The organism is Streptomyces sp. NPDC093984 (genome assembly GCF_044764595.1).
GTDB classification, from domain to species: Bacteria; Actinomycetota; Actinomycetes; order Streptomycetales; family Streptomycetaceae; genus Streptomyces; species Streptomyces cynarae.
The window spans coordinates 738488-787312 of sequence record NZ_JBIWIM010000003.1; the positions used below are offsets into that span (position 1 = coordinate 738488).

The window sequence follows — 48825 nt, forward strand, 5'->3', positions numbered from 1 at the left end:
CGCCCGGATGGCGAGGTCGTTCTCGGCGGCTTCCAGATGCAGTCCGGTGTCCTTGTTGCGCGCCCCGAACAGCGGCTCATGGATGTGGTGGGCGTCGAAGCCCTGCTCGACGCAGCCGATCCAGAAGTCCCAGTCCTCCCCCGCCCTCATGCTCTCGTCGTACCCGCCCACGGCCTGCCACGCCTCACGGCGGTACAGCGAGCAGTAGAACATGATCAGCCGCTGGAGCATCAGTTCCCGGCTGTAGGCGGGCAGGGGCATCGCCTGCGGGGGCAGGTCGTCGTCGGTGAAGGTGAAGACGTCCGTCGACGCGATGGCGACGCCGGGGTCGCCGTCCAGGACCGCGACTGTCTTCTCCAGCATCGTGGGCGCGATCACGTCGTCGGCGTCCAGCGGAAGGATGTAGCGGCCGACGGCCGCCTCGATCCCGGTGTTGCGGGCGGCGGAGACTCCGGCGTTGGCCTGCCGGAGCAGCCGGATGCACCGGTCGGGGTGGCGGGCGATCAGGCCCTTCGCCACCTCGGCGGTGTCGTCGGTGCTGCCGTCGTCGACGATGACGAGTTCCCAGTCACGGAACGTCTGGGCGACGACGCTGGACACCGCGTCGGGCAGATAGCGGGCGTAGTCGTGGCAGGGGATGACCACCGAAACCACAGGGTCGGAACCGTGGGGCATGAGCCGTCTTTCGCTCGGGACGGAAGGGGAGGGGCGAGGAGCCCGGACCACGGGCGGCAGGCCTCCGCGATGTCGGGCACGGGCGGCCCCCCCGACCCTGTGTCAGGGCCACGTCGCAGCGGACCCGCCGGTCACGTGCTAGCCGATGCCGAGGGTGCGCGCGTAGTCGCGGTCGGCGTAGTCGGAGTAGTGGCCGGAGCCGTGGTGATCGTGGTGGTGGCCGTAGTCACAGATGGTCAGGTTGGCCACGGGCGCGCAGCAGTGGCCGTAGTCGCTGATGACGACGTTGGCCACGGACGGGCAGCAGTGGCTGTAGTCACTGATCGTGACGTTCGCCAAGTTCTTGCAGGGGTGCTCCTCCCCCGGTATGAGGGTGAGGTCGCCGCTCATCGGCTGCCCTTGGTGCGCGTACGGGGCCGACGCCGTGAGCGTTTCCTCGCCGAGGGTGGCGGCGTAGGCGGCCTCCGCGGTGTTCAGCAGTCCGGCGGTTGCCAGTGCGGCCGGCAGAGCCAGGGAGGACATGACACGAGCTTTCACGGTGGTGCCTTCCTTTCGGGGGAGGAAGCTGCCCCGACAACCGGCGATTTTCACAGCAGGGACAGCAGCGCCACCGTAGGATTTGCATACTCTCCGCGGCAAAACGATTACACCGTGCGAGTGGCGGGCACCACGTACCGGCGCCGCTCGGTTCAGGACGGGGACAGGGCCGCGGTGTCGGCCGGATCCCGGGCAGGCAGCGGATGCAGCACTTCCAGGTCGGGCAGCGCCCAGCAGGCGGTGCCCATGTCCCGGGCCATCGCGGCCAGACCCTCGGTCTCGATGAGGTACTGGTACGGGAAGGGCGGAAAGATCAGGCCGTCACGGTGCAGGTCGGCGCGGACCAGCAGCACGGTGCCACCGACCGAGTCCACCCGGAGAAGCCCTTTGCCGCGCAGTTCGTCGAGGTAGATCCGGCCGAACCCCCTGGGCGGCTGCAGAATGCCGTCGCGAAGCCACTGGGACCAGTTGAGCGTGCCGGCGCCGGGGTGGAGGACGAAGGTGTTGAGGTCGTACGTGGGTCCCCCGGCCGTGGTGGCGCAGTGCGGGACGACGATGTCCTTACGCGCTCCGAGCAGCCGCTGGATCAGGTCGGCCGGGTAGTCGGTGACATCCACATCGAGCCACAGCACCCACTCCTCGTCGGCAAGGGCCCGGGCGAGCAGATGGTTGCGCACCTTGGCCAGCACCGACCGGCGCCGGCGCTGGAGGCCGGGCTCCCAGCGCGGCCCGACCGGCTGGAGGCCGAAGTCGCGGTGGACGAGGGTGACCCGCCGGTACTCCGCCTCCAGGCCGGGCAGGACCTGCCGCAGCAGTTCCGGCGTCGAGTCCTCACTGTCGCCCTCCAGCAGGCCCAGGGAGATCGCCTCGCGCGGATAGTCCAGGGAGCGCAGTTTCTCCAGATAGCCGGGCAGGTGCGCGGCCGCGTCCTTCAGGGGCGTGAGCACCAGCACGAGGGGCCGCTCGCTCGCCGGGCCCGGAGCCGGCTCGGCAGCCGTACGCGGTCGTTCCCCGGCCGCTCGCTCGGCGGCGGCGCCGGTCTCGGCATGGGCGATGTCCCGCGGCTCGATCGGCAGCCGGGTCGCCATGGCCAGCAACCGCTCGGCGTACGCGCCGGGTTCGGCCCAGACCTGGGTCGCCACCTCGAAGTGCTCGGCGAAATGCGACTCGTTGAACGTGTTGCCGCCGTGGCAGATGTAGGTGTACAGCTCCGGCGCGTCGACGGAGACGACCCGGCAGGTGCGGACCACCTCTTCCGCCACCGGTGTGTCCTCGCCCCGGCGTTGCGCCGGATAGCGCGGCATCCGGTCCTTGGCGCAGATCATCGATCCTTCCCAGACCCGCGCGCAGGAGATCGCGAGCTTGTGGCGAGCGGGCCACCACAGCCGTTCACGGGCGAGGAAACAGGCCTCTGCGCCGAGGGCGAGAAGCGCCGCCATCTGCGTCTCGACCCGCTCCGGGTCGTACAGGTCGTCGTCGTCCCACTGGCACACGTAGGGCCCGGTGGCCCGGTCCACCGCCTCGTTGCGCAGTTCGCCGAGCGTCCGCCCCTCCGGGGGGAGCCGGTGATGGCGGATCCGAGGGTCGCCCAGCTCCCGGACGTACCGCTCGAGGTCGTCGTCGGTGCCGTCGTCCACGACGACCAGTTCCAGGGCGCGGTAGGTCTGCGTACGGAAGCAGGCGATCGCGCGGCTCGCCATCGCCAGGCGGCCCTTGGTCACCATCAGGCAGGACACCGTGGGCGCGGGTGCGCCCGAAGCCCAGCGGCGCCTCTGAGCGTCAAGACCGAGCTGGCCGTCGGCGAGCGGTTGCAGCCCCTGGCTCGCCCAGAAGCGGAACCGCTTGCCGGCCGAGATCCGCACCGCACCGGAGTCGTCCCGCACCCAGCTGCCGGACCAGTGGTGCACGGCGTACGCACGCTCGTAGTCGGCTTCCTGAGGGCCGAACAGCTCTGCGGCGTAGGGGCTCACCTCGGGATAGAGGACTTCCGGCCCGAGGACCGTGACCGAGGCGGGCTCCGGGGCGCTGTCGACGGCCCTGGTGAGGAAGAAGGGGCCTGTGGCCTCCAGGGCACCGGGTGCCCGGTGAGCGCCGACCAGCTGCCGGTGCACATGGGCCCAGAAGGGGTGGCCCGGCCGTGACGCGATGAACGCGTTGCCGACGATGCGGCCGAATCCGCGCCGGCGGGCCAGCAGCAGACGCGTGTGAGCCTCGGGTTCGCAGCCGAGGACGAGTTCACGTCCGTCGAGGAGTGCGTCGACCGGCTTCAGGCACTCGAAGTCCATGTCCACGTAGAGGCCGCCGAAATGATCGAGCAGGAAGTAGCGGATCGCGTCGGCCCGCATGATCGCTTCGGAATAGCCGTCGTACACCGGCAGGAACCAGGGATAGTGCTCCTGGAGGAAGGCACGGTTGTCCGCGTCGGTCCACAGCCGGTATCCCCAGCCGGGGTGGTGCAGACGCCAGGAATCAACCCACGTACGCCACTTCTCCGGTACGTCGGTGTCTTTCCAGGTCTGATGGATCAGGGCGGGAATCTTCTCCGGTGTCCGCATGCACGCAGTATGAAGATCCTTTTGCTTCCGAGCGGCTCCGGCAGGACCCGCCGACCGCACATTCACCCGGGCGGCACCTCCGGGAATCCGAATCCGAACAAAAGACGCCGGGCGGGCTGGAGACCCTCCAGCCCGCCCGGCGTTCTCGTCCCGCGTCGAGCGCCCAGCGCCTAGCAGCCCAGGAGGCGACCAGCCAGGTACCCCTCGATCTGGTCGAGAGACACCCGCTCCTGCTTCATGGAGTCACGCTCGCGCACCGTCACCGCGTTGTCCTCGAGCGTGTCGAAGTCCACCGTCACGCAGTACGGCGTACCGATCTCGTCCTGGCGGCGGTAGCGGCGGCCGATCGCGCCCGCGTCGTCGAACTCGATGTTCCAGTGCTTCCGCAGCGCCTGCGCGAGGCCCTTGGCCTTCGGCGACAGCTCCGGGTTCCGGGACAGCGGCAGCACCGCGACCTTCACGGGAGCCAGGCGGTGGTCGAGGCGCAGCACCGTGCGCTTCTCCATCTTGCCCTTGGCGTTGGGCGCCTCGTCCTCGACGTACGCGTCGAGCAGGAACGCCAGCATGGTGCGCCCGACACCCGCCGCGGGCTCGATGACGAACGGCGTCCAGCGCTCGCCGGCCTCCTGGTCGAAGTAGGAGAGGTCCTGGCCGGAGGCCTTGGAGTGCGCCGACAGGTCGTAGTCCGTGCGGTTCGCGACGCCCTCCAGCTCGCCCCACTCCGAGCCGCCGAACTGGAAGCGGTACTCGATGTCGGCGGTGCGCTTGGAGTAGTGGGAGAGCTTCTCCTTCGGGTGCTCGTACCAGCGCATGTTCTCCTCACGCAGGCCGAGACCCGTGTACCAGTTCCAGCGCTCCTGCATCCAGTACTCGTGCCACTTCTCGTCCTCGCCCGGCTTGACGAAGAACTCCATCTCCATCTGCTCGAACTCGCGGGTGCGGAAGATGAAGTTGCCCGGCGTGATCTCGTTGCGGAACGACTTGCCCATCTGCGCGATGCCGAACGGCGGCTTGCGGCGCGAGGTCTGCTGGACCTGGAGGAAGTTGGTGAAGATGCCCTGCGCGGTCTCGGGGCGCAGGTACGCGATCGAGCCGCTGTCCTGCGTCGGGCCGAGGTGGGTGGAGAGCAGACCCGAGAACTGCTTCGGCTCGGTGAACTGGCCCTTGTTGCCGCAGTTGGGGCAGTTGATGTCCGCGAGGCCGTTCTCAGGGAGGCGGCCGTGCTTGGCCTCGTACGCCTCCTCCAGGTGGTCGGCACGGAAGCGCTTGTGACAGGAGGTGCACTCGGTGAGCGGGTCGGTGAAGGTGGCGACGTGACCGGAGGCCACCCAGACCTCGGTCGCCAGGATCACCGACGAGTCGATACCGACGACGTCCTCGCGCGACGTCACCATGTAGCGCCACCACTGGCGCTTGATGTTCTCCTTGAGCTCGACACCCAGCGGTCCGTAATCCCAGGCGGCCCGCTGACCGCCGTAGATCTCGCTGCAGGGGAATACGAAGCCACGGCGCTTGCTCAGGCTGACGATGGTGTCGATCTTGTCGGCGGCCACGGTGCTCTCTTCATTACGACGACGGGCGACGAAGCGAGACGCTTCAAAGCGAATGCTTCAGGGTACCGGCGGTGGCTCCCCCTCAATCAAATCGGTGCCGTCCACAAGCCCACGCCAGAGCTTGTTGACAACGGTTTCCATGTTTGATGAAAATGACTGTCATGAACGTACGACGACGCCTCATAGCCGGCACCGCGGTCGCGGCGGCCACCGCCCTCGGGCTCGGAGCCCTCTCCGCCTGCTCCTCCTCCGGTGCCGCAGCGGGCGACAGCGGCAAGTTCGACGTCGTGGCGTCGTTCTACCCGCTGGCCTTCCTCGCCGAGCAGATCGGCGGGTCGTACGTCCACGTCACCAGTCTGACCCAGCCCGGCCAGGAGCCGCACGACCTGGAGATCAGCGCCAAGCAGACCGCGCAGCTCCAGGAGTCCGACGCCGTCCTCTACCTCAAGGGCCTGCAGCCCTCCGTCGACGACGCGGTGGCCCAGTCCGAGATCAGGACGAAGGTCGACGCCGCCTTGCTGACCTCCCTGGAGAAGCACGGCAACGAGGTCGGCGGGCACGCGGCCGCCCACGACACCCACCAGGGCGAGGAGTCCGGCGGCGAGGACCCCCACATCTGGCTCGACCCGGTGCGCTACGCCCAGGTCGCAGGCGGCGTCGGCGCCGCCTTCGAGAAGGCGGACCCGAAGCACGCGGCCACCTACAAGAAGAACACCGACGCACTGGTCAAGAAGCTCGACGACCTGAACACCCGGTACGCGGACGGACTGCGGAACACGAAGACCAAGGTCTTCGTCACCACGCACGCCGCCTTCGGCTACCTCGCCGAGCGCTACGGCCTCACCGAGGAGGCCATCAACGGCCTGGACCCCGAGTCCGAGCCCAGCGCCGCCCGCGTCCGCGACCTCGAGAAGATGGCCAAGGCCGACGGCGTCTCCACGGTCTTCTACGAGACGCTCGTCAGCGACAAGACCGCGAAGACCATCGCGAAGGACGCGAACCTGAAGACGGACGTCCTCGACCCGATCGAGGGCATCACTCCGAAGTCCCGCGGCCGCGACTACTTCCAGGTCATGGAGTCCAACCTCAAGGCCCTGCAGACCGCCCTGGGCACCAAGTGATCGCTACGGAGGACGCCATGGACGCCATGGACTCGATGGGCGAGCCCGTCATATCGATGCGCGGCGTACGCGCCGACCTGGGCTCGCGCCCGGTCCTGCGCGGCATCGACCTCACCGTCCACCGCGGTGAGGTCGTCGCGCTGCTCGGGGCGAACGGCTCCGGCAAGTCGACCGCCGTGCGCAGCGTCATCGGCCAGGTGCCGGTGAGCGCCGGGGAGATCGCACTCTTCGGCACCCCGCGGCGCGCCTTCCGCGACTGGCGGCGCGTCGGGTACGTGCCGCAGCGCACCACCGCCGCGGGCGGCGTGCCCGCCACGGTGACCGAGGTGGTCTCCTCGGGCCGCCTGTCCCGGGCGCGCTTCGGCGTCCTGCGCAAGGCCGACCACGAGGCCGTACGCCACGCCCTGGAGCTCGTCGGCATGGCGGACCGGGCCAAGGACTCCGTGGGCGCCCTGTCCGGCGGCCAGCACCAGCGCGTGCTGATCGCCCGCGCGCTCGCCTCCGAGCCCGAACTGCTGATCATGGACGAGCCGATGGCGGGCGTCGACCTGGCGAGCCAGGAGGTGCTCGCGCAGACGCTCAGGAACCAGGTGGCCTCCGGTGCCACCGTCCTGCTGGTGCTGCACGAACTGGGCCCCCTGGAGCCCCTGATCGACCGGGCGGTCGTCCTGCGCGACGGCTGCGTACTGCACGACGGCCCGCCCCCGAAGGCCGTGGGCCAGCACGCCCTGCCCGGCCACGACCACGTCCACCCGCACGACGCCGCGGGCACCGAACCGATCCGCACGGGACTGCTGAGCTGATGGACTTCCTGAACTACGCCTTCATGCAGCGGGCCCTGCTCGCCGCCGTCCTGGTCGGCATCACGGCCCCCGCCGTCGGCATCTACCTCGTCCAGCGTCGCCAGGCCCTGATGGGCGACGGCATCGGCCACGTGGCGATGACGGGTGTCGGCCTCGGCTTCCTCCTGTCGACCTCACCGGTGTGGATGGCGACGGCCGTCTCCGTCCTCGGCTCGGTCCTCATGGAACTGATCCGCTGGTACGGGAAGACGCGCGGCGACATCGCGCTCGCGATGCTCTTCTACGGCGGTATGGCCGGCGGCGTGATGTTCATCAACCTCGCGCCGGGCGGCTCCAACGCGAACCTGACGTCGTACCTCTTCGGCTCGTTGTCCACCGTCTCGCAGTCCGACGTGGTGGCGATCTGCCTGCTCGCGGCCTTCGTCGTCCTGGTCACCCTCGGCCTGCGCCGCCAGCTCTTCGCGGTCAGCCAGGACGAGGAGTTCGCCCGGGTGACGGGCCTGCCGGTGCGCGCCCTGAACCTGCTGACGGCGGTCACGGCGGCCGTGACGGTGACCGTCGCGATGCGGGTGGTCGGTCTCCTCCTGGTCTCCGCGCTGATGGTGGTCCCGGTGGCGGCCGCGCAGCAGCTCGGCCGCAGCTTCGCGGCGACCTTCGCGATCGCGGTCGCCATCGGCGTGACCGTCACCCTCGGCGGCACGATCACGTCGTACTACCAGGACGTGCCGCCCGGCGCGACGATCGTGCTGCTGACCATCGCCGCGTTCGTCGCGCTCACCGCCCTCGCCACTCCGCTGGCGCGGCGACGCGCGCGGGCGCTCGCCGCCGCGCAGCCCTCCGGGGACCCCGCAGAGTGCGCGATTCCGGCCACTCGGGGGGCCGGCGACGAGGTCGGAGTCTGACCGCGCGCAGGCCGGGCTGGCACAATGGCCCGGCAGGGCACAGACGTGAGGCGCGGAGAGCCCAGGGGCGCGCCGGTGTCGAGGTCGTGGGCTCGCGGAGGCCCGAAGGGCCGAGCACGGTCACGGTCCGGCACCGGCTCAGAGCGCCCCGCAGGCGAACGAGCCGTCAAGAAGGAGGCAACCGGTGACCACCGCAGGACCGCCCGTGAAGGGCCGCGCCACCCGGCAGCGTGCCGCTGTCGCGGCGGCCCTCGACGAGGTCGACGAGTTCCGCAGCGCGCAGGAGCTCCACGACATGCTCAAGCACAAGGGCGACTCGGTGGGCCTGACGACGGTCTACCGCACCCTGCAGTCGCTCGCCGACGCCGGCGAGGTCGACGTCCTGCGCACCTCCGACGGCGAGTCCGTCTACCGCCGCTGCTCGACCGGCGAGCACCACCACCACCTGGTCTGCCGCGTCTGCGGCAAGGCCGTCGAAGTCGAGGGGCCGGCGGTGGAGAAGTGGGCGGAGGCGATCGCGGCAGAGCACGGCTTCGTCAACGTCGCCCACACGGTGGAGATCTTCGGCACCTGCGCGGAGTGCGCGAGCGCCGAGTCCGAACGCTGAGCAGCGGGGCGGGCTCAGGGCGCCATGTCGTCCCGTGCACGCAGGAATAGGAGCCGTCGTCGTTCCGCCCCACGCCGTCGTACGACCAGCAGTGCGGCATCGGGGCGAGCGTCCACATCCGCAGCGCCATGAGTACGCCGAACACGGCCGCGACCGCCCACCCCGCGTACGACGGCCGCCCCTCGAGCGCCACTTTGTCACTCCGGCTGGTTCGCGGTCGCGCGGCCGATCTCGTAAGGGCTCTCATAACCCTCGTAGGCCAGATGCATCGTCATGCCGGCGCCGGCGTGGGCCAGGTTGTGGCAGTGGTCCATCCACAGCCCCGGGTTGTCGGCGCGGAACGCCACCTCGTAGCGCTCGCCGGGAGCCACGTTCAGGGTGTCCGACCACCAGGGGCTGCCGGAGACGGCGTGGCCGTTGCGGCTGAGCACCAGCATCCGGTGGCCGTGCAGGTGCATCGGATGGTCGGCGAAGCTGCGGTTGACGAACGTCGTCCTGACCAGGTCTCCGGTGCGCACCATCAAGGTCGGCACGTTCGGGAACGTCTTCCCGTCGATGGTCCAGCGCAGTGCGAAACGGCCGTCGTAGAAGCCGAAGCTCTGGCCGAGCACCACCGTGTAGTGGCGGTCGAAGCGGCCCTTGTCGAACGGCGTCGGGGCGGGCCTGCCGTAGGAGGCCGGGTCGAAGTCCGGGCCGGGCGTGGCCGGCGCCAGGTCACCCCGGCCGGTGGGGGACAGCAGCACCCCGGCGTCCCCCCGCACGAGTCGCAGCTGAACGGGGCGGTCGGGCATGGTGAACGTGAGGTCGTAGCGGCCACCACCGGGGACGCTGATCCGCTCGTTCCTCAGCGGCGTGGGGCCGCCCAGGTCCGTGCCGTCGATCGCGGCCACGGCGAACGGCACCCCGGACAACGCGAAGGCGCGCAGATGGCTGTCGGCGTTGATCAGGCGGAGGCGTACCTGCCCGCCCGGCCGAACCGCCCTGTGCGACACCGATCCGGACGGGGTGCCACCGGCCAGGGACAGCGCGGTCACGTTCCCGTCCGGGGACGTCCAGCGATGCGAGACCACGGCCAGGTCCTCCCCGCGGGGGGAAGACCGGGCGGGGTCGACGATCAGGGCGCCGAACAGCCCGCGCTCGACCTGCTCGGCCGACTGCTGGTGCGAGTGGTACCAGAAGCTGCCCGCCCGGTCGGCCACGAACCGGTAGACGTGCCGGCCACCGGGAGGGACCGCGTCCTGGGTCATGCCGGCCACGCCGTCCTCCGCGTTCGGCACGTCCACGCCGTGCCAGTGCACCGTCACTCCCGCGGTGACGTCCCGGTTGACCAGCGTCACCTCGACCAGTTCGCCCTGCCGGACGCGCAGTTCGGGGCCGGGCAGCCGCCCGTTGAAGGTCCACGCCTCGATCCGCTGTCCGGAGGCCAGAGTGGCCGGGGTGCGCCGGGCGGTCAGCGTGAAGCGGCGGTCCGGCTCGCGGTCCCGGGGCCCGGTCAGGGTCGATATGTCGATGCCGTGCGCGCCGTGCCCGTGCCCCATGTCGTGCGAGCTGTGGGAGGCCATCGACATCCGGTCGGGCAGTCTGCTGGCCGCCGCGGACCATCCGCCCGCCGCCACCACCGCGAGCGCGGCACCGGACGCCACCAGCGCCTTCCATCTCGGCGCGAGCCGGCCACCGGCCATGACGGCCTCCCACCTCCGTGCGGCCAGCGCGAACCCCAGCAGCAGCGCCGGCACGGCCATGGCCGGGACGAGATACGGCGGCGCCGGCGGGCTGAACGTCACCAGGAGGTGCTCGATGGCCGCGAAGGCCGCGCCACGCACCCGCCACACGGCCGGACGACCGCGCGGCGGTGCCAGGCACACGGCCGCGACCAGCGGTGGCAGCGCGAGGGGGACGAAGTCGGCCGCGAGGAGCCGGTCGACCGACACGAGCACCGTGCCGGCGACGAGTCGCAGCGCCACCGGCAGCAGAGCGAGGACCAGCAGGGCCCGTCGCAGGCGCGGTGCGCGCGGCCCCAGGGCCGCCGCCATCCCGTACAGCAGCGCCAGGCCGAGGGCCGCGGAGAAACCGAGGATGAAGAAGACCACCATGGGATCCGATGCTCCCCGCCAGGGGGCTCCTCGACGTCGGCCGCAGCCGGTAACTTCCCACTGCCGCGGGCGGGTTACCCATACCGTACGAGTTGTATCGTCCGAATACCTCACAGGGCGGATCCCCGCGCATGCGCCTGCAGCCGACACTTGACCGCGTGATGAACCACGCCGCGATCCGCAACGCCCTGCCTGCCGTCTCGGTGGCGTCCCTCACGCTGGTGTTCGCGGTCGGCGGCATCGGGCCCTCGGGCGGTGACGACCGGCCGGTGGACGCGGGAGCGGTCGCGCTGGCCGTCGGCTGCGCCGTCGCCCTGTGTCTGCGCACCCGTTTCCCGGTCACCACGTTGCTCGTGGCCGACGGGGTCACGCTCGGCTGGCTGGCCGCGGGCTACCCCGGACGCCTGATCACACTGGGCGCGCTGATCATGTGCTACACCGTGACGGCGCGCCGCGGCTGGCGGTGGGGGATCGCGGGGGCACTGGTGTGCCTGGCCACCACTCTGGTGGCGACCCGGGTGTGGCTGACGGGATCCTGGTTCGATGACCGGTCCTTCAACGCCGCCGCCCTGATCGTCGCCTCGTTCGCGCTGGGCGCCGCGATCCACTACCACCGCGCCTTCGCCGCCGGGGCCAGGGCGCACGCCGAGCAGGTCGCGCAGGCGCGCGCCGAGCAGGCCAGGCGCGAGGTCGCCGAGGAGCGGCTGAGGATCGCCCGCGAACTGCACGACGTGTTCGGGCACACCATGGCCGCGATCAGCGTGCAGGCCGGGGTCGCGGTCCATGTGATGGAGCGGCGGCCGGCGCAGGCCGCGGAGGCGCTCACCGCCATCAAGCGGATCAGCGACGAGGGACTGGACGAGGTACGCACGCTGCTGAGCGCGTTACGCGGCGTTCCGGCCCCGGCCGTACCTTCGGAGTCCATGGGTCTGGCCCGGGCCGACCGCCTGCTGGAGACGCTGAAGGCGACCGGAGTGCACACCGAACTCGCGGTGCGGGGCGCCGTCAGACCGCTGCCCGCGGCGACCGACCTGACCGCGTACCGCGTCCTTCAGGAATCCCTCACCAACATCCGCCGCCACGCCCGCGCCACAGCGGTGCGCGTGGCCGTCGACTATGGCCCTTCCCGGCTGGACCTGACCGTGACCGACAACGGCCGGGGCGGAACGCCCGACGGCCACGGCAGCGGAATCCAGGGCATGCGCGCCCGTGCCGACGCCCTCGGCGGTTCCCTTTCCGCGGGCCCGCAGCCGGGCGGCGGCTTCGCGGTGCGCTGCTCGCTGCCCCTCGTGCCCCTTGAGGAGGCTTCATGATCCGCGTGCTCATCGCCGACGACCAGGCTCTGGTACGCGGCGGATTCCGGGTGCTGATCGAGACGGAGCCGGACATGACCGTGGTCGCCGAGGCCCGGGACGGCGACGAGGCCGTCGCGCTGGCCCGCGGCGAACGCCCCGACGTGGTGCTCATGGACATCCAGATGCCCGGCACGAGCGGGCTCGCCGCCACCCGTCTCATCACCGGGGATCCGGAGCTGGCCGGGGTGCGGGTGCTGATCCTGACGACGTTCGACCAGGACGACTACCTGATGGACGGGCTGGATGCCGGGGCCAGTGGGTTCCTGCTGAAGAACACCGAACCGGCCCAGTTGCTCCACGGCATTCGCCTGGTCGCGGGCGGCGAGGAACTGCTCTCCCCCGGGCTGGCCCGGCGCCTGCTCGGTGGCCGCCGCCCGCATGTGGACCCCGGCGTCTTCGCGCAACTCACCGACCGGGAGCGCGAGGTGGTCGCCCTGGCCGCCCAGGGCCTGGGCAACGACGAGATCTCGGCGGCTCTCCACATCAGCCTCGCCACGACGAAGACCCACGTCAGCCGGGCTCTCACCAAGCTCGACGCTCGCGACCGCGCGCACCTGGTCGCCCTGGCCTACCAGCAGGGGCTCATCACCCCGGGCCCGTAGTGGCCTCCGGAAAGCGCTAGGGCTGCTTGCCCTCCATCGCCAGCAGCTCCTCGTTCGGGATCGCGCCGCCGAAGCGGCGGTCACGGGAGGCGTACTCGACGCACGCCCGCCACAGGTCGCGCCGGTCGAAGTCCGGCCACAGCACGTCCTGGAAGACCATCTCCGCGTAGGCGCTCTGCCACAGCAGGTAGTTGGAGGTGCGCTGCTCGCCGCTCGGGCGCAGGAACAGGTCGACGTCCGGCATGTCCGGGTAGTACAGGTGCTTGGCGACCGTCTTCTCGTTGACCTTCGACGGGTCGAGCCGGCCGGCCTTGACCTCCTCCGCGATGGCCTGCACCGCGTCCGCGATCTCCGCACGGCCGCCGTAGTTCATGCAGAAGTACAGCGTGAGCCGGTCATTGCCCTTGGTCTGCTCCTGGGCGACCTGGAGCTCCTTGGCGACGGACTTCCACAGCCGGGGCATACGGCCCACCCAGCGCACCCGCACGCCCAGTTCGTCGAGCTGGTCGCGGGTCTTGCGGATGAAGTCGCGGTTGAAGTTCATCAGGAAGCGGACCTCGTCGGGCGAGCGCTTCCAGTTCTCGGTGGAGAAGGCGTACAGCGAGATGCTCCCGACGCCCATCTCGATCGCGCCCTGCAGCACGTCCAGCACCCGCTCGGCACCGACCTTGTGCCCCTCGGTGCGCGGCAGCCCGCGCTGCTTGGCCCACCGCCCGTTCCCGTCCATGACGATCGCCACGTGGTTCGGGATCAGCTCCCCGGGGAGCTTCGGCGGCCGCGCGCCGGACGGGTGCGGCTCCGGCGTCCTGTACTCCCGGCGCTGGCGGCCCAGAAACCCGCGTACGGCCATGTGCTTCTCGCTCCTCGGTTCTTCGGTCTGTTCGCTTTGTCGCTTTGTCGCTGTGTCGGTCTGCCGCTCCGGCAGCTGTGACGCCGCGTCGCTCTACTGTTCCACGTACCTGAGCGAGCGCAGCCCCCGCTCCAGGTGCCAGTGCAGATACGCCGACACGAGCCCGCTGCCCTCCCGGACGTACCGCGCCTCGCACGCGTCCGCGGTCTCCCAGTCTCCCGTCAGCAGCGCGCCGAGCAGTTCCAGGGCCTGCGGCGAGGGTACGACGCTGCCGGGCACCCGGCAGTCGGCGCACACGGAACCGCCCGAGGCGACCGAGAAGAAGCGGTTCGGCCCGGGCATGCCGCACTTGGCGCAGTCGCCGAAGCTGGGCGCGTAGCCGTTGACGGCGAGGGAGCGCAGCAGGAAGGCGTCCAGGACGAGGTGCGGCGCGTGCTCACCACGGGCGAGCGTCCTCAGGCCCCCGACCAGCAGCAGATACTGCTGGACGGCCGGCTCCCCCTCATGGTCGGTGAACCGCTCGGCGGTCTCCAGCATGGCGGTCCCGGCGGTGTACCGGGCGTAGTCGGTGACGATCCCACCACCGTAGGGGGCGATGGTCTCGCTCTGTGTGCACAGCGGCAGCCCCCGCCCGACCAGCTCGCTCCCGCGCGCGAAGAACTGCACGTCCACGTGCGAGAACGGCTCCAGCCTGGCCCCGAACTTCGACTTGGTCCGGCGTACCCCGCGGGCCACGGCGCGTACACGTCCGTGACCCCGCGTGAGCAGCGTGATGATCCGGTCCGCCTCGCCCAGCTTCTGGGTGCGCAGCACGATGCCGTCGTCGCGGAACAGACTCATGGGGTCCATTCTCGCCTACGGCGGGCCCGCCTCGGGCCGGGTCCTCAGGGGACCTCACCGCGGCTGCGTGCGTTGGCGTACGCGGTGGCGGCCCGCAGGCGCTCGGCCGGCGTCGCGGGGCGCACGGCCTCCGGTTCGACGTCCCACTCCTTGCCCCCGCCGTACGGTCTCAGCTGTACGTAGGGGCCCTCGTGCCCCATGACGATGCCCACCCTCCCGCTGCGGGTGTCGACGGCGTACGACCCGATCGGCGGCTTCTTCTTCATCACGCCTCCGCCGTCGGCCGCGCCCGAAGCGCCGCCGCGAGCCGGGCGGCGACATCGACGGAACAGCCACCCAATTCCACCAGCGGACAGGGTGTCTCCCGCGCCAGACTTGCCGGGTCGAGCCGGAGCGACGGCAATGTGATTCCGGCGCTCGCGAGCGCAGCCCGCAATTCCTTCACTGTCTCCTCCGCCTCTTCGACGCGGTGCGCCGAGTCTCGTCCCCCGAGTGGTACGTGTACTGCAGTCACCGTGCTCCCCTTCCCCGTGCAATTTCACGCTTCGCATCTCCATGGTGACGCTCTGCATCTACACTCGACAGGTGTCTGTGCCCTACAAGTGCGAGGCAGCGGGGGTGCGTTGAGCCATGGCCAACGGTGCGCGGCAGGCGGCGTGGGAGTTCTTTGGTGCCGAGCTGAAACGGCGACGGGAGAACGCGGGGTTCACCCAGGCGGCGCTGGGAGCGCGAGTTTTCGTCTCGGGCGGCTACATCGGCCAATTCGAACAGGCGATTCGCAAACCTCAGTTGGACGTTGCACAGCGCATCGACGAGGTCCTGCAAACCGAGGGCTTTTTCGAGCGGACGTGGCGAAAGCTCATCGATGACGCACGGTACGCGGACTATTTCGCGGAGGTGGTGGAGCTCGAGCGGACGGCCACGAAGATCTGCGAGTTCGCGCCTACGTTGGTGCCGGGGTTGTTGCAGATGGCGGACTACGCGAGCGCCGTGACGCTCGCCAACAACCCGTTCGTCGCCACCGAGTACGTGGCGGAGACGGTGGCGGCACGGCTGGAGCGGGCACGCATCCTGGCCGACGCTACAAGGCCCGAGTATTGGGTCGTGTTGCACGAGAACGTTCTGCGCATCCCGGTGGGCGGGCCGGCGGCGATGGCACAGCAGTTGGAGCACGTGGCAGGGATGGCGCGGGAGCGGAGGGCGCTGGTGCAGGTGTTGCCGTACGCGCAGGGTGCGCACACCGCCATGAGCGGGATGCTCCAGCTGATGGAGTTCGACGACGCGCCGCCAACTGCCTATACCGAGACCTCGTTTTCGGGGACGCTCATCGACAATCCAGCGGTGGTGAAGCGTGCGCAGCGCGCATACGATCTGCTCAGGGCCGCCGCGCTCTCGCCTACGGCGTCCCTGGCCCTGATCGAGTCGGCGGCGGAGGACCACAGACGATGCGCGAGTACGACCTGAGCAACGCCCGCTGGCGCAAGAGCAGCTACAGCAACGGCGAGGGCGGCAGCTGCGTCGAGGTCGCGTACGACTTCCCTGGTGCCGCCCGCTGGCGCAAGAGCAGCTACAGCAACGGCGAAGGCGGGGACTGCGTCGAGGTCGCCGACGGAGTCCCCGATGTCGTCCCGGTCCGGGACAGCAAGGTGCCCGGAGGTCCCGTGGTGCTCGTGAGCCCGGCCGCCTGGACGGCGTTCGTGCGCGGGCACCTGGTCCCGCGCACGAGTTGACGCCGGTGTGCTGACGGGCCGGAGCCGGCGACCCGGCCCGTCTTGTCGATACGTACTGCTACAGCAGGTTATAGGCCTGGAACCCGCTGCCGATCTTGACCGGCTTCTGGAACACGGACTGGGTGTTGCCCGTGCCCGTGCCCGAGTACCGGTACAGGTCGCCGTTCGGCTTACGAGCGATCAGGTCCGGCTTTCCGTCGGCATCGAGGTCACCGACCGACAGCAGCCGGTCGTACATGTTCCAGCCGCCGCCGATCCTCGTACGGGCCGCGAACGGGGCCTTGTAGTCGCCGGTGCCCTTGTAGAGCCACAGGACGCCGGACTTGTCCCGAGCGACGATGTCGGCCTTTCCGTCACCGGTCAGATCACCCTGGCCGGCGATCTGGGTGTACTGGCCCCAGCCTTGGCCGACACGTTTCCGCGAGGTGAGCTTTCCGTCCGGGTAGGCGAGGTACTCCCACAGAACACCGGCCTTGTCGACGGCGATGAGGTCGGCCTCCTTGGCTCCGCCGAGGTTTCCGGGGGAGAGGACCGTGGTGTAGATGTTCCAGCCCGTGCCGACATGGTTGGTGTGCATGTCGAGGTGGTCATCGATCCACAGGTAGTCCAGCTTCCCGTCCTTGTAGAGGTACCAGGTGCCGTCGCTCCACCCGTCCTTGTCGTTGTCGACATCGATCGAGTCGGCGATGGCTTCGAAGGTGACCCCCACGTCTTCGCGGGGCTCGAAGCCGCCCTTGCGGTCCGTGAAGTACAGGTACAGCTCGGCGGTCCGCTTGTGCACGGCCGTCAGCGCGAAGCTGGGCGTTTCCACCGTGCCGTCCGCGCGGACGCGCGGCCCGAGGCTCTGGACGTCCCGGGCCTGCTGCTGTGCCCCGGCTGCGGCACGCGTCCGGGCGGCCCCGGCCGGGTCCCCGGAGGCGAAGGCCGTACCGGCCGTGGTGGCCATCGCGGCCGTGACGGCGGTGGCGGCCAGTGCGCCCCGAAACGCACGCCGACGTCGGGCAATGATCATGAAGGTCCCCCTGCGATCTTCTGAACGGCACATGTCATGCCGCATGGTCATCGGCAGCTTCTCACAGGGGCCTCACAAGACTCACCGGATTTCCCCGGTGAGCGTCAGGACGGTCGTCGGGCGAGGACCTGAATCCCCTTCGACTCATGGCCGTTCATGGTGGACACGGTGATGGTCCGGGTGTCGACGGTTTCGAAGCCGGCGAGCAGGGTGGAAAGCCGCTCGCGGGAGTGATGGCGGCAGACCACACCGTCGCCGGTTTCGAACACGCCGTAGCTGCCGTAGTGACGGGCGTGGCGGCGGTACCGGCTGCGGTTGCGTTCGTCGTCCTGCAGCAGAAGGTCGCTGACGTAGAGCATTCCACCGGGCTTGAGAATGCGGTTCAGCTCGGCGATCAACCGGTGTTGGGCTTCATCGCCGGGGACGCCCGTCAGCACGGCGAAGAGCAGGACTGCGTCAAAGGCCGCGTCTGCGAAGGGCGAGGCCGGTGGTGTGTCGAGGATCGCGAAGCGCATGGTGGGGTGCAGGTGGCCGGCCCGGTCGATCATTCCCGGTGAGGTGTCCACGCCGGTGAGATTGCCGAAGCCGTGCTGTTCGAGCTCCTTCATGCTGCGGCCGTATCCGCATCCGTAGTCGAGGATCGCCGCGTCCCTGCTCATCCCGTCGAACCAGGGCAGATGGAGCGGGTGGGTGAACGTCTTGGTGGCCGCGGCCGCATCCCAGTAGGGGACCTGGCTGTCGAGGTCGGACATGGCGGATACCTTTCCTGGGCGCTTGGTGACACAGGAAAGTACTCTCCGGGGGCCTGTGGCAGACGACCTACGGCTCACCGAGGGCACCTCCGACAATGCGCGACCTCGCCTACGACGGGCACGCGCGCGTAGCCTCCTTCGACTCGTGGAAGGACGGCCGGGTACCGGGCGGCACCGACCAACGAGGGGACGTCCTCCTCGTACGGACACGCTGACGGCGAGGCCGGCCGCGCGAGGCGGCCGGCCCGAAGCTCGGTCAGCAGACGATCTTCACCCGCCCAGGGGAACGAGCATCCCGGACGTGCTGCCGCGAGGGGCCCTCAGTCCCCGGGAGACTCCTCGAGCATCGCGAGCGTCAGCACGTTCCCGCCGATGCCCCAGCCCCCGTCCGGGACCTCCTCGACCAGGACCATGGTGTTGGCGCGGGCGCGCTCACCGTAGATCTCGACGTACAGCTCGGTGGTGCGGGTGACGATCTTCTCCTTCTGCTTCTCGTCGAGGGTTCCGGCGATGACCTTGAAATTGGCGAACGGCACGACGGCTCTCTTTCTTTCTGATATTGACGTGTCTCCAGCCTGGACCGGGCCTGCGACCCGTGCCACGGCTCTGCTCACCCTGGGGTTGCCGTCCCCTGGCTCGGCCCTTCGCGGTGAGGGACCATGAAACGCGTGAACCACTCCGCACTCGCCGCTTTCCTGAAGTCCCGGCGCGACCGGATCCGCCCCTCCGACGTCGGCCTGCCGCACGGCCCCCGGCGCCGGGTGCCCGGGCTTCGGCGCGAGGAGGTCGCCCAGCTGGCGGGGCTGTCCGCCGACTACTACACGGAGCTGGAACGCGGACGCGGCGCGCAGCCCTCGGCCCAGGTGCTGGCGGCCCTCGCCCGGGCGCTACGGCTGAACGGCGACGAGCGCGACCATCTGTTCCACCTCGCGGACCGCCCGGTCCCGCCGGCGGCGCAGGGCCCGACCGCGCATGTCCAGCCCGGCCTGCTCGGCCTGCTGGACCGGCTCACCACGACTCCCGCCCAGGTCATCACGGACGTGCACGAGACTCTCGTACAGAATCCCCTGGCCGTCGCGCTCCTCGGCCCTGCCCCGGCGGTGCGCGGCCCGGAGGCGAGTTTCGTGTACCGCTGGTTCACCGATCCGGAAGCCCGCGGGATCTACCCCGCCGAGGACCACCCGCACCACTCCCGCGTCTTCGTCGCCGACCTCCAGGCGGTCGCCGCCCGGCGCGCCGGCGACACCGAGGTGACCCGGCTGGTGGCCACGCTGCGCCGGCGCAGTCCGGAGTTCTCCGGCCTCTGGGACACCCACGACGTCGCGTTGCGCCGCACCGACCACAAGCGGATCGTCCACCCCGCCCTCGGCGTCATCGAACTGGACTGCCACAGCCTGTTCAGCGAGGACGGCCGCCAGCGCCTGCTGTGGTTCTCCGCGCCGCCCGGAACCGAGGGCGCCGCCCAACTGGAACTGCTCTCGGTGATCGGCACCCAGGACCTGTCCCCGGAGCGGGCCGGCGGAGCGGCGCCGCCCGGTGGTGGACGCCGCGGCGTGTGACGTGCGGCCTACCGCTCAGCCGGACGCGGCGGTCGGTGCGGGCAGGGGGTCCGGCCCGGTGGGCTCGGTCGCCTCCCACAGGACGTTGAACCGCTTCATGCGCTCCTGGACGTGCTCGGGTGTCATCTTCAGGAGCGTCTTGGCCGGTACGACGTCCACGTCCGGCTCTATCTCGTAGCAGAGCTGCCCGTCGAAGACGATGAAGTCGTTCGTCAGCGTCAGACGGGCCCGCTGCGGCAGTTCCGAGCGGACCGCGATGCGTGCGTCGATGCCGAGGTCCCGCTGGCTGCGGCAGAGGTCCTCCAGTTCCTCGGTGCGTTCGAGCGGATTCTTCACGAGGAACAGCCGCCGCACCCGCACTCCCCGCTTCACGGCCTCTTCCTGTGCCTTCAGATAGCGGTTGGCGGGCTCGCTGGTCCAGAAGTCGCGGTCCACCGGGGTGCTGGTGGCCTCGAGGGTGCGGGCGCAGCACGCGGTGAGGGCGATCAGCCAGTCGTGCTCCTCGCCCGGGCAGTCGGTGCTGCCCCGGCTGAGGCTCTCCATCGTGGACGCGAGCTGGGCGATCCGGTCCTGGGCGAAGTCCTTCACCAGCTGCGACTCCTGGCGGCCCACATGCGTGTAGGCGCGGGCCAGCCGCGCCACGCCGTCGGACCGCAGCACCGAGCGGTCCACCTCGCTGAACAGCTCGGTGGCCTCACTGATCCGGACGAAGGCCCCCTCGACCTCCCTGCGCATCTCCAGGTGGTACTTGTCCAGGCCCTGCTCCATCGAGTTCAGCCGCTGCTCGAAGTCCACGAGGTACTGGATGATCAGTGCCGCGCCACCGAGGACGACGGACACGGTCAGCTGCCACACCCCGTTCTTGTCCTGGTTCAGGACGTTGGTCAGGAAGTAGGTGGCACCGGCCACCACCGCCGTGACCAGTGTCTTCCGTAACAGGTTCGGTGAGCGCTGCCCCTCCTCGCTCCTCGACGTCCTGCGTGCTTCCCCTGATGACGCTCCTGACGCTCCGGTCATGTCGGTCTCCCCCCGTCACAATCGTCGGTTCGTGCCGCCCTTCAGCGCGTGCTCAGCGCCTCGTGCAGCAACGGAATGGCCTGGACGGCCAGTTGGTCGCGGATGCGCTGGACCAGGGTCTGCCACTGACGGGTGAACCCCGGCTCCCGTTCCAGCACGTCCCACAGATGACCCAGGGTGCGGTCCACGTGTGCGCGCGGCATCCACAGATGCAGCAGGTGATCGACGGCCGGGCGCAGCGCGAGGACGGCCGAGGGGCCGTCCGCCGCGCCGAGCCGGCTGCTGTCCAGCATGTGCACGACGGTCGTCAGCAGCCAGTCGTGCAGGGCGAGGTCCTCGCACAGGCCGGCCGCCGCGGCGGCCGGGACGTCCTCCGGAAGCCTCAGTTCCACGGTGCGCAGCCCGTGCTCGGCGAGGGTGAAGCGCTGAAGCGACGGCCCCTCGCCCTCGGGGGCGCGCCGCGCGACCCAGCGCAGATGGGTGCGCCGGGACTTGAAGGGTGCCTTGTGGTCGAGCAGCGGGTGGCGCAGCAGTTGGGCGAGCAGGCCCTCGGCGATCATTCCGAGGTCGAGTTCGCCGCGCGCGCCACCGCGCAGGACGCCTTCGGCGGCGGCTTGTTCGGGGAGCTTCCCGAAGGGTTCGACCAGGCCGGGCCTGACGAGGTAGTGGCCCCAGGGGCGGCGCGTGTCGGGGCCGGCGGACGGGGCGCTGAAGTAGGCGGTGGCCTGCAGGACACGGCCCTCGGTGAGCGCGGCGCGGGCGGCCACCGTGCCGACGGCGCGTACCTTGGCGCCGTTTGAGGTGGGCAGCCGGCAGTCCACGCCGGTGAGGACGTCCGGGGACAGCGCGTACAGGTTGGGCCGCTCGGAGACCCGGACGTGCTCGTCGGCGCGCAGCCTCAGCAGCTGGGCGGCGGCCCGGCCGTCCAGTGCGTGGAAGGACGGCAGCAGACAGGTCCGCACCTCGCCGCAGGCGAGCACCGGACGCGCCGACTGTCCCACGGCCGGCATCTCAGCTCCCCTCGGCGGTGAAGGCGCCGGCGGGCTCCTCGTAGAAGACGTACGTGGCGCGCTGCGCGACCGCGTCCGGCACCGCCGCGCCCTCGCGGGCGGAGCGCTCGGCGACCTGGATGAGGGCGCCCGAGTCGACGTCTATCTGGTCGAGGATGAGCCGTACGGCGTCCTCGACGGCGAGGAAGCGGTTGGGCATCAGGGTGCAGGTGCGGTACGCGCTGAACGGCGCCGCCGTCGGGTTGAGCTGGATCAGCGGCGGCAGCCGGTCCCACTCGTGGGGGAAGTCGCGGCCGTTCCAGGGGCGCGGTACGAGGACGGGTTCGCCGAGGTGGCGCAGCAGGCCGAGGCGGGCGAGCTGCCAGACGGCGGCGAGGAAGGGGCAGGACCACAGCCGCTGTCCGTCCTTCTCGGACCACAGCTCGACGTCCATGAACACGGAGTGGTTCCGGGCGGCGGTCTCCTGGGGCGGCTGCCAGCCGGTGATCTCCCCCATGGCGCTGCGTGAGCCTGGGCTGCGCTGCCCGTTGGCGAGCCAGCCGGTCTGGCTGACGGGCGGGCGGGAGCCGTAGCTGCCCGGGGGCGGTGACTCGACGAGGCGGTGCATCACGGCCTCGGCGAGCTCGATCTTGTCGGCGACGGCGCAGCCCGACTCGCGGGCCAGGTAGTCGATGGCCAGGCCGGCCCGCTCGGCCTCCTGAAGCACCACGGGGACGAGTTCGGCGGGGGTTGAGAAGCGGGTGAAGTAGTCGTCGATGAGGAAGCAGGTGCTGATGCGGGGCCGCTTGCCGCCGGTGCGGCGGGCGGCGGCGGCCCGGGCGGCGTCCACCCAGACGCGCACCTCGGCGAAGTGCTCGCGCAGCCGCTCGGGCCCGGCCTCGAAGTCCTCCATGTAGAGGTGGCCGAGTTCGAGGGAGAGGTGGGCGAGCGGTACGGACTGGGTGCGGGGCTCTGCGGTGGTCTCGCGGAACACGGCTTCCGTCACGGCTGCTCCCAGTACTTGTCGTCGGTCAGCCGGTTCGCCAGTTCGCTCAGTGCCTCCCACGTCTCCCGGTTGGCGATCTGGCTGTCGAGGACGTCCTCGTCGGTGATGAGCTGCTCGCGCCACTGCAGGACGGGCTCCAGCGGCACCGAGCCGAGCACCTGGGTGTATCCGATGCCGAGGGCGGAGGACATCTGCTTCAGGTCGCGGTCGCAGGCGCGCATCCACGCCGACTGGGTCGCCGACACCTGCGACCACAGTGCCGACTCGGGGTCGGGTACGGCGGCCCGGACGAACCGGATGACGTTCCGCAGCGCCTCCTCGTCGTGGCCGCGGGCCACCCCGCCGGCGACGATGCCGCGCTTGCCGTAGACCAGGCTCGCCGCGGCGCCCACGTGCTGCCGGGTCCAGCGGTGGAAGACCAGCCAGCGCGCCAGGACACCGCGCAGCTCGCGCTGGGAGGTGGCCTCCAGGGCCATGTCGACGGCGTAGCTGCGGCCGGCGCTGAGGTCGACGACGATGATGTCGAACTCGCCGTTGAGCCGCAGCAGGAGGTCGACGCAGCGGCGCAGGGTCTCGTCGGTGGTGGCGAACTCGCCGCCGCTGACGTCGCCGGGCATCAGCACCAGGCTGCCGGAGCCGGGGGGCCGGTTGCGCAGCACCGGGTGTTCGGTGTCGGCCCAGACGTCGATGCGGGCCGGTTCGCCGACCTCGCCGGTCAGGTAGGAGTGCAGGCCGCGGTCCTCGGCGGCCCGGCGGGCGTCGGGTACGTCGAAGACGGCCGCCGCGGTGGGCGAGCCGAAGTCGAAGTCCAGGTAGCAGACGTCGTCACCGGCCAGCGCCCGGTGGTAGGCGAGGTTGGCGCTGGTGACGGAGCGGCCCGTGCCTCCCTTGTCGGAGGCCGCGAAGACGAGCACGGTCACACCCCCTGGGCCGCGGCTTCGCGGGCCCGGGCGAGGGCGTCGAGCTGTCCGAGGACGTCGAGGGTCAACGAGCAGGCGGTGCCGGGTTGTTCGTCCACCAGCTTGCGGGCGCGGCGCAACTTGACCTCGATGCTCCTGAGTTCCATGCCTCGGTTGCCCTCGGAGGCCGGGGCGGGCTCCATCTGTTCGTTGCCGAGGAGGTGGGTGGACTCGCTCAGCAGCGCCCGCGCCAGGTCGGTGAGTTCGGCGCTGCGGATCGGCGGCTGCTTGTACATCTGGTGGACCTGGACCATCACCTCGGTGACGCGCTCGGTGATGCTCCAGGACACTTGCCCCTCGTATGCCGGGGTCTCGGGGTAGGCGGCGTGGACGTTGTCCCACAGGCCGGTGCCCTCGCCGTCGCCGATCCGGCGCCGCCACAGGTGGTCGAAGATGTCCTCGGCGAGCCGGAGCAGCCGGTCGTGGGAGCCGAGGTTGCGGGACAGCGTGCACAGCTGGATGGTCCGCTTGAGCAGCTGCGCGGAGAAGTCGCTCATGATCCACTGCATGGGCGGTCCGACGCTCTCGCTGCCCTGCAGCGGCAGGGTGACGCCGGGGTGGTGCAGCCGGACCATGGGGTCGTCCTGGGTCATGCGGCTGGTGATGCGCCCGCGCTCGGCGAGGCGTTCCATGACGCTGACGGTGCGGGTCAGGTCATCGTCGGTGGCGCGGCGCCGCATCAGGTCGTGGACGAGGATGGCGGCGACGGAGAGGGAGAAGTACTCGGATTCGAGTTTCTGGCCGGTGGTGCGCCAGGGGATGTCCTCCAGGGGCCAGCGGTCGCCGCCGAAGCGCGCGATGCCGGACCAGAACTGCTGGGTGATCTCCCAGCGCAGTCGTAACGCCTCGGCGAGCCGCTGCTGTTCGGGGTTGAGCAGGCCGAGGGTGAGCGTGCGGTCGGAGAACAGGTCCTGGATACCGTCGAGGGCGACGACGGTGAAGTAGAGGTACGGCACCGGGTTGGCGACGCCCTGGGGCTGCGGCCCGATGGGTTCGGCGGTCTCGACCTCGGGCGCGTCCCTGACGATGCTCCAGCCCCAGCCGCATTCGAAGAGCTGGTTCGGGTCCTTGAGGCCTTCCTCGACGTCGACACCGAGGACGAAGCTCTCGACGATGGCGGCGCGCAGGGCCTCGAAGCGGTCCTGGAACCTGCGCAGCACGTGCCGCTGCGACAGCCGTCCCTGGCCGAGGAGTTCGCACAGGGTGCGCCCCTGGGAGGAGTCGATGTCGAAGACGTTGATGGTGAAGGAGCGCAGCAGGCTCACCATGGCCGCCGTGAGGCGGTTGCTGGTGGCGGCGCGCACTTCCTGGATGGTCTCCAGGATGTCGCCGCGCCGGGTCTTGGACTCGTAGATCTTGAGGAAGCCGAGGGTGGCCAGGCACAGGGTGATCGACATGGAGTACGAGTCGACGACTCCGAGGTCGCGCTGTTCCTGGGTGAGGTCCCGGTCCTTGTCCCCGGACACGAAGTAGTGGCCGCCCGCGAACGTGGGTCTCTTCTCGTCGGCGTGCCTGCGCATGAACTCGGCGGTGGCCGTGACGAGGTTCGCGGGGATCTCCAGGCGCCCGCCCGCCTTCTTCATCACCCTCTGGACGTCGTCCTGTGTGGTGTCCGGGTCATCCAGGCGGAAGGCGGGGATCTCCGTGGCCGGGTACAGGATGCAGAGCAGGCGCTCGGCATCGGCGACGCTGCTTTCCCCACCCCGTTTGCCCCAGGTCCACTCCCCGCCGTCGAACGAGTGGCGGGCGATCGCCTGCCAGATGTCCAGCAGATGCTGGCGTGGCTTGATCTGCATCCCATGCCCCTCACACAGGCCGCGCTGCCATCATTGGAGGACGTGCCGTCTTCTATTGTGACGATGCGTCCTCAAACGGCCGGAATATCGGACTCCGGAATGTCGGACTCCGAATTCCTCCAGCCGTAGGCGACGATCATTCCCGAATAGCCTTCACGCACGGCGGCCGAAGCCTTGAGACGCATGGTCTTGAACTCGCCCGCGAAAGGCACGAGACTCTCGTACACCTCCAACTCTCCCACGTCGCACGCCGGGAAGAAATGCTTGCCCGCGTGATACCCGGACGAATGTTCCATGAACGCGGCGGCGAAGGGCGCGCCGGGGGCGAGGGCGCGCAGGAAGCACTCGACGGCGCGGGCGAACTCCGCGTGCGAGGTGGTCATCGACTCCGCGACGAAGAACATGGTCCCCATCGACCAGCGGCCCTGGTGCCGCACCAGGTCGAAGAGGTTGCCCGACTGGACCCGGACCACGTCGCCGAACCTGGCGCGCGGGTCCAACTCCAGTGCGCCGTATGCCTCGTTCTTGCGCAGGAGGTCCCAGAACTGGTCCCAGTTCCCGTCGTAGGAGGCGACCTGGCTCTCGAGGTAGCGGACGTTCGACGGCGAGCGCTCGTAGAGGGTGATCTCCTCGCACCAGGGGAGCATGGCGAGCGCCGGGTAGAGGTTCGCGCCGGCCCCGACGTCGATGCCCGAAACGCCGTCGGTGTCACGTCCCTGGAAATGATCGCCGAAATGATCGCCCACGATCTGAAGGATCTCCGCGTCCTCCGCCTGCAGGCCGCGGTAATTGTGGTCGACGTAGGCAATGGGGTCGAATGCGGCCCATGATACGTCCGCATTCAGCTGTACATCCCCCGGCGATCTGAAGGTCATTGGTCGAGCGTACCAATCGGAAGACCGGGCGGGATCCCCCTTGGGCCAACCGGGCGACGCAGTTACGCCACTTGGGGCGCACCGGGGGCGCATCGGGGCGAATGACTTATTGGACCTGATCCTGCCTTGAACGGGCTGGATCGTCCCGCTCAAGATGGTCGGAAATCTGTCGAACACACCCGAACGGCAGACAGCGCGCGTCCCACTCGTACCACCCGTACGGACGGTCACTCGCGCTTGACTCCATTCCGCAGGGGGGCGGCATGACTGTGTTTCCAGAGGAACGTTTCCCTTCGCCTGGCGGGCCCACCGGACCGGCTCTGTTCCACGATCGGGCGTTCGTCGACCGCCCCCTGACGATGCGGGGGGTCACGGAGGACGACCTGCCCCAGCTGGTGCGGGTGGACAGGGAGGCGTTCCCCGACGAGCCGTATCCCTACTTCGTGCTGCGCCAGCTGTTCGACCTGCACGGGGACTGCCTGCTGGTGCTGGACGACGGGCAGAGCCTGCACGGGTACGTCCTGTACGTCACCACGCCGGACCGCTACCGGAGCTGGATCGTCAGCCTCGGTGTGACCCGGGACCAGCGGGGGCGTGGGCTCGGCCGGCGGCTGATGCTGGAGGTGCTGCGCCGGCTGCGGGCCGAAGAGGTGCGCGAGGTGCGGCTGACGGTGGAGCCGGCGAACGCGGCCGCGATCATGCTCTACCGGTCGCTGGGCTTCTCGTCCGACGAGGGGGTGCGCAAGGACTACTTCGGGGCCGGAGAGGACCGGCTCATCATGACGCTGGGACTGTGAAGCGCCGTACGTACCGCCGCTGCCAGGGCGTTTCCACGGCGTGCCGGTCGTAGTGGGCGCGCACATGGGCGACGGCCCGCTCCGGCGGTACGCCGTCCAGTACGGCGAGGCAGGCGAGCGCGGTGCCGGTACGGCCGCGTCCGCCGCCGCAGGCGACCTCGACGCGCCCGCATGCGGCCCGCTCCCATGCCTCGGTCAGCAGCCGCCGGGCCTCGCCACGGCTGCTGGGCAGCCAGAAGTCGGGCCACCGCAGCCAGTCGGAGGCCCAGGGCACGTCCGGGGGCCGCTTGCCGAGCAGATACAGCCCGTAGGTGGGTGCGGGCCCGTCCGGCACGGGCCGCCGAAGGCCCCGCCCGCGCACCAGCCGCCCGGACGGCAGCCGCAGGACGCCGGGCGCCTCGGGGTCCCAGCCTTCGCCGTCGGCCGTGCCGGTGCCGTTGTCCGGTCGGGGATCGCTCATCGGTCCAGTGTCGGCCGGCGGGCCCGCGCGGGCGGGCCGTTTCGCGGGCGGCGGACGGACGGGCGCGTCGGCGGCCCTCGGCCACCGCTCTCGCTGCCACCATCCTGGGGAGGGGGCAAGCCGCCCCCGAGCCGAACAGGTCGGCCGTCCCGGCTCTCCACGGCCACCGCCATGGCCGGCGCAGCGCCGGGAAAAGGAACACGTCCGGGAGCCCTGATGCCCTTCCCCGCCCCGCTGACCGGAGTAGTCCCGCCCGTCTGCACCCCTTTGACACCGGACCGCGAGGTGGATGTGCCCTCGCTGCTGCGGCTGGTGGACCATCTGCTGAACGGCGGGGTGGACGCCCTGTTCGTGCTCGGGTCGTCCGCCGAGGCCGCCCACCTCACGGACCGTCAGCGCGCTGTCGTGGTCGAGTCGGTGGTGGCCCATGTCGCGGGGCAGGTGCCGGTACTGGCCGGGGCCATCGACATGACGACACCCCGGGTGCTGGACCACGTGGCGTATGTGACACGGGCGGGGGCGGACGCGGTCGTCGTGACGGCGCCGTTCTACACGCGGACGCACCCCGCGGAGATCGCCCGGCACTACCGGCTGGTCGCCCACCGCTCCCCCGTGCCGGTCGTCGCCTACGACATCCCCGTCTCCGTGCACGTGAAGCTGGGCCCGGAGCTGGTGCTGGAGCTGGCGGGGGACGGGACACTGGCCGGGCTGAAGGACTCCAGCGGCGACCTGGCCGGTCTGCGTGCGGTCGTGACGGGGGTGCGGTCGCGTCCCGCGCTCACCGGGTTCAGCGCGCTGACGGGTTCGGAGCTGGTCGTGGACTCGGCACTGGCGCTCGGCGCGGACGGGGCGGTACCCGGGCTGGCCAACGTGGACCCGGAGGGCTATGTCCGCCTGGACCGGCTGTGCCGCGCGGGTGACTGGGAGGCGGCGCGGGCGGAACAGGAGCGGCTGTGCGCGCTGTACGGCATGGTCGGCGTCGGGGACCCGGCCCGGATGGGCGGGAGTTCGTCGGCGCTGGGGGCGTTCAAGGCGGCGTTGCATCTGCGCGGGGTGATCGCGTGTCCGGCGACGGCGGAGCCGCAGGTGCCGCTCACGCAGGAGGAGCGGGAGGGGGTGGGGAAGTGTCTCGCGGCGGCCGGGCTGCTGTGACGGTCACTCCGGGTCGGCGAGAGGGATGCGCCGGACCCGGATCGCCTCGGTGACCGTTGCCCGTCCCCTGCTCCCCAGCGTCTCCGCCACCGATTCCCCCTCCCCCCGCCGTCGGGCCGTCACGGGGCCGGGTGACCGGTGCCCCGTCGTGACGGCTAGGACACCGTGCGGGCCGCCGCGAGCAGGCGGGTCACGTCCTGCGAGCAGATCGTCAGGGCCGCGCCCACCGTGGCCAGGACGTCGCGTTCCGCGGGGGTGTAGGGGCCGTCGGCGAGGGCGATGCGGGCGCCCTGGAGGAGGATCGACTCACGGCCGGTGGGGGCGAGGTGCGGGGCGAGCGGGTCCAGGGCCTCGTGCAGCTCTATGGCCAGGCTCGCGCCGCCGCCCGGTTCGCCGCAGACCCGGCCGGTGTCGGCGGCCACGGCGTCGACCAGGGCGCTGAGCCCGTCCGCCGTGCAGTCGTCGAAGCCGGCGGAGCGGACGGCGGCGGCGGCCGTCTCCAGGGACGTACGGGAGCAGGTGCCGCCCGCGGCGAGGACCGCCAGGGCCACGGTGTGGACGGCGTCGCGGAGCATCGCGGCGAAGCGGGTGGTGGTCGGGTGGTCGAGGACGTCCGTGCCGTAGTGGTGGCCGCAGGCCGCGCACTCCACGACCGGACCCGTCTCCCCGCGCGGCACGACGGGCAGGCCGGCGAGGGTGAGGCGGCGGCGTCCGGTGAGGCGCTGGTAGTTGCGGTCGCCCCCGCAGCCGGGGCAGAAGAACTCGCCGTCGCCGACGGTGGTCCACGCGGTGCGAACGCCGAGGACCTGCGAAATGCGGCCCTTGCGGGCTTCTGGGCCGTTGCGTCCCCGTCCTGGCAGCACGTCGCACCTCCGTCCTCGCCGCGGCAACATCGCCGCTGCTGGCGTGATGTTAGCCACATTGTTGAGGCGGAGTCAGTACCCCGGACGAGACCTCCTCGTGATCTTCGGCCGAAATGGCCGGTGCACGACACGGCCCCGTCCGCCTCAGAAGGCGGACGGGGCCGTGAACGTGGAGGTCAGAGGGTCAGCGGGCGGCTCGGTTGACCGCGGAGACGACCGCCTTCAGCGAGGCACGTGTCGTATTCGCGTCGATGCCGATCCCCCACAGGACCTTTCCGTCGATCGCGCATTCGATGTACGAGGCGGCCTGCGCGGAGGCGCCCTCACTCATCGTGTGCTCCTGGTAGTCCAGCAGGCGTACGTCGATGCCGATGGACTGCAGGGCGTCGAAGAACGCGGAGATCGGGCCGTTGCCGGTGCCGGTCAGGACGGTGTCCTCGCCGTCGACGGTGGCCTCGACCGTCAGGGTGTCGACGCCGTCCTTGTCGGTGGTCGTCTGACCCGTCCTCACCTGGATGCGGCCCCACGGGTTGTCCGGGTTCGGCAGGTACTCGTCCTGGAAGACGTCCCAGATCTCCTTCGGCGTGATCTCGCCGCCCTCGGCGTCCGTCTTCGCCTGGATGATCTTCGAGAACTCGATCTGCATCCTGCGCGGCAGGTCCAGCTTGTGGTCGTTCTTCAGGACGTAGGAGATACCGCCCTTGCCGGACTGCGAGTTGACGCGGATGACGGCCTCGTAGGAGCGGCCGACGTCCTTGGGGTCGATCGGCAGGTAGGGCACCGCCCACTCGATGTCGTCGACCGTGACGCCCTTGGCCTTCGCGTCCGCCTCCATGGCGTCGAAGCCCTTCTTGATGGCGTCCTGGTGGGAGCCGGAGAAGGACGTGTAGACGAGGTCCCCGATGTAGGGGTGGCGCGGGTGGACCTCCATCTGGTTGCAGTACTCCCAGGTACGGCGGATCTCGTCGATGTGGGAGAAGTCGATCTGCGGGTCGACGCCCTGGGAGAAGAGGTTCATGCCCAGGGTGACCAGGTCGACGTTGCCGGTGCGCTCGCCCTGGCCGAACAGGCAGCCCTCGACGCGGTCGGCGCCCGCCATCACCGCCAGCTCGGCTGCGGCGACGGCCGTGCCGCGGTCGTTGTGCGGGTGGGCGGACAGGCAGACGAACTCGCGGCGGGAGAGGTTGCGGTGCATCCACTCGAAGCGGTCCGCGTGCGTGGACGGGGTCGAACGCTCCACGGTGGCGGGCAGGTTGAGGATGATCTCGCGGTCCGGGCCGGGCTGCCAGACGTCCATGACCGACTCGCAGACCTCCAGGGCGAAGTCCAGCTCGGTGTCGGTGAAGATCTCGGGGCTGTACTGGTAGCCGAACTCGGTCTCGGGGCCCAGCAGCTTCTCCGCGTACTCCATCACCAGCCGGGTGCCGTCGACGGCGATCTGCCTGATCTCGTCCTTGGAACCGCGGAAGACGACCCGGCGGAAGACCGGGGCGGTCGCGTTGTACAGGTGGACGTTGGCGCGCCGCGCGCCCTTCAGGGACTCCACGGTCCGCTCGATCAGGTCCTCGCGGGCCTGGGTCAGGACGGAGATCGTCACGTCCTCCGGGATCGCGCCCTCCTCCTCGATGATGGAGCGCACGAAGTCGAAGTCGGTCTGGCCGGAGGCCGGGAAGCCGATCTCGATCTCCTTGTAGCCCATCTTCACCAGCAGGTCGAACATGGCGCGCTTGCGCACCGGCGACATGGGGTCGATCAGGGCCTGGTTGCCGTCGCGCAGGTCGGTGGAGAGCCAGCGCGGGGCCCTGGTGATCCGCTGGTCGGGCCAGGTGCGGTCGGGGATGTCGACCTGCTCGTACGGCCGGTACTTGTGGATCGGCATGGAGGTGGGCTGCTGGCGGTTCGCCATGATGCGTGGGCTCCTCAAGGGGTCCGGAAGGACGGCCGACGACGCAACGCCAAGCACCGCGGGGAGGGAGTCGGCCTCGACTACAGGCCCTCGCCGCGGCAGCTAAGGAGAAGCAGCCCGAAACGCATGATGCTCCGCATGCTAGCCGAGGCGCGCCGGATGCGAAGGCCTGTATCAGTATGCGGGACCAGGGGCAGCTTTCGGACAAAGAGTTCTTAAAGTCACATTTGCCGTGCGGTCCCCGCTCGGCGACAGTCCTGCGGACCCCCGGCACGCGCGGCGACGTGCAGGAGTCGGTGCCGCTTGGTCGCGGGCTGCCGGGCGGTCCGACGCGGGCGCGCTCCAGTCACCGTTTGCCCGGTACGTCCCCGGGTACTGCGATCCGTCGTCGACCCCTCGTCCAGGACCGCACACCCACGGGAGGCCCGTATGTCCGCCCCCATCCCGTCCGCGTCCAAGGTGGCCGTGATCACCGGATCCGACTCCGGTATCGGCCGCGCCACCGCCGTCCGCCTGGCCGAGGCGGGGATGGACATCGGCATCACCTGGCACAGCGACCAGAAGGGCGCCGAGCAGACCGCCGAGGAGGTCCGCGGCAAGGGGCGGCGGGCCGCCGTGGCCCAGGTGGACCTCACCCGGCTTCCCGAGGCCGCCGACAGGGTCGACGCACTGTGCGAGGAACTCGGCCGCATCGACGTCCTGGTCAACAACGCCGGTACGGGCACCATGACCCCCTTCCTGGACCTGGGCCTGGACGATGTGCGCCGGGTCCTGGACGTCGACCTGCTCGGCCCGTTCCTGTGCGGTCAGCGCGCGGCGCGGAGGATGATCCGGCAGGGCGACGGCGGCCGGATCGTCAACGTGACCTCCGTGCACGAACACCAGCCGCGGGTGGGTGCGGCCCCGTACTGCGCGGCCAAGGGCGGTCTCGGCCTGCTCACCCAGGTCATGGCCCTGGAACTGGCCGCGCACGGCATCACCGTGAACGCGGTGGCGCCCGGCGAGATCGCCACGCCCATGACCGGGCAGGAGGACACGGACATGCACACCGAGCGCCGGCCCGGGGTTCCGCTCGGGCGGCCGGGTGACGCCCGCGAGGTGGCGGCCGTGATCGCCTTCCTCGCCGGCCCCGACGCCTCCTACGTCACCGGCGCCTCCTGGAGCGTGGACGGCGGCATGCTCCGCATGGGCCCGATGGCCGGCTCCCATATGGCCGGTGACGACTGGCGGCGCCCCTGACCCGGGACGGCGGCCGTGAAGCGAGAGGGCGGGCTCAGTCCACCCCGCGGATCCGCCCCACCAGCCCCGCCCCCGCGATCCCGATCAGCGCCGCCACCAGGTAGAGGACCCGGTATCCCCCGAGGTAGGTGACGATCGGTGCCGCCAGCGCGGGGGCCGCGACCTGGGGCAGGGCGTTGGCGACATTGATGACCCCCAGGTCCTTGCCCCGGTCCAGTGCCCTCGGCAGGACATCCGTCATCAGGGCGAAGTCCACCGACGTGAACACCCCGAAGCCCACGCCCAGCACCGCCGCCGCCACGATCGCCCCCGGCCAGGTCTGCCAGGCCGACAGGGCGGCCGTCGCCACCGCCATCAGCACCCCGGACCAGATCACGAACGGCTTGCGGCGGCCCACCCGGTCCGACCAGACTCCGCCGACCACGACCGTCGCCAGCAGCGTCACCCCGTTCACCGCCGTGAGGATCAGGACGCCCTGGTCAGGGTCGTGGTAGTGGACGCGGTCCCGCAGGTAGTAGAGCAGGTACAGCAGGACCAGGGCGTTGCTGAGGTTGATCAGGAAGCGGGTCAGCCAGGCCCAGCCCAGATCCGGGTGGCGGCGCGGGCTCAGCCAGAAGCCGGCCAGGAAGCCCCGCCAGGACCAGGGCGGGCGGGCCGCCACCGGCAGCCGCAGATCCCGGTGGGCGAGGACGTACGGCAGGACGCCCGCCACCGTGAACACCGCGCACGCCGCGTAGCCCGCCCCGGTGCCCCCGGCCGCCGTCGCCAGCCCCGTCCCGCCGACCACGCCGAGGATCTGCGCCGCCCCCAGCCAGCCGCCCACCGAACCCCGCTGCGGCCGGGGCACCCGGTCCGGTACCGCCGCCGTCACCGCCGCGAACGCCGCGTTCAAGGTCAGCTGCACCAGGCACCAGCCGAGCGCCATGGTCCAGGGGCCGCCCGCGCCCGCGAGCAGCAGCAGCGACACCGCGCCGCCCGCGGTACCGGCCACGATCCACGGGGTACGGCGGCCCCGGCGCGCCGTCGTCCGGTCCGACAGGGCGCCGAAGAACGGGTTCGCCACCAGCGACACCGCCGCGCCCGCGCCCGTCACCCAGGCCAGCATCGTCTCCTTGGACATCCCGGAGCCGGGCGCGAAGTCCTTCGCCTGGGAGGCCAGCAGGATCTGCAGCGGGCCGTACCAGCCGACCCAGATCGCCCCGTTGGCCAGCGACAGGGCGGCGGTCCAGCCCCGGCCGACCCGTCGGACGGGTTCGGCGAGGGCGTCGACGTCGGGCAGGGCCCGGTCGGCCGTCGTCATCCTCGGGCCCGCAGAAGGTCCCGGAACCAGCCGTAGGACGCCTTCGGCGTCCTCTCCAGCGTCTTGTGGTCCACGTGCACCAGCCCGAACCGGCGCGCGTACCCCTCGGCCCACTCGAAGTTGTCCAGCAGCGACCAGACGAAGTAGCCGCGCACGTCGACACCCGCCGCCAGAGCCCGGTGCAGGGCCCGGATGTGCCCGTCCAGGTAGGCGATGCGCTCCTGGTCGTCGACGCCCTCGTAGGAGCAGCCGTTCTCGGTGATGACCACGGGCGGCAGCCGGTCGCCGTAGCGCGCGCGGAAGCCGGTCAGCAGCTCGGTGAGCGCCTCGGGGACCACCGGCCAGCCGAAGTCGGTGACCGGGTGGCCCTCGATCTCCCGGACGGAGAAGGGCAGTTCGGCGGGGAGTGTCAGGCCGCCGAACTCGATCTCCGCGCCCTGTGGGGCGCCCACCCGCGTCGGCGCGTAGTAGTTGATCCCGTACCAGTCGACCGGCTCCGCGATCACCTTCAGGTCCGCGTCGACGTCTTCGGGGTTTCCCGGCATCAGCTCGCCGATGCCTTCCGGGTACCGGCCGAGCAGCAGCGGGTCCGAGAACAACCGGTTCAGCAGGATGTCGTAGAACTCCGCCGCCTCCACGTCCTCCTGCTTCTGGGACGCCGGCCACGTCGGGCCGTGCGAGTTGGCGATCCCGATGTCGCTCGCCCCGGCCGCGCGCAGCGCCCGTACGGCCAGGCCGTGGGCCAGCAGCTGGTGGTGGGCCACCGGCAGGGCGTCGAACATCAGCTGCCTGCCGGGCGCGTGCGCCCCCAGAGCGTGGCCCAGCAGCGTGTGCTCGGCGGGTTCGTTGAGGGTGATCCACTTGTGCACGCGGTCGCCGAGACGGCCGGCCACCACCGACACGTACTCGGCGAAACGCGACGCCGTGTCCCGCTGGAGCCAGTCCAGCGTGACCGGCAGGTCCCAGTGGAAGAGGGTCACGACCGGGCGTACGCCCGCCGCGCACAGCTCGTCGACCAGGCGGTCGTAGAAGTCGAGGCCGCCGGGGGTGTTCACCCGGGGCCAGGAGACGGAGAAGCGGTACGCGTCCACGCCCAGGCCGGCCAGGAGCGCCACGTCCTCGCGGTAGCGGTGGTAGTGGTCGCAGGCCACCTCCGCGGTCGAGCCGTCCTTCACCCGGCCGGGCTCGGCGGTGAAGGCGTCCCACACCGAGGGCTCGCGCTCGTCGGCCGCCCCCTCGATCTGGTGGGCCGAGGTGGACACGCCCCACAGGAAGCCCGGCGGGAACTGAGGTATCGGATCCGTCGCCATGCGCTCGTCTGTCGCCATGCGCGGATCATCCTTACCGCCGGTAACAGAAGTCAACGGGCAGGCGTGAACAAGCAGTCAGGCCCCTTCCTTCAGTACCCGCGAGACCAGTTGCCGTTGCTCCTCGGTCAGCCGGGGATCGGCGGCGTACACCGTCCTGCCGTCCACGGTGATCTGGTAGCTGAACCCGTCGGGAACCCCCGCGGGGGGCGCGCCCTGGCCGGCTGCGAGCGCGCGCTCGGCCAGGGCATGCCACTCGGGTGCGTCGGGCCGCCCCGAGGTGTCCACCTCGGCCTGCCGCTCGATGCCCGCGAAACCGCCCGTGCGCCTGACGTGAATACGCATGGGTGTCTGTGTAGTACAGAACTACGCGGTCGGCACCCCCACCTCCTCCCAGGCCTTGAGCACCGCCTCCTGTTCCTGGCCGGTGGCGCCGTAGCGGGACTTGGCGGCCGTCACGGTCAGCTTCGCGAAGTCCGCGAAGGTCGCGTCCTGCTGAAGTTCGCCGCCGGTGAGCACGTCGTACCAGATCTGCCCGGCCCGCTCCCAGGCGTGCCCGCCGAGCGCGGTGGCGACCAGGTAGAAGGCGTGGTTGGGGATGCCGGAGTTGATGTGCACGCCGCCGTTGTCCTGGCTGGTCCTCACGTACCCGGCCATGGTCGCGGGCTGCGGGTCCTTGCCGAGCGCCGGGTCGTCGTACGCGGTGCCCGGCGCCTTCATGGAGCGCAGCGCCGTGCCGTTCACGTGCGGGGCGAGGAGTCCGGCGCCGATCAGCCAGTCGGCCCGGTCGGCGGTCTGGCCGAGGGTGTACTGCTTGATCAGCGAGCCGAAGACGTCCGAGACCGACTCGTTGAGGGCACCCGACTGGCCGAAGTAGGCCAGGTTCGCCGTGTACTGGGTGACACCGTGGGTGAGTTCGTGCCCGATGACGTCCACCGGCAGGGTGAAGTCGAGGAAGACCCTGCCGTCCCCGTCGCCGAACACCATCTGCTCGCCGTTCCAGAAGGCGTTGTCGTAGTCCTCGCCGAAGTGCACGCTGGCGTCCAGCGGGAGGCCCTTGCCGTCGATGGAGTCGCGGCCGTACGCCGTCCGGTACAGCTCGAAGGTGGCGCCGAGGCCCGCGTAGGCCCGGTTGACGGTGGCGTCCTTGCCGGGCTCGTCGCCCTCGCCGCGGACCTTCTTCCCCGGCAGCGTCTGGTGGTGCCCCGCGTCGTAGATGGTGCGGTGCGGCTGGCCGGCGGTGTCCTGGGGCGGGACCGCCGCGGGTGCGCCGATGACCGTGGTCAGCCGGCGGCGGGTGCGCTCCAGGGCGTCGCGCTCCAGGGTGCGGCGCGCGGGACTGGCGAGCGCGGCGTCCTCGTGCTGGGCGAGCTTGTCGAGGACGTGCGGTGGCACGATGGTGCAGAAGACGGGCCCGTGGCCCCCGTGACTGGTCATGTGCCGCACCATTGCACTGCGTCACCGCTCTGTCACCCCTCGCAACCATGATTGATGAAAAGGCGCGATACGGAGCGGTGTGTTCCACGAAGAGGTGGTATGGGTCTCCGCGCCCGAGGGCGGCGGCCCGCGGCGGCGAAGTCACCCGAGCGGCGGTGCAAGGCCGCGACGAAAAGCCCTACGGCTCTGTCGGCCCCGCGTCGTACTCTTGAAGTCGCGAGGTCGCCGTCAGTCGCGCGGCCGTACGGAGGAGGAATCGCAGGCCTACAGAGCCGGCCCATGACTCAGACACCCACAGCTCACACCCCCGCGCAGGGGCAGGCGAGTGCACAGATCACCGTCCCCGCCCAGCACCCGATGGTGATGGTGCTGGGTTCCGGCGACTCGCTGCTGCGCGTGATCGAGACGGCCTTCCCCGGGGTCGACATCCATGTCCGGGGCAACGAGATCAGCGCGGTCGGCGACGCGACGGAGGTCGCCCTGATCCAGCGCCTGTTCGCAGAGATGATGCTGGTGCTCCGCACCGGGCAGCCGATGACGGAGGACGCAGTGGAACGCTCGATCGCCATGCTCCGGGCGGGCGAGAACGGCGAGGCCGCGCAGGAGACCCCGGCGCAGGTGCTGACGCAGAACATCCTGTCGTCGCGCGGCCGCACCATCCGCCCGAAGACGCTCAACCAGAAGCGGTACGTGGACGCGATCGACAAGCACACGATCGTCTTCGGCATCGGCCCTGCGGGCACGGGCAAGACCTACCTCGCCATGGCGAAGGCGGTGCAGGCCCTGCAGTCCAAGCAGGTCACCCGCATCATCCTGACCCGTCCGGCGGTGGAGGCGGGCGAGCGCCTCGGCTTCCTGCCCGGCACCCTCTACGAGAAGATCGACCCCTACCTGCGCCCGCTGTACGACGCGCTGCACGACATGCTCGACCCCGACTCGATCCCCCGGCTGATGGCCGCGGGCACGATCGAGGTCGCCCCGCTCGCGTACATGCGCGGTCGCACGCTCAACGACGCCTTCATCATCCTGGACGAGGCCCAGAACACGAGCCCCGAGCAGATGAAGATGTTCCTCACCCGCCTCGGCTTCGACTCGAAGATCGTGATCACGGGTGACGTCACCCAGGTCGACCTCCCGGACGGCACCAAGAGCGGTCTGCGCCAGGTCCAGGAGATCCTGGAGGGCGTCGAGGACGTCCACTTCTCCCGGCTGTCGTCGCACGATGTCGTACGGCACAAGCTGGTCGGCCGTATCGTCGACGCGTACGAGCAGTACGACAGCAAGCACGGCACCCAGAACGGCACGCACAAGGGCCAGAACCGGGGCAAGGCCGGGCACAAGGGGAAGTAGAGACCGAGCACCACATGTCGATCGACGTCAACAACGAGTCCGGAACCGAGGTCGACGAGCAGGCGATCCTCGACATCGCCCGCTACGCGCTCGCACGGATGCGCATCCACCCGCTCTCCGAGCTCTCGGTGATCGTCGTGGACGCCGACGCCATGGAGCAGCTGCACGTGCAGTGGATGGACCTGCCGGGGCCCACGGACGTCATGTCCTTCCCGATGGACGAGCTGCGGCCGCCGTCCAAGGACGACGACGAGCCCCCGCAGGGCCTGCTCGGCGACATCGTGCTGTGCCCCGAGGTCGCCGCCAAGCAGGGCGCCGAGGCCCCGACGCAGCACTCCATGGACGAGGAGCTGCAGTTGCTCACCGTCCACGGGGTGCTGCACCTGCTGGGCTACGACCACGAGGAACCGGACGAGAAGGCCGAGATGTTCGGTCTGCAGGCCGCCATTGTGGACGGCTGGCGCGCGGAGAGGGGCCTGACGGGCCCGTCCCCGGCCCCCACCGTGTCATGAGCCCCCAGCTCGTCGTCGGCGCGATCGCCCTGGTCGTCGTCGCCTGGCTCGCCGCCTGCGCGGAGGCGGGCCTGGCGCGCGTCTCCAGCTTCCGCGCCGAGGAGGCCGTCAGGGCGGGCCGACGCGGCAGCGCCAAGCTCGCCCAGGTCGCCGCGGACCCGACCCGCTATCTGAACGTGGCGCTGCTGGTCCGTGTCGCCTGCGAGATGGCCGCCGCCGCGCTGGTCACCTACGCCTGCCTGAAGGAGCTCAGCGGGACCGCCGAGGCCCTGCTGGTGGCGATCGCGGTCATGGTCCTGGTGTCGTACGTCGCCGTCGGCGTCTCCCCGCGCACGATCGGCCGCCAGCACCCGCTGAACACGGCCACGGTGGCGGCGTACGTCCTGGTGCCGCTGGCCCGGATCATGGGCCCGATCCCGTCCCTCCTCATCCTCATCGGTAACGCGCTCACCCCCGGCAAGGGCTTCCGCCGCGGCCCCTTCGCCTCCGAGGCGGAGCTGCGCGCCCTGGTCGACCTCGCCGAGAAGGAGTCCCTGATCGAGGCCGAGGAGCGCCGCATGGTGCACTCGGTGTTCGAGCTGGGCGACACCCTCGTGCGGGAGGTGATGGTGCCGAGGACGGACCTGGTCACCATCGAGCGCTTCAAGACGATCCGCCAGGCCCTCACCCTGGCCCTGCGCTCCGGTTTCTCGCGCATCCCGGTCACCGGGGAGAGCGAGGACGACGTCGTCGGGATCGTGTACCTGAAGGACCTGGTCCGCAAGACGCACATCAGCCGGGACGCCGAGTCGGAGCTGGTGTCCACCGCCATGCGGCCGGCCGCCTTCGTGCCCGACACCAAGAACGCGGGAGACCTGCTGCGCGAGATGCAGAAGGATCGCAACCACGTCGCCGTCGTCATCGACGAGTACGGCGGCACGGCCGGCATCGTCACCATCGAGGACATCCTCGAGGAGATCGTCGGCGAGATCACCGACGAGTACGACCGCGAGCTGCCGCCGGTGGAGGAGCTGGGCGACGACCGCTACCGGGTCACCGCCCGTCTGGACATCGGCGACCTGGGCGAGCTGTACGGGCTCGAGGCGTTCGACGACGAGGACGTGGAGACCGTCGGCGGTCTGCTCGCCAAGGCCCTGGGCCGGGTGCCCATCGCCGGGGCGTCGTCCGTGGTGGAGCTTCCGGACGGCCGGGAACTGCGCCTGACGGCGGAGGCCGCGGCGGGCCGCCGCAACAAGATCGTGACGGTGCTGGTCGAGCCGGTGGGCCCGGTGGATCCCGCCGAGGACGAGGAGAAGAAGCCCGAGTGACCCCGCAGGAGCTGCGCGCCTTCTGTCTGTCGTTCAACGCGGCGGTGGAGGACTTCCCGTTCAACCCGGACACCTCGGTCTTCAAGGTGCAGGGCAAGCTCTTCGCGCTGACGGACCTTCAGGCGCGGCCCCTGAAGGTCAACCTCAAGTGCGACCCGGACGACGCGGTGCGGCTCCGCCGCGAGCACGAGGGCCTGATCGTCCCCGGCTGGCACATGAACAAACGCCACTGGAACACGGTCACGGTCGACGGCGAACTCCCGGACCGCCTGGTCCGGGAGCTCATCGAGGACTCGTACGACCTGGTCGTCGCCGGCCTACCGCGCGCCGACCGCCTCCGCCTCGACCGCCCCTGAGCCGCTCGCACGCCGGGTGCGCAGTCCCAGCGCCACCAGCACCGCCGCCACCAGGACGATCACCGCGTCCAGCGCGATCACCGTGTGCACGCCCGACAGCAGGTCCGTCGAGGTGGTGGCAAGGACGCCGAGGAGCGGGATGCCGACCGTGATGCCGACCTGCTGGGTGGAGGTGACCAGGCCGGTGGCCAGGCCCTGCTCCTCGTCCGGGACACCCGAGGTGACCGTCAGGCCGTAGGAGATGATCGCGCCCAGGTGGCACATGCTGGCCAGGGAGACGGCGGCCGTGGCGAGCCACACCGACCAGACGTGGCTGTTCAGGCCCAGCAGGCCGGCGATCAGCGCGCCCTGCCCGGCGAGCGAGCCGACCAGCGTGCGGCGGGCGCCGAAGCGGCCGATCACCTTGGGGGCGTATGTGCCCGCCACCGCCGACAGCACGCCCTGGAAGCCGAAGACCAGACCGGTCTCGAAGGCGGACAGACGCAGGACCTCCTGCAGGTAGAGGGTCAGCACGAAGACCACCGTCGACATCATCGAGAAGGTGACCAGGCCGCCCAGGTTGCCCCACGCCACCGTGCGGCGGCGCAGCATGGGCAGCGACACCAGGGGCTGCGCGGTGCGGGACTCGACCAGGGCGAACGCCGTCAGCAGAAGGGCGCCGACGACCAGCGTCACGATGACGTCCGCGCGGCCGAAGCCGTGGTCGGCGGCCGTCGACAGGGCGTAGATCAGAGAGAGCAGGCCGCCGGTGACGGTGATCGCGCCGGGTATGTCGAGGCGCGGAAGCTCGGGGGTGCGGGACTCGGGCAGCAGGCCGGGGGCGAGCGGGAGCACGATCAGCGCGAAGACCGACAGCAGGCCCATGGTGGAGCGCCAGCCGAGGGCGTCGGTGAGGACGCCGCCCGCGACCATGCCGACCGTGAAGCCCAGCGACAGCAGCGTGCCGGAGATGCCGAGGGCGCGGTCGCGGGCCGGGCCCTCCGGGAAGGTGGTGGTGAGCAGCGACATCCCGGTGGGCACGATCGCCGCCGCGCCGAGGCCCTGAAGGGCGCGGCCCGCCAGGAACGAGGCCGGGTCCCAGGCGAAGGTCGCGAGCAGCGAGGCGGCGCCGAACAGGGCCAGGCCGGTCAGGAACAGCCTGCGGCGCCCGTAGAGGTCGCCGATCCGGCCGAACAGGAGCAGGAAGCCACCGGAGGGCAGGGCGAACGCGGTGACCGCCCACTGAAGGGCGGAACGGCTCATTCCCAGGTCGTCGCCGAGGACGGGCAGCGCCACGTTCAGGACGGAGAAGTCCAGCGCGACCGTGAACTGGGCCGCGCACAGCACGAAGAGGACGAGTTTGTCGCGCGTCGACAGCCGGGGGTTGTCGAGTGGTTCGCGTGCGGGGGTGGTTGAGGTGGAGGTGTCGATCGCCATGGGCAAGAGCCTCGTGCGAACGGAACATCCGTGGGGAGTCGGCACTTATGGTGGTGCTGGCACCACCAGACAGGACGGGGGGATCCGTACGTGCCCGAGGACGCGCTGAAGAGCCATCGGCTGCGGGAGTTGCGCGAGTTCCTGATGAGCAGGCGCGCCCGGGTCACCCCGGCGGAGGCCGGACTGCCCGCCGGCGGGCCGCGGCGCCGTACGCCCGGTCTGCGCCGCGAGGAGGTCGCCGTGCTGGCCGGGGTGGGCGTCTCCTGGTACCAGTGGCTGGAGCAGGGTCGGGACATCTCCGTCTCCCCGCAGGTACTGGACGCGGTGGCGCGGGTGCTGCGGCTCAGCAACGCCGAGCGCCGGCATCTGTACGTCCTGGCCGGGCTGAACCCGCCCGCGCCCGAACCGGCGCCCGATCACGGCTGCGAGGGCATGCGGCGGCTGATCGACGCCTGGATGCCGTATCCGGCCCACATCATGGACCGGTACTACAACTGCGTGATGTACAACGACGCCGCGGGCTGGGTGCTCGGGATGCGGCCGGAGATCACGCAGAACTGCATCGTCGACTTCTTCACCGACCCGCTGTACCGCTCCCGCTCCCACAGCTGGGAGCAGAACGCGCACACGGTCGTCGCACAGTTCCGGGCGATGTGCTCGGACAACCCCGACGACGAGGGGTTCCGGGCAGTGCTGGCCGAACTCAGGGCGGTGAGCCCGGAGTTCGCCGAGCTGTGGGAGCGGCGGGACATCAAGGACGCCGGGGTGGTCCGCAAGGAGCTGGACCATCCGCTGGTGGGGCTGCTGTGCGTGGAGTCGACGGCGCTGAAGGTGCCGGCGCGGCCCGACCTGACGATCGTGCTCCACACCCCGCTGGAGGAGGCGAACACCACGGCGAAGCTGGAGTGGCTGGCCTCGCCGCAGGGCAGGCGCGGGGCGATGTACCCCGTGGCGGGATGACCTCGGCGTTGTCCCGTCACGGGACGACTTCGGCGGTACCCCGTCGCGGGACGACCTCGGCGGTACCCCGTCGCGGATGACCGCGGCGTACCCCGTCGCGGGACGACCTCGGCGGTACCCCGTCGCGGGACGACCGCGGCGGTACCCCGTCGCGGATGACCGCGGCGTACCCCGTCGCGGGACGACCTCGGCCGCTCTTCGTATGCTCGTGGCATGACCGACAGCAATGCGCTCGACCCCGAGGACCGCAAGATCGTCACCCTGGCCCGTTCGGCGCGGGCCCGCAACGGCGTGCCGGAGGGGGCCGCGGTGCGGGACGAGACCGGACGGACGTACGTCGCCGGGACCGTCGCCCTCGAGTCGCTGAAGCTGAGTGCCCTGCAGACGGCGGTGGCCATGGCGGTGGCTTCGGGCGCGAAGTCGCTGGAGGCGGCGGCGGTCGTCACGGAGGCCGAGGGCGCGTCCGCGGAGGACCGTGCGGCCGTACGGGACCTCGGCGGGCCTCAGACGCCTGTGCTGGTGGCCGGGCCGGACGGGACGGTTCGCGTCACGGTGACCGCGGGCTGAGGGCCCGCGCACGGTTGGATGAGAAAACTGACGGTTCGTCAGTCCACTTGCCGCATCTCCATTGACTTCTCACACAACCCGCACGTCAATGGCCCCCTGTCGGCGCAGAAGAGCCGCTGCGCCCGCAACCACACGAGGGGGCCGTCATGGCTTTACCGACTCGAAGACGCCGCTGGGCCTCGGTGCTCACGGTGACCGCCCTCGCGGTCGTCGGCGGGGGTGCCCTGGCCTGTCCGGCCGGCGCCGCCCCGCAGCAGGTGGACTTCCCCACCCACTGCATTCCGCCCGCGGTCGCGGGCATCCCCCCGATCGACGGCACCACCACCGCGAAGATCACGGTGGACAACGCCAGTCCCAAGGTCGGCGACACGGTCACCGTGACCTACACGGTGGTCAAGGCCGCCGCGAGCAACCCCACCGACCTCGCCCTGCCCGCCGACATCATGACGCCCACCGGCAAGGTCACCCTCGGCGGAGCCCAGACCGGGTCCGTCACGGTCACCGGGCCCAAGAAGAACGACCCCGTGCCGGGCAAGGGCGCCTTCCCGTCGTTCAGCATGACCGGCACCTTCACGGTCACCTCGCCCGGGGCCGTCACCCTGTCGCCGGGCGACTACAACATCCACACCAGCTACATCCTCGAACTGGACACCCCCTGCACGGTCACCAACCCGCCCGCGCCCGTCTCCGAGACGGTCACCGCGACGGACTCCACCCCGGTCAACAACCGTGCCATCACGCTCGGTTCGGCCTCCGGGAAACCCGGTGACAGCGTCACCGTCACCGGAAGCAACTTCACCCCGGGTGCGAGCGTCACCCTGGCGGGACGCTCCGGGGCCACCCAGAGCGCGGACACGGCGACCGTGACCGCGAACGCACAGGGTGCCTTCAGCGGCTCCCTCGTCGTGCGCGACAGGACGACGACCGGTGTCGTGGCCTACGAGGGCACCACCTGGAGCGCGGACAAGGGCGCCGGTCCGGCCGCGTACACCGTCGTGGACGACACGCCCGCCCCCGCGAACAGCCAGAAGCTCACCACCACGGTGAAGGCGGGCACCCTGTCGATGTCCCAGGCAGGGGACGCCGTCCAGCTGTCGGCGGTCGACTTCGGCAAGGGCGGGGCCTCGGCCGGCGCCCTGCGGACCGTGACTGTCAAGGACTACCGCGGCGGGCCCGCGGGCTGGTCCCTGACCGCCAAGGTCACCGACTTCACCGGCCCCGGCGCCAGGATCGACGCCGGAAAGCTGAGCTGGACCCCGGCCTGCACCACCAAGGCGGGCAGCCCCAGCACCTGCCGGGCCGGTTCGTCGGGCACGGTGGGAGCCTCGGGAGCGACCCTGGCGTCCACCCCGGACGGCACCCTCACCGGCGGTGAGTTCACCGTGGACGCCGGGCTCTCGCTCGACGTACCGACGTTCACGCCTCCCGGGTCGTACTCCGGCGTGCTCACCCTGACGCTCACCTGACCGTCCGGCGCATCCAGCCGGCCACGGGCGCCCTCGTACCGGGTCCGCACCCGCCCGTCCGCCTCTTTCCCGGGGGTCCGCACCCATGCGCAAGCTGTACGTCCTCCTCGTGTGCCTTCTGCCGGGTCTTCTCCTCGCCTCACCGGCGGTGCCCGCGCACGCCGCCGACAACGGCAGCTGGTCGGTCTACCCCGCCGCCTCCCCCCTCGGCGCGCGCCCGTACTTCTACCTCTCCGCCGACCCCGGTACGACCGTGAAGGACAAGGTCGTCGTCGCCAACAAGACGGGGAAGCCGCTCACCTTCCGGCTCTACGCGGCCGACGCCTACAACACCGCGCGCGACGGCGGGTTCGCCGTGCGGACGGCCACGGAGAAACAGCGGGGGGTGGGGGCCTGGGCGAAGCCCGCGAAAGCCTGGGTGACGGTCCCGGCGCACGGCTCGGTCACCGTGCCGTTCACGCTGCGGGTGCCCGACGGCGCCGAACCGGGCGACCACCCGGGGGCGCTGGTGGCGCTGGACATGGGGGTCCCCCCGCTCGAGGAGCGGGGGAGCGTCGACAAGGGGCACGGCTCGGTCGCGCTCGGTGTGCGGCGGGCCGTCGGCGCCCGTGTCTACCTCCGCGTCGGCGGCCCCACGCTCCCAGCCATCGCCGTGGAGGACGTCCGCGTCACCCACGACCAGCCCCTGGTCCCCGGCCTCGGGGACAGCACGGCGACCGTCTCCTACACCCTGCACAACACCGGCAACGTCACCCTCGACCCGAAGGTGGAGCTGCGGGCGACGGGCCTGTTCGGCCGGACGCTCCTGACGCGCTCCCTGTCGCGGATCCCCTCCGAGCTCCTGCCCGGTCAGCGCGTGCGGTTGTCCGAACCATGGCGGGACGCGCCCCAGTTCGACTGGGGCGACGTCACGTTGACGGTGAGCGCGAAGGACACGCGGGAGTCGGCGAGCGCCTCGTTCTTCGCGCTGCCGTGGCTGGTGGTCGCGGCAGTGTTCGTCGCGGGGGTCGTGGCGGGAGCGTCGGCGGTCAGAGCGCGTCGGGGCCGCGCTCGCCCGTCCGTACCCGTACGACCGTCTCGACCGGCAGCGCCCAGACCTTCCCGTCTCCGATCTTCCCCGTCTGCGCGGCCTTCACGATCGCGTCGATGACGGCGTCGGCGTCCGCGTCCTCGACCACGACCTCGATCCGGACCTTGGGCACGAGATCGACCCGGTACTCGGCCCCCCGGTACACCTCGGTGTGGCCGCGCTGGCGGCCGTAGCCGCTGGCCTCGGTCACGGTCAGGCCGTGCACGCCGAGTTCCTGCAGGGCCGTCTTGACCGCGTCGAGGCGGAACGGCTTGACGATCGCGGTGATGAGCTTCATGCCTGGGTCGTGACCTTCTGGGTGGTTGCGGGGACGGAGTGGGCGACCGGGGCGCCGTGGCCCAGGACCCCGTGATCGTAGGCGGTCTCGGCGTGCACCGTAAGGTCCAGTCCGGTGTGCTCCTGCTCCTCGCTCGCGCGGAAGCCCATCGTCTTGTCGATCAGCTTGCCGATGCCGTACGTCACGGCGAAGGCGTACAGCGCCACGACGACCACCGCGAGGAGCTGCTTGCCGAGCTGGGCGATCCCGCCGCCGTAGAGGAGGCCCTCGGCCCCGCCGGTCATCTCCTTCACCGCGAACAGGCCGATGAGGAGGGTGCCGATGACGCCGCCGACCAGGTGGACGCCGACGACGTCGAGCGAGTCGTCGTAGTTCAGCTTGAACTTCCAGCCGACCGCGTACGAGCAGACGACGCCGGCGGCGAGGCCGACGACCAGCGCGCCGAGCAGGGACACCGTGCCGCAGGACGGGGTGATGGCGACCAGGCCCGCGACCGCGCCGGACGCCGCGCCCAGAGTGGTGGGGTGGCCGTCGCGCATCTGCTCGACGAAGAGCCAGCCGAGCAGGCCGGTGCAGCCGGCGGCGAGGGTGTTGAGGAAGGCGGCCGCGGCAAGTCCGTTCGCGCCGAGGGCCGAACCGGCGTTGAAACCGAACCAGCCGAACCACAGCAGACCCGCGCCGAGCACCACCATGGGCAGGTTGTGGGGACGCATGGCGTCCTTCTTGAAGCCCAGACGCGGGCCGAGGACCAGGCACAGCGCCAGTCCGGACGCGCCGGAGGTGATCTCGACGGGCAGGCCGCCCGCGAAGTCGAGGGCGCCGAGCTTGTCCAGGATCCAGCCACCCGGACCCCACACCCAGTGGGTGACGGGAACGTATACGAGCAGGGCCCAGACGGGCACGAAGACCAGCCAGGCGCCGAACTTCGCGCGGTCCGCGACGGCGCCGCTGATCAGGGCGGCGGTGATGATCGCGAAGGTGAGCTGGAAGGTGGCGAAGAGGAGGGTGGGGACGGTGCCGTGGAGGCTGTCCGGGCCGAGGCCCGCCATGCCCGAATGCTTCAGCCCGCCGATGAGACCGGCGAACGCGTCGTCGCCGAAGGCGAGGGAGTAACCGCAGGCCAGCCACACCACCGTGACCAGGGCGATCGACACGAAGCTCATCATCAGCATGTTGAGCACGCTTTTCGTGCGGACCATGCCGCCGTAGAAGAGGGCGAGGCCGGGGGTCATCAGCAGCACGAGGGCGGTGGCGGCGAGCAGCCAGGCGGTGTCGCCGGTGTCGATGTGGGACGCGGCCAGGGTCACGGGCTCTCCTATGGTGCGGGGCTCGTCCGAGGGTCACCGGTGCTCGTTTCCTGTTGCGTACAGGTGTGTTTCCGTGACGTTTCGTGTTGCGGGAAGGTTTCCGGAACCTCACCGGGTTGCTCGCGGGGTCCCGGGCGCGGCCGGGCGTGCGGAGGGGCTCCGTGGATCAGGGAGAATGGGCGCCATGAGCGTGCGCACCCAGCCATCCGAGCCCACCGAGGCCGTCCACCGGGCGGGCTTCGCCTGTTTCGTGGGCCGTCCCAACGCGGGCAAGTCCACTCTGACGAACGCTCTGGTCGGGCAGAAGGTGGCGATCACCTCGAACCGGCCGCAGACGACGCGGCACACGGTGCGGGGCATCGTGCACCGGCCGGACGCGCAGCTGATCCTGGTGGACACACCGGGTCTGCACAAGCCGCGCACGTTGCTGGGCGAGCGCCTGAACGACGTGGTGCGCACGACGTGGGCGGAGGTCGACGTGATCGGCTTCTGTCTGCCCGCCGACCAGAAGATCGGCCCCGGGGACCGCTTCATCGCGAAGGAACTGGCGGGGATCAGGAAGACCCCGAAGGTCGCGATCGTCACGAAGACGGACCTGGTGGACTCCAAGGCCCTGGCCGAGCAGCTCATCGCGATCGACCGGCTGGGTGAGGAGCTGGGGATCGAGTGGGCGGAGATCGTCCCGGTGTCGGCGACCGCGAACAAGCAGGTGGACCTGCTGGCGGACCTGCTGATCCCGCTGCTGCCGGAGGGGCCGGCGCTGTACCCCGAGGGTGACCTGACCGACGAGCCGGAGCAGGTCATGGTGGCGGAGCTGATCCGTGAGGCCGCGCTGGAGGGCGTCCGGGACGAGCTGCCGCACTCGATCGCGGTGGTGGTGGAGGAGATGCTGCCGCGCGAGGACCGTCCGGCGGACAAGCCGCTGCTGGACATCCACGCGAACGTCTACATCGAGCGGCCGAGCCAGAAGGGGATCATCATCGGGCCCAAGGGCAAGCGGCTGAAGGAGGTCGGCATCAAGTCCCGCAAGCACATCGAAGCGCTGCTGGGGACGCCGGTGTTCCTGGACCTCCATGTGAAGGTGGCGAAGGACTGGCAACGGGACCCGAAGCAGCTGCGGCGCCTGGGCTTCTGAGAGGTTTCCGCCCCCGCCGCCCCTGCCCTTCCCGCCCACCAGGGGCTCCGCCCCTTCGACCCCACCGAGGACTCCGCCCCTGGAACCCCGGCGAGGACTGCGTCCCCCACACCTCTCGCGGGGCTCCGCCCCGGGCCCTGGCGGGGCCTGCGTCCCTCTGCACCCCTCACAGGGCTCCACCCCTGGACCCCCGCGAGGACTGCGTCCCCCACACCCCTCACGGGGCTCCGCCCCTGGACCCCGGCGGGAGTTCCGCCCCTACACCCTCACGGGGCTCCGCCCCGGGCCTGGCTAGGACTGCGTCCCTCTGCACGCCTTACGAGGCTCCGTCCCTGCACCCCCGCGAGGACTGCGTCCCCCACACCCCTCACGGGGCTCCGCCCCTGGACCCCGGCGGGAGTTCCGCCCCTACACCCTCACGGGGCTCCGCCCC

General features: G+C 70.8%; 47 protein-coding genes and 1 pseudogene (1 of these 48 running past the window's edge). 21 read left to right on the top strand and 27 right to left on the bottom strand.

Annotated features, from left to right (window positions below):
• The 4 genes from ACIRC0_RS15505 to ACIRC0_RS15520 all read right to left on the bottom strand — a co-directional run.
• On the bottom strand, positions 1-675 hold the 5' portion of the coding sequence (locus ACIRC0_RS15505) for a glycosyltransferase family 2 protein (RefSeq protein WP_403616226.1). The gene continues 297 nt to the left of window position 1, outside the view; the window shows 675 of its 972 coding nt (coding positions 1-675); its start codon is at positions 673-675; its stop codon lies off the left edge, out of view.
• A gap of 138 nt (positions 676-813) precedes the next feature.
• A complete protein-coding gene (locus ACIRC0_RS15510) occupies positions 814-1197 on the bottom strand; it encodes a hypothetical protein (RefSeq protein WP_403616228.1) in 384 nt (127 codons plus the stop codon).
• Between the two features lie 167 nt (positions 1198-1364).
• A complete protein-coding gene (locus ACIRC0_RS15515; protein ID WP_403616230.1) occupies positions 1365-3767 on the bottom strand; it encodes a glycosyltransferase in 2403 nt (800 codons plus the stop codon).
• Positions 3768-3937: 170 nt separating this feature from the next.
• Positions 3938-5320: a glycine--tRNA ligase gene (locus ACIRC0_RS15520; protein WP_200417275.1), complete on the bottom strand. Its 1383-nt coding sequence runs from the start codon at positions 5318-5320 to the stop codon at positions 3938-3940.
• A 161-nt stretch (positions 5321-5481) separates the two neighbouring features.
• Here ACIRC0_RS15520 and ACIRC0_RS15525 point away from each other — a divergent pair, with 161 nt between their 5' ends.
• The 4 genes from ACIRC0_RS15525 (at position 5482) to ACIRC0_RS15540 (ending at position 8753) form a co-directional block, all read left to right on the top strand.
• Positions 5482-6441: a metal ABC transporter substrate-binding protein gene (locus ACIRC0_RS15525; protein ID WP_403616234.1), complete on the top strand. Its 960-nt coding sequence runs from the start codon at positions 5482-5484 to the stop codon at positions 6439-6441.
• 35 nt (positions 6442-6476) lie between these two features.
• Positions 6477-7244, top strand: coding sequence for a metal ABC transporter ATP-binding protein (locus ACIRC0_RS15530; RefSeq protein ID WP_403616518.1), 768 nt, complete (start codon positions 6477-6479; stop codon positions 7242-7244).
• Complete coding sequence (locus ACIRC0_RS15535; protein WP_403616237.1) at positions 7244-8146, top strand: metal ABC transporter permease; 903 nt, start codon at positions 7244-7246, stop codon at positions 8144-8146. Before ACIRC0_RS15530 ends, ACIRC0_RS15535 begins: the two co-directional genes overlap by 1 nt.
• A 184-nt stretch (positions 8147-8330) precedes the next feature.
• Positions 8331-8753, top strand: coding sequence for a Fur family transcriptional regulator (locus ACIRC0_RS15540; protein WP_403616239.1), 423 nt, complete (start codon positions 8331-8333; stop codon positions 8751-8753).
• Between the two features lie 197 nt (positions 8754-8950).
• Here the strand turns inward: ACIRC0_RS15540 and ACIRC0_RS15545 are convergent, their stop codons facing one another.
• Positions 8951-10846: a multicopper oxidase family protein gene (locus ACIRC0_RS15545; RefSeq protein WP_403616242.1), complete on the bottom strand. Its 1896-nt coding sequence runs from the start codon at positions 10844-10846 to the stop codon at positions 8951-8953.
• Positions 10847-11007: 161 nt separating this feature from the next.
• Here ACIRC0_RS15545 and ACIRC0_RS15550 point away from each other — a divergent pair, with 161 nt between their 5' ends.
• A complete protein-coding gene (locus tag ACIRC0_RS15550; protein WP_403616521.1) occupies positions 11008-12159 on the top strand; it encodes a sensor histidine kinase in 1152 nt (383 codons plus the stop codon).
• Positions 12156-12803: a response regulator gene (locus ACIRC0_RS15555; protein ID WP_403616244.1), complete on the top strand. Its 648-nt coding sequence runs from the start codon at positions 12156-12158 to the stop codon at positions 12801-12803. The genes ACIRC0_RS15550 and ACIRC0_RS15555 overlap by 4 nt, the downstream gene beginning before the upstream one ends.
• Before the next feature lie 16 nt (positions 12804-12819).
• Here ACIRC0_RS15555 and ACIRC0_RS15560 read toward each other — a convergent pair whose 3' ends face one another.
• The 3 genes from ACIRC0_RS15560 to ACIRC0_RS15570 all read right to left on the bottom strand — a co-directional run bounded on the left by ACIRC0_RS15560 (position 12820) and on the right by ACIRC0_RS15570 (position 14759).
• Complete coding sequence (locus ACIRC0_RS15560; RefSeq protein ID WP_403616247.1) at positions 12820-13653, bottom strand: isoprenyl transferase; 834 nt, start codon at positions 13651-13653, stop codon at positions 12820-12822.
• 93 nt (positions 13654-13746) lie between these two features.
• Positions 13747-14493 (bottom strand): DNA repair protein RecO, encoded by a 747-nt coding sequence (gene recO, locus ACIRC0_RS15565; RefSeq protein WP_200417284.1) that lies wholly within the window; start codon positions 14491-14493, stop codon positions 13747-13749.
• A 44-nt stretch (positions 14494-14537) separates the two neighbouring features.
• Entirely contained in the window at positions 14538-14759 is a 222-nt protein-coding gene (locus ACIRC0_RS15570) for a hypothetical protein (RefSeq protein WP_403616249.1), read from the bottom strand.
• Between the two features lie 364 nt (positions 14760-15123).
• Here ACIRC0_RS15570 and ACIRC0_RS15575 point away from each other — a divergent pair, with 364 nt between their 5' ends.
• The gene (locus ACIRC0_RS15575; RefSeq protein ID WP_403616252.1) at positions 15124-15957 is read left to right on the top strand and encodes a helix-turn-helix domain-containing protein; all 834 of its coding nucleotides are present in this window, start codon (positions 15124-15126) and stop codon (positions 15955-15957) included.
• A complete protein-coding gene (locus tag ACIRC0_RS15580) occupies positions 15939-16223 on the top strand; it encodes a DUF397 domain-containing protein (protein ID WP_403616255.1) in 285 nt (94 codons plus the stop codon). Before ACIRC0_RS15575 ends, ACIRC0_RS15580 begins: the two co-directional genes overlap by 19 nt.
• Positions 16224-16281: 58 nt before the next feature.
• On the opposite strand, the gene ACIRC0_RS15585 is transcribed toward ACIRC0_RS15580, so the two are convergent.
• The 3 genes from ACIRC0_RS15585 to ACIRC0_RS15595 all read right to left on the bottom strand — a co-directional run bounded on the left by ACIRC0_RS15585 (position 16282) and on the right by ACIRC0_RS15595 (position 18523).
• Positions 16282-17235, bottom strand: coding sequence for an FG-GAP repeat domain-containing protein (locus ACIRC0_RS15585; protein ID WP_403616257.1), 954 nt, complete (start codon positions 17233-17235; stop codon positions 16282-16284).
• 104 nt (positions 17236-17339) lie between these two features.
• Positions 17340-17987, bottom strand: a complete 648-nt coding sequence (locus ACIRC0_RS15590; RefSeq protein ID WP_403616260.1) for a class I SAM-dependent methyltransferase — start codon at positions 17985-17987, stop codon at positions 17340-17342.
• Positions 17988-18307: 320 nt separating this feature from the next.
• On the bottom strand, positions 18308-18523 hold the full coding sequence (locus ACIRC0_RS15595; RefSeq protein ID WP_403616263.1) for a tautomerase family protein: 216 nt from the start codon (positions 18521-18523) through the stop codon (positions 18308-18310).
• A gap of 132 nt (positions 18524-18655) precedes the next feature.
• Here ACIRC0_RS15595 and ACIRC0_RS15600 point away from each other — a divergent pair, with 132 nt between their 5' ends.
• On the top strand, positions 18656-19546 hold the full coding sequence (locus ACIRC0_RS15600) for a helix-turn-helix domain-containing protein (protein ID WP_403616265.1): 891 nt from the start codon (positions 18656-18658) through the stop codon (positions 19544-19546).
• Between the two features lie 15 nt (positions 19547-19561).
• Here ACIRC0_RS15600 and ACIRC0_RS15605 read toward each other — a convergent pair whose 3' ends face one another.
• The 6 genes from ACIRC0_RS15605 to ACIRC0_RS15630 all read right to left on the bottom strand — a co-directional run bounded on the left by ACIRC0_RS15605 (position 19562) and on the right by ACIRC0_RS15630 (position 26188).
• Positions 19562-20563, bottom strand: a complete 1002-nt coding sequence (locus tag ACIRC0_RS15605) for a DUF6879 family protein (RefSeq protein WP_403616268.1) — start codon at positions 20561-20563, stop codon at positions 19562-19564.
• 41 nt (positions 20564-20604) lie between these two features.
• The gene (locus ACIRC0_RS15610; protein ID WP_403616271.1) at positions 20605-21573 is read right to left on the bottom strand and encodes an SCO2521 family protein; all 969 of its coding nucleotides are present in this window, start codon (positions 21571-21573) and stop codon (positions 20605-20607) included.
• 1 nt (position 21574) lies between these two features.
• Positions 21575-22558 carry an SCO2522 family protein gene (locus ACIRC0_RS15615; protein WP_403616273.1) on the bottom strand — a complete coding sequence of 328 codons (984 nt, stop codon included), beginning with the start codon at positions 22556-22558 and terminating at the stop codon, positions 21575-21577.
• Complete coding sequence (locus ACIRC0_RS15620) at positions 22555-23472, bottom strand: SCO2523 family variant P-loop protein (RefSeq protein ID WP_403616523.1); 918 nt, start codon at positions 23470-23472, stop codon at positions 22555-22557. Before ACIRC0_RS15620 ends, ACIRC0_RS15615 begins: the two co-directional genes overlap by 4 nt.
• 2 nt (positions 23473-23474) lie before the next feature.
• The gene (locus ACIRC0_RS15625; protein WP_403616276.1) at positions 23475-25313 is read right to left on the bottom strand and encodes an SCO2524 family protein; all 1839 of its coding nucleotides are present in this window, start codon (positions 25311-25313) and stop codon (positions 23475-23477) included.
• 71 nt (positions 25314-25384) lie between these two features.
• The gene (locus ACIRC0_RS15630; RefSeq protein ID WP_403616279.1) at positions 25385-26188 is read right to left on the bottom strand and encodes an SCO2525 family SAM-dependent methyltransferase; all 804 of its coding nucleotides are present in this window, start codon (positions 26186-26188) and stop codon (positions 25385-25387) included.
• 263 nt (positions 26189-26451) lie between these two features.
• On the opposite strand from ACIRC0_RS15630, the gene ACIRC0_RS15635 reads away from it, so the two are divergent.
• Complete coding sequence (locus ACIRC0_RS15635; RefSeq protein WP_403616282.1) at positions 26452-26985, top strand: GNAT family N-acetyltransferase; 534 nt, start codon at positions 26452-26454, stop codon at positions 26983-26985.
• On the opposite strand, the gene ACIRC0_RS15640 is transcribed toward ACIRC0_RS15635, so the two are convergent.
• On the bottom strand, positions 26966-27445 hold the full coding sequence (locus ACIRC0_RS15640; protein WP_403616285.1) for a protein phosphatase: 480 nt from the start codon (positions 27443-27445) through the stop codon (positions 26966-26968). The genes ACIRC0_RS15635 and ACIRC0_RS15640 overlap by 20 nt on opposite strands.
• 216 nt (positions 27446-27661) lie before the next feature.
• Between ACIRC0_RS15640 and ACIRC0_RS15645 the strand changes: the two genes are divergently transcribed.
• Positions 27662-28597, top strand: coding sequence for a dihydrodipicolinate synthase family protein (locus ACIRC0_RS15645; protein WP_403616287.1), 936 nt, complete (start codon positions 27662-27664; stop codon positions 28595-28597).
• Between the two features lie 155 nt (positions 28598-28752).
• Here ACIRC0_RS15645 and ACIRC0_RS15650 read toward each other — a convergent pair whose 3' ends face one another.
• Together ACIRC0_RS15650 and leuA are read right to left on the bottom strand one after the other, a co-directional pair.
• Entirely contained in the window at positions 28753-29460 is a 708-nt protein-coding gene (locus tag ACIRC0_RS15650; protein ID WP_403616289.1) for a TerB family tellurite resistance protein, read from the bottom strand.
• Positions 29461-29644: 184 nt separating this feature from the next.
• Positions 29645-31366 (bottom strand): 2-isopropylmalate synthase, encoded by a 1722-nt coding sequence (gene leuA / locus ACIRC0_RS15655; RefSeq protein WP_403616292.1) that lies wholly within the window; start codon positions 31364-31366, stop codon positions 29645-29647.
• A 429-nt stretch (positions 31367-31795) separates the two neighbouring features.
• On the opposite strand from leuA, the gene ACIRC0_RS15660 reads away from it, so the two are divergent.
• Positions 31796-32605 carry an SDR family oxidoreductase gene (locus ACIRC0_RS15660; RefSeq protein WP_403616295.1) on the top strand — a complete coding sequence of 270 codons (810 nt, stop codon included), beginning with the start codon at positions 31796-31798 and terminating at the stop codon, positions 32603-32605.
• 34 nt (positions 32606-32639) lie between these two features.
• Here the strand turns inward: ACIRC0_RS15660 and ACIRC0_RS15665 are convergent, their stop codons facing one another.
• The 4 genes from ACIRC0_RS15665 to ACIRC0_RS15680 are packed head-to-tail and all read right to left on the bottom strand — an operon-like array spanning position 32640 to position 36649.
• A complete protein-coding gene (locus tag ACIRC0_RS15665; RefSeq protein ID WP_403616297.1) occupies positions 32640-33905 on the bottom strand; it encodes an MFS transporter in 1266 nt (421 codons plus the stop codon).
• The gene (locus ACIRC0_RS15670; RefSeq protein ID WP_403616300.1) at positions 33902-35233 is read right to left on the bottom strand and encodes a GH1 family beta-glucosidase; all 1332 of its coding nucleotides are present in this window, start codon (positions 35231-35233) and stop codon (positions 33902-33904) included. Before ACIRC0_RS15670 ends, ACIRC0_RS15665 begins: the two co-directional genes overlap by 4 nt.
• A gap of 57 nt (positions 35234-35290) precedes the next feature.
• Entirely contained in the window at positions 35291-35557 is a 267-nt protein-coding gene (locus tag ACIRC0_RS15675) for a protealysin inhibitor emfourin (RefSeq protein ID WP_388986461.1), read from the bottom strand.
• 21 nt (positions 35558-35578) lie between these two features.
• Entirely contained in the window at positions 35579-36649 is a 1071-nt protein-coding gene (locus ACIRC0_RS15680) for a M4 family metallopeptidase (protein ID WP_403616304.1), read from the bottom strand.
• Between the two features lie 279 nt (positions 36650-36928).
• Here ACIRC0_RS15680 and ACIRC0_RS15685 point away from each other — a divergent pair, with 279 nt between their 5' ends.
• Genes ACIRC0_RS15685 through ACIRC0_RS15700 form a run of 4 tightly spaced genes read left to right on the top strand, consistent with a single transcriptional unit; the run spans position 36929 to position 40174 of the window.
• Positions 36929-37999, top strand: coding sequence for a PhoH family protein (locus ACIRC0_RS15685; protein ID WP_403616307.1), 1071 nt, complete (start codon positions 36929-36931; stop codon positions 37997-37999).
• Between the two features lie 14 nt (positions 38000-38013).
• Complete coding sequence (gene ybeY / locus ACIRC0_RS15690; protein WP_103838288.1) at positions 38014-38511, top strand: rRNA maturation RNase YbeY; 498 nt, start codon at positions 38014-38016, stop codon at positions 38509-38511.
• Positions 38508-39818 carry a hemolysin family protein gene (locus ACIRC0_RS15695; RefSeq protein ID WP_403616311.1) on the top strand — a complete coding sequence of 437 codons (1311 nt, stop codon included), beginning with the start codon at positions 38508-38510 and terminating at the stop codon, positions 39816-39818. The genes ybeY and ACIRC0_RS15695 overlap by 4 nt, the downstream gene beginning before the upstream one ends.
• On the top strand, positions 39815-40174 hold the full coding sequence (locus ACIRC0_RS15700; protein WP_403616313.1) for an MmcQ/YjbR family DNA-binding protein: 360 nt from the start codon (positions 39815-39817) through the stop codon (positions 40172-40174). The genes ACIRC0_RS15695 and ACIRC0_RS15700 overlap by 4 nt, the downstream gene beginning before the upstream one ends.
• Here ACIRC0_RS15700 and ACIRC0_RS15705 read toward each other — a convergent pair.
• Positions 40136-41590, bottom strand: coding sequence for an MFS transporter (locus ACIRC0_RS15705; RefSeq protein ID WP_403616316.1), 1455 nt, complete (start codon positions 41588-41590; stop codon positions 40136-40138). The genes ACIRC0_RS15700 and ACIRC0_RS15705 overlap by 39 nt on opposite strands.
• A gap of 144 nt (positions 41591-41734) precedes the next feature.
• Between ACIRC0_RS15705 and ACIRC0_RS15710 the strand changes: the two genes are divergently transcribed.
• The 4 genes and pseudogenes from ACIRC0_RS15710 to ACIRC0_RS15725 all read left to right on the top strand — a co-directional run.
• Positions 41735-42550: a helix-turn-helix transcriptional regulator gene (locus ACIRC0_RS15710; protein WP_403616526.1), complete on the top strand. Its 816-nt coding sequence runs from the start codon at positions 41735-41737 to the stop codon at positions 42548-42550.
• Between the two features lie 213 nt (positions 42551-42763).
• The gene (locus ACIRC0_RS15715; RefSeq protein WP_403616319.1) at positions 42764-43117 is read left to right on the top strand and encodes a cytidine deaminase; all 354 of its coding nucleotides are present in this window, start codon (positions 42764-42766) and stop codon (positions 43115-43117) included.
• Positions 43118-43263: 146 nt separating this feature from the next.
• Complete coding sequence (locus tag ACIRC0_RS15720; protein ID WP_403616321.1) at positions 43264-44583, top strand: beta-xylosidase; 1320 nt, start codon at positions 43264-43266, stop codon at positions 44581-44583.
• Positions 44584-44668: 85 nt separating this feature from the next.
• Positions 44669-45715: pseudogene (locus ACIRC0_RS15725) on the top strand (WxL protein peptidoglycan domain-containing protein); the annotation flags it as partial.
• Here ACIRC0_RS15725 and ACIRC0_RS15730 read toward each other — a convergent pair.
• Entirely contained in the window at positions 45612-45950 is a 339-nt protein-coding gene (locus ACIRC0_RS15730; RefSeq protein WP_200417310.1) for a P-II family nitrogen regulator, read from the bottom strand. The pseudogene ACIRC0_RS15725 and the gene ACIRC0_RS15730 sit on opposite strands and share 104 nt — an antisense overlap.
• Entirely contained in the window at positions 45947-47257 is a 1311-nt protein-coding gene (locus ACIRC0_RS15735; RefSeq protein WP_403616323.1) for an ammonium transporter, read from the bottom strand. The genes ACIRC0_RS15730 and ACIRC0_RS15735 overlap by 4 nt, the downstream gene beginning before the upstream one ends.
• A gap of 184 nt (positions 47258-47441) precedes the next feature.
• Between ACIRC0_RS15735 and era the strand changes: the two genes are divergently transcribed.
• Positions 47442-48392, top strand: coding sequence for a GTPase Era (era, locus tag ACIRC0_RS15740; protein WP_200417311.1), 951 nt, complete (start codon positions 47442-47444; stop codon positions 48390-48392).
• Positions 48393-48825: the final 433 nt, after the last annotated feature.

Coding starts and splice junctions, on each gene's coding strand:
- ACIRC0_RS15510 (WP_403616228.1), bottom strand. CDS start 1,197: ATGTCCTCCCTGGCTCTGCCGGCCGCACTGGCAACCGCCGGACTGCTG.
- ACIRC0_RS15515 (WP_403616230.1), bottom strand. CDS start 3,767: ATGCGGACACCGGAGAAGATTCCCGCCCTGATCCATCAGACCTGGAAA.
- ACIRC0_RS15525 (WP_403616234.1), top strand. CDS start 5,482: ATGAACGTACGACGACGCCTCATAGCCGGCACCGCGGTCGCGGCGGCC.
- ACIRC0_RS15530 (WP_403616518.1), top strand. CDS start 6,477: ATGGGCGAGCCCGTCATATCGATGCGCGGCGTACGCGCCGACCTGGGC.
- ACIRC0_RS15535 (WP_403616237.1), top strand. CDS start 7,244: ATGGACTTCCTGAACTACGCCTTCATGCAGCGGGCCCTGCTCGCCGCC.
- ACIRC0_RS15545 (WP_403616242.1), bottom strand. CDS start 10,846: ATGGTGGTCTTCTTCATCCTCGGTTTCTCCGCGGCCCTCGGCCTGGCG.
- ACIRC0_RS15550 (WP_403616521.1), top strand. CDS start 11,008: ATGAACCACGCCGCGATCCGCAACGCCCTGCCTGCCGTCTCGGTGGCG.
- ACIRC0_RS15555 (WP_403616244.1), top strand. CDS start 12,156: ATGATCCGCGTGCTCATCGCCGACGACCAGGCTCTGGTACGCGGCGGA.
- ACIRC0_RS15560 (WP_403616247.1), bottom strand. CDS start 13,653: ATGGCCGTACGCGGGTTTCTGGGCCGCCAGCGCCGGGAGTACAGGACG.
- recO (WP_200417284.1), bottom strand. CDS start 14,493: ATGAGTCTGTTCCGCGACGACGGCATCGTGCTGCGCACCCAGAAGCTG.
- ACIRC0_RS15570 (WP_403616249.1), bottom strand. CDS start 14,759: ATGAAGAAGAAGCCGCCGATCGGGTCGTACGCCGTCGACACCCGCAGC.
- ACIRC0_RS15575 (WP_403616252.1), top strand. CDS start 15,124: ATGGCCAACGGTGCGCGGCAGGCGGCGTGGGAGTTCTTTGGTGCCGAG.
- ACIRC0_RS15580 (WP_403616255.1), top strand. CDS start 15,939: ATGCGCGAGTACGACCTGAGCAACGCCCGCTGGCGCAAGAGCAGCTAC.
- ACIRC0_RS15585 (WP_403616257.1), bottom strand. CDS start 17,235: ATGATCATTGCCCGACGTCGGCGTGCGTTTCGGGGCGCACTGGCCGCC.
- ACIRC0_RS15590 (WP_403616260.1), bottom strand. CDS start 17,987: ATGTCCGACCTCGACAGCCAGGTCCCCTACTGGGATGCGGCCGCGGCC.
- ACIRC0_RS15605 (WP_403616268.1), bottom strand. CDS start 20,563: ATGACCGGAGCGTCAGGAGCGTCATCAGGGGAAGCACGCAGGACGTCG.
- ACIRC0_RS15610 (WP_403616271.1), bottom strand. CDS start 21,573: ATGCCGGCCGTGGGACAGTCGGCGCGTCCGGTGCTCGCCTGCGGCGAG.
- ACIRC0_RS15625 (WP_403616276.1), bottom strand. CDS start 25,313: ATGCAGATCAAGCCACGCCAGCATCTGCTGGACATCTGGCAGGCGATC.
- ACIRC0_RS15630 (WP_403616279.1), bottom strand. CDS start 26,188: ATGACCTTCAGATCGCCGGGGGATGTACAGCTGAATGCGGACGTATCA.
- ACIRC0_RS15635 (WP_403616282.1), top strand. CDS start 26,452: ATGACTGTGTTTCCAGAGGAACGTTTCCCTTCGCCTGGCGGGCCCACC.
- ACIRC0_RS15640 (WP_403616285.1), bottom strand. CDS start 27,445: ATGAGCGATCCCCGACCGGACAACGGCACCGGCACGGCCGACGGCGAA.
- ACIRC0_RS15645 (WP_403616287.1), top strand. CDS start 27,662: ATGCCCTTCCCCGCCCCGCTGACCGGAGTAGTCCCGCCCGTCTGCACC.
- leuA (WP_403616292.1), bottom strand. CDS start 31,366: ATGGCGAACCGCCAGCAGCCCACCTCCATGCCGATCCACAAGTACCGG.
- ACIRC0_RS15660 (WP_403616295.1), top strand. CDS start 31,796: ATGTCCGCCCCCATCCCGTCCGCGTCCAAGGTGGCCGTGATCACCGGA.
- ACIRC0_RS15665 (WP_403616297.1), bottom strand. CDS start 33,905: ATGACGACGGCCGACCGGGCCCTGCCCGACGTCGACGCCCTCGCCGAA.
- ACIRC0_RS15670 (WP_403616300.1), bottom strand. CDS start 35,233: ATGGCGACAGACGAGCGCATGGCGACGGATCCGATACCTCAGTTCCCG.
- ACIRC0_RS15675 (WP_388986461.1), bottom strand. CDS start 35,557: ATGCGTATTCACGTCAGGCGCACGGGCGGTTTCGCGGGCATCGAGCGG.
- ACIRC0_RS15680 (WP_403616304.1), bottom strand. CDS start 36,649: ATGACCAGTCACGGGGGCCACGGGCCCGTCTTCTGCACCATCGTGCCA.
- ACIRC0_RS15685 (WP_403616307.1), top strand. CDS start 36,929: ATGACTCAGACACCCACAGCTCACACCCCCGCGCAGGGGCAGGCGAGT.
- ybeY (WP_103838288.1), top strand. CDS start 38,014: ATGTCGATCGACGTCAACAACGAGTCCGGAACCGAGGTCGACGAGCAG.
- ACIRC0_RS15695 (WP_403616311.1), top strand. CDS start 38,508: ATGAGCCCCCAGCTCGTCGTCGGCGCGATCGCCCTGGTCGTCGTCGCC.
- ACIRC0_RS15705 (WP_403616316.1), bottom strand. CDS start 41,590: ATGGCGATCGACACCTCCACCTCAACCACCCCCGCACGCGAACCACTC.
- ACIRC0_RS15710 (WP_403616526.1), top strand. CDS start 41,735: ATGAGCAGGCGCGCCCGGGTCACCCCGGCGGAGGCCGGACTGCCCGCC.
- ACIRC0_RS15715 (WP_403616319.1), top strand. CDS start 42,764: ATGACCGACAGCAATGCGCTCGACCCCGAGGACCGCAAGATCGTCACC.
- ACIRC0_RS15720 (WP_403616321.1), top strand. CDS start 43,264: ATGGCTTTACCGACTCGAAGACGCCGCTGGGCCTCGGTGCTCACGGTG.
- ACIRC0_RS15730 (WP_200417310.1), bottom strand. CDS start 45,950: ATGAAGCTCATCACCGCGATCGTCAAGCCGTTCCGCCTCGACGCGGTC.
- era (WP_200417311.1), top strand. CDS start 47,442: ATGAGCGTGCGCACCCAGCCATCCGAGCCCACCGAGGCCGTCCACCGG.